Genomic DNA, 56636 nt, shown 5'->3' with positions numbered 1-56636 from the left:
CGTTCGCGCACCCCCATCATTATTCGCGGCCCCCACCGCGAGTGGACGGTGCCCGGCACTTCCCGCCGCCCCGGCATCATTGTCCACAGGTTTTCCACAACCTGTGTATCAACGAGTCATGTGCCGTGGACGGATCGTCCTGAATTCCTCCTCGTCCTGTGCTGACCGTGCGGTGATCAGCGCGTACGCAGAGGTGATACAGGTCAGGCGCATGGCTCTTCCCCCTCGCAGAGCGCCTGTTCGATCCCGGAAAGTCCTGTTTGCCCCGTCGCCGGTCGTCGCGGTGTCTACCGGCAACCGGGCACGTTAACAGCGTTGTCCACAACCACTCAACCGTTGTCCACAACGAACCTGTGGATTTCGGTGCTGAACAGGGGTTTCTTTGTTCACAGCCGGCCGCCTTCCACGCGGCCGGCGCCCCGCGTGGGTGATCGTTGACGCTCGGTTAGGTGGCGCGTACCCTGTTTCGGTTGGAGCACCGTTCCCTGGTAAACTCCAATCACCGATCGACATTCCGTGGGCGCCCGGCCCTTCCCGCCGAGTCAACCCACGCCAAGTCACGAAGACGGAGCCCCGACGTGAGCAAGCGCACCTTCCAGCCGAACAACCGCCGGCGCGCGAAGACCCACGGCTTCCGGCTGCGGATGCGCACCCGCGCCGGTCGCGCGATCCTGTCCGCGCGTCGCGCCAAGGGGCGCGACCGCCTCTCGGCCTGAGCCTTCATCGTCACGACCGGGCCCTCCGGGAGGCAGCGTGCTTGCGGCCGCACAGCGACTGCGGCGGCGGGAGGATTTCGCCGCCACCATTCGCAACGGCCGCCGGGCCGGCCGGGGGGCCTTGGTTGTGCACTTCCTCAACCCCGGGCTGTCGCGGCCCGGGGTTGCTGTATTTCCCCAGGACGCGCCGGTCGTCGAGAGTTCGGATCTTTCCGACATGTCTGATTCGCGCAGTCCAGCACCGTCCGACTCGGTGGCCCTCGGCTCGGCCCGGGCCGGGTTCGTGGTCTCCAAGGCCGTCGGGAACGCCGTGGTGCGCAACACCGTGAAGCGCCGGCTGCGACACCTGGTCCGTTCGCGCATCGGGGACCTGCCCGAGGGCTCCGTGCTCGTCGTGCGGGCGCTGCCGGACGCGGCGCACAAGCCGTACGACATCCTGGAAAAAGATCTTGACTCGGCGCTGGACGCCGTTCGCCGACCGAAGAGCCGAGGTGTCCGTCGATGAACGTCGGAGCCCGGATCGTGGCAGCTCCCATCGTCGCGTACCGTCGTTGGATAAGCCCGGCGTTGCCGGCGCGTTGTCGGTTCTACCCGTCGTGCAGCGCTTATGCCTTGGAGGCGATCGGCACCCACGGCGTGGTGAAGGGAATCGGTCTCGCGATCTGGCGGCTGCTGCGCTGCCACCCATTCCACCCCGGTGGGTTCGACCCGGTGCCTCCGCGCCGGGGACACTCGCCCGAGCCCGAGTCGACGTGACTGGAGCGGTGTCGTGATTAGCAAGCTGATGGCCGGGATCTACTGGCTGATCTCGAAGGTGATGCTGTTCTGGCACACCGTCTGGGATTCGATCCTGCCGGACCACCGGGTTTTGAGCACCAACTGGCAGTGGGTCCTCGCGATCGTCTTCCTGGTGATCACCGTCCGGGTCGTCCTCTTCCCGATCTTCGTCAAGCAGATCAAGTCGCAGCGCGCGATGCAGGCGATCCAGCCAAAGATGAAGGAGCTGCAGGACAAGCACAAGGGCGACCGGGAGACCCTCCAGAAGGAGGTCATGAAGCTCTACCAGGAGGAGAAGGTCAACCCGCTCATGGGCTGCCTTCCGATGTTCCTGCAGATCCCGGTGTTCATCGGCCTCCTGCACGTGCTGCGCCACCTGCGCCCGGGCATGTCGGACCACAGCATGGAGCTTTACGGCTGGACCAAGGACGAGTTCCTCAGCGCGGTCGACGCCCGCCTCTTCGACGCCCCGATCGTCGCGAAGTTCAGCAGCAGCACGGCCGAGCTGCTCAAGATCGATGCCAGCTCGACCACGGTCAAGATCGTTGCCGCCTGCCTCGTCGCGCTGATGATCACGACGACCTACCTGACGCAGCGTCAGATGATCAAGAAGACGGGCTGGAACACCGACCCGCAGCAGCGCATGATCCAGAAGTTCATGCTCTACGGCATCCCGTTCTTCACCCTGACCTCCGGCTGGTACTTCCCGATCGGTGTCATCATCTACTGGGTCACGAACAACGCCATCACGCTCGGCCAGCAGTACTGGGTGCTGCACAAGTACCCGCCGCCGGCCAGCGCGACGACCAACACCACGCCGTTCAAGGGCGGCGCCGGCGCGGCCAAGAAGGCCGGCGAGGCGAAGCAGCCCAGCGGCCTCGGCGCGCTGTTCAGCAGGGCCCGCGAGGAGGCGGCCGCGCAGGCCCAGCAGCGGACCAACGGCAAGGGCCCCGCGAAGGCGGCCGGCACCAAGGCCACCGGCACGCCCGACACCGCCGCTCCCAGCCGGGCCCCCAAGCCCGGTGCCAAGCCGATCAACCCGAAGAAGGGTGGCGCCGCGAAGCGGCAGTCGGGTTGATGCGACCCCGCCGGGCCGACCCCTCACCCACGGCCCGGCGCGCGGCGCTCCCTAGCAACCCACCCCTCACCGACGACCTGTGACGGCGCCTCGGCGCCCCAAACAAGCGGAGATGAGTTTCGTGACCGACACCACCAGTGATCTCGGTGCCGACGCCTTGGACGAGAAGGACGTGGACGCCAAGGACCTCGAGCAGGACGCCAAGGCGAAGGCCGACGACACCGACGACGAGGCTGCTTCGGGCGGCTCGGGCCGCTCCGGCGCCGACCTGTTCCGCGAGAGCGAGATCGCGGCCGACTACGTCGAGGGCCTGCTCGACATCCTCGACTACGACGGCGACATCGACGAGCTGGTCGTGAGCGGCCGCCCGGTCGTCGAGGTCGTCGAGGGCGGCGACGGCTCGGGCAAGCGCCTGCAGGCCCTGGTCGGGCAGCGGGGAGCGACGTTGGAGGCGCTGCAGGAGCTCAGCCGGCTGGCGGTGTTCCGGCAGACCGGCTCGCCCAGCCGCCTCCTGCTCGACGTCGGCGGCTACCGCGCCCTGCGCCGCAAGGAGCTCGGGGCGATCGCGAAGAACGCGGCGGAGAAGGTGAAGGAGTACGGCGAGGCCGTGCGCCTGGAGCCGATGAGCGCCTTCGAGCGCAAGTGCGTCCACGACGTCATCAACGCCCTCCCGGGCGTGGAGAGCGAGTCGGAGGGCGTGGAGCCGTCCCGCCGTATCGTGGTCCGCCCCACGGCCTGACTGCCGTTAGTCGTTCTGCCTTCCTTTTCGACCGCCCCGGCCGCCCGACGGCCGGGGCGGTTTTCGTTTTGCTCTGCTCCCTCTTGGGTCGCGTCACCGTTTCCGGCCCCGGCAGCCCGTGCTCGTCGCCGACTCCTCCTGATTGCGCGCGGCCCCCTGCTTGTTGCTCGGCCCGTCGATTGTGCTCGGCTCCCTCGTCGGTCGCCGGCTTCCGCGTTCGGTCCCGGCTCCTCCGGCCGCGCCCGGTCCCACGATTCGCTCACGGCTCCTTGGCCGGTTGCGGGCCCATGCCTCTGGTCGATCCCGTTGCCACTGCGGCCATTGCCGATGCCTTCCTGTCATCTGCCGACACCTCGTTTCATCGCGGTCACCTCCGGACGCACCAGGCGGCTTCCGCCTCCTCTGGCCGCCTCCTCCTGCCTCCTCCGGCCGAGCCTGGTCGCTTCCGGCATACTTGAGGGGACGCGACTGGCGGCATCAAGGATGGGCAACCATCGGGAAGCCTTCGTCGTGGGAGTCGACCGCCTGGGCTCTCACGGACGCGAGGAGCCGTATGTCCCTCTCTTCCCCCACGCCCCCTTCTGCACCCTTTCGCTCCTCTGACGCCGCCGCGGCGACGTCGCCTACTCCCTCCAGCACAATTGCGACATCCGGTGGCGCGGCCGCCTCAGGCAGATGGGCTTCGCCAGGCGCCCCGGTACCTTCTGTCAGCGCGGCGCCTTCTGGCAACGCATCGTCCGGCGCATCGGCGTCTTCTACCGACCCCGCATCTTCTGCTGGCCCCGCGTCTTCTGCTGGCCCCGTGTCGTCTGGTGGGTCTGTTTCCTCTGGCCGCCCGGTGCTTTCTGGCGGCGCTGTGTTGTCTAGTGACTCCGTGTCTTCTGGCGGCACGTCGTCCGATGCCTCGGCGTGGTCCGTCGGTCCTGCGTCGTCTGACGGTCCGGTGTCGTCTGACGGTCCGGTGTCGTCTGACGGTCCGGTGTCGTCTGACGCCGCGCCAGCGTCCGGTTCTTCGTCTTCGTCCATTGGCTCGGCGCGGCTGTTGCCGGGTGCTCCGGTGGCGGACCGCATCCTCGCCGACGTCTCCGCTCAGGTGGCCGCTCTCCGATCCTGCGGTATCACACCCTCGCTGGCGACCATCCTGGTGGGCGATGACGACGCGAGCGCCGGGTACATCCGCATCAAGCAACGCCAGGCCGCCGAACTCGGCTTCGCATCCCCGCACCGGCACCTCCCGGCCACTGCGACCCAGGCCGATCTCCACGCCGTAATCGACGAGTACAACGCGGATCCAGACGTCCATGCTTTGCTGATTCAGTACCCGACGCCCCAGCACCTGGACTACGACGCCGCCCTCATGCGCGTGGACCCGGACAAGGACGTCGACGGCATGCACCCCCTGAACCTTGGCCGCCTGGCCGCGGGTATCCCCGGGCCGCTCCCCTGCACTCCCGCCGGCATCGAGGCGCTGCTGGCTCACTACGACATCCCGGTCAGCGGCCGCGAGGTGGTGATCCTGGGCCGAGGCGCGACTCTGGGCCGCCCTCTGGCGATGCTGCTGGCCCAGAAGCGCCCGACAGCGAACGCGGCGGTCACGGTCGTCCACACGGGCGTCTCGGACTGGCCCCGCTACACCCGGCGGGCTGACATCTTGATCGCCGCCGCTGGCGTGCCAGGCATCATCCAACCCGAACACGTCAAGCCCGGTGCCGTGGTGGTCGGTGGCGGCGTCCGCTACGAGGGCCGCCGCCTGCTTCCCGATGTCGCGGAGTCCTGCGCCGAGGTGGCCGGCGCCATCACACCCCGAGTGGGCGGCGTAGGCCCAACAACGGTAGCCATGCTCTTCCGCAACGCGATCGAAGCCGCCGAGCGCCGTTTCACGTGAAACAGACTCCGGAGGGGCGGCCAGCGCGGCGTCCCTCCGGAACTCTCCAGCACTCGAACCGCCCGCTTCCAGGTCGACCCATAGCCGACGTCCCCAGTCGGCCAGCCTGCGGCCAGCAGGCTCCGGGCAGTAGCCCTCGACTGCCCGAGGCCGCACGCCACTCGCCCCACGTCCCGCAGTTGTCTCGGGTCGCCCGTTGCCCCGTGCCCCAGTTCCGGCGTCCCGCAGCGTCCCACGTCTGGCGTCTCAGCGCCCCGCAGTCGTCTCAGGTCGCCTGTTGACCCTCGCCCTGATCCCGCGCCTCGCGTCCCGGTCCCGCGTCTGGTGTTCGGCCCCCGCTGACCCCGCGTCCGGCCTGCACCGCCGGTCGAGTCGCTGGTTCTGCGACCCGCGGCCGCTGGAGCGGCAGGATGTCCGGCAGCGGGGGCGTAGCACTCGATGACCTCCGAAGCGCGCACCCAGCCCTTGGCCCTCGGCCGCGAGGCTGGCAACCGCCTCGCGCATCGACTCAATCGCAACATCGACTTGGCGACGTGGCCGGCTCATCGACACCGAGGGTTCCGGCGAGTCGGAGGCCGGGGAGCTTGCTGGCCGTGGCCGAGGCCCCAGCACCGCCCGTCCTGGACCGCGGTCAGCACGTCGACCGCAGTCCCGCGTTCGTCCCGCGTTCCGTATTGATCCCGCGAACCACACCACCGCTCGAGCCACCATCGTTCCCCGCGTCTCGCGTCCTGCGTCCGTCTCGCGTCCTGCGTCCGACCCATCGGGCGTCCGCCCCATCGGACGTCCGCCCCATCGGACGTCCGACCCCGGAGTTCCGTGCGTGTCCGCATCCGCGCTGGCGCGTGTTCCGTGTTCCGCCCGCGTGCTCCGCCTTGGCGCCCTTGTCGGTCGGCTTCATCCGCCACCCCATCTTCCGCAGCGGATCAATCCCGAGCGCTGGTCCTCCTGTCTGTTGCGAGGGTGGCGAGCGGGTCTACCTCCAGCAGCACGTGATCGTCGACCGGACCCCGCCCTCCAACGGGCAAGGCCTAGCGGGATTCGATCGGACCGCGCGCGACCATGTCTCGGATCGTCCGGCTCGACCTGTGTTTCACGTGAAACGAGGACGCCCACTTGGTGTGCAGGGTGCCAGCGACGACTAAGCCGAGAGCCTCCAGGAGTATGGCCGGGCCCTGCCGGAAGGAGCCTTTGGGCAAACGAGCACGCGGTGAGGTCAGGTTTTGGGAGCTTCCTCTGAATAGGAGAGCGGTGTTGGGGCTGGCCGAAAGGGACTCCTCGGAACGGGGACTCGGTCTCGGGCCGGGACCGAGGCTTCCGAGATGGCGCGCCGCAGCCTCGGGTCATCGCAGGGAGAAGTGGCTCCCCCGCGTCCGGGGCGGTGGGGTGGTGCGTGGTTTGCTTGTCGACATGGATGGTGCAGTACCGAGCGAAGTTCTCCCGGCCGCCGAGAAGATCTTCGGGGATCGTCTCCCGATCGCGGTGCGGTTCGCCGAGTTGCTCGTCACTGACGGCGTCGTACGCGGGCTCATCGGGCCGCGGGAGGCGCCTCGTATCTGGGAGCGCCACCTGCTCAACTGCGCCGTCGTCGCCGACCTCATTCAGACGGGTGCCTCGGTGGTCGACGTCGGGTCTGGGGCGGGGTTGCCCGGTATGGTGCTGGCAGTGGCTCGTCCCGACCTTGCCGTCACCCTGGTCGAGCCGCTCGCACGACGTACCGCATTCCTTTCCGAAGCGGTGGCGGCGCTCGGCCTTGACGCGACCACGACCGTGGTCCGCGCCCGGGCCGAGGAGTGCGTCGGGAAGGTCCCGCTCGCCGATGTCGTCACCGCCCGGGCCGTCGCTCCGCTCGACCGGCTCGCCGGCTGGTGTATTCCCCTCACCGCCGTCGGCGGGCGGCTGCTCGCGATGAAGGGCGCCTCCGCGGCGGCCGAGGTCGCCGAGCACGCGGTGGTGCTTGCCCGGCTTGGTGCGGGAACCGCGTCGGTGCGCACGTGCGGGGACGCCGTCCTCGCCGAGCCCACCACCGTGGTCGAGGTCGTGCGCGAGCGGGAAGTCGCGCGTCCCCGGAAGGCCGGAGGGCGCCGCGGCCGGTGATCCGGGGGCGTGGCCGCGCCCCTGGAATAAGGGGGAACGCGGAGGACTCATGGGGGACGGCAGAGCGGTCGGCATCGGTCGGCCGATGTCGCCGATACAGCGGCTCGGCGGGCTGCTCCGGCGAGTTGACGGATTTCTAGTCTTTTGGCGCTTGAACCGTAGTGAGAAGACCAACGACGCGCCGGTGAGTCATGGCTCTGCCCGGCGAAGCGCCGTAGGCTGGCCTCGCGCCACCCTTCTGTCCGACGGAACGGCTCCCGAGGAAGTCGGCCTGGACGGCACGGATCCGAACGACGCACGGCCCGACTGGGCCAGCCGAGACGGATTCGGCACCGCCAGGTCGCGCCCCGACGGGTCGACCTCCGACCAGTGGGCTTCCACCACGGCGGCTTCCGGCGATCCGACTTCCAATGAGAGCGGACAGCCGGGTCCCGCTGAGTCGAACCCGGGTAGCCAACTCTCAGGTGCACCGGCCTCCGGTGAGCCGGGAGGGGACGCCCGGAGGCCGACGGACGAGGTGGCCGAGGGTGCACATCTTTCCGAGCGGGACGGGACTGACATGGTGCGCGACAGCGGTGATGGTCCGGGCTACGGCGATGAAGACGGTCATGTTTCACGTGAAACGGGGATAGAGAGCTGGGGCGTACGACCCGGGGGTCGGCCGGTGCCGCAGCCACGAACGGAGGGCGGCACGGAGCCCCGGCCGGTCGAGCCGGTGCGGTTCGAGGCGCCCCCAACCCACGAACCCATTCCCGGCCGAGGCCCGGAACCACGGGGTCCGGTGTCGTCGCCGCCGTTCGCGCCCTCCCCCGGCCTCGTGCCGCCGCATGCGGAATCGACACGCGGGGACATGGTGGAGTTTCACGTCAGCACGCCGAACGAGCGCGCCTCAACCGGTACCCTTTACGGCCGGGGAGCATCGCCAACAGTCGGCGCTTCTCCGGCCGAGGTGCGGCCCGAACGACGGAACCCACCATCCCCCCGGCCGCACCCGTCCGTCGTCACCGCGGATACCGAGGGCGCCATGACTGACGCGTATGTTTCACGTGAAACCGAAGACCCCCCGCTGGCACAGGAGGCAAAACGCGCCGTGGAAATTCTCAACCCGAGCGGGGAGATTACGATGCCCCGTCCGCCACGGCGCCGCACGATGTGCGTTGCCAATCAGAAGGGCGGCGTTGGGAAAACCACCACTGCGGTGAACATCGCCGTCGCCTTAGCGCTGCACGGCAACCGCGTGTTGGTGATCGACCTCGACCCGCAGGGCAACGCCTCCACCGGGCTCAACGTTCCCCACCACTCCGGCGTTCCGGACGTGTACGACTGCCTCATCGACGGCGCCCCGCTGGATGCGGTGACCCAGCAGGTCGAGGGCATTCCAAACCTGTGGGCCGTACCGGCGACGATTGACCTCGCCGGGGCGGAGATCGAGCTCGTCTCGGTCGTCGCCCGCGAGTCGCGGCTCAAGCGCGCCATCGAGGCCGGGGGCGACAACTACGACTACATCTTCATCGACTGCCCGCCGTCGCTCGGCCTCCTCACGGTCAATGCACTCGTCGCGGCCGAAGAGGTGCTGATCCCGATTCAGTGCGAGTACTACGCCCTTGAGGGTGTCCAGGCGCTCACGAACAATATCGAGCTCGTGCGGTCTCACCTGAACCCGAAGCTCGATATCACGACCGTGCTCTTGACGATGTACGACCGGCGCACGCGCCTGGCCGACCTTGTCGAGCAGGACGTGCGGAACCACTTCGGTGAGAAGGTCCTGAACGCCGTCATCCCCCGCAACGTGCGGGTGTCCGAGGCGCCGAGCTACAGCCAGTCGGTCATGACGTACGACCCCGGGTCCCGGGGTGCGGTCAGCTATTTCGAGGCGGCGCAGGAGATCGCGCTGCGTGGCGCGCAGGGTGCGCAGGTGGGAGGGGTCGCATGAAGTCCAACCGACGTGGGGGTCTCGGGCGAGGGCTCGGTGCTCTCATCCCAACCGCCGCCGCGCCGGCCGAGGGTGCGACCGGCACTGCGACCGCGCTCGCCACGCCGCCCGCGCCCGGTGTCGCCAACGGGGCGCCCGCGGAGCCGGTGGCCGCGCCGGCCGAGACGCTTGCTCCAGTGCCGGGCGCTCGCTTCGCCGAGATCCCGGTGAACGCGATCATTCCGAACCCGAAGCAGCCGCGGCAGGTCTTCGACGAGGACGCGATCGAGGAGCTGAAGACCTCCATTCAGGAGGTCGGGTTCCTCCAGCCCATTGTCGTACGCGAGCTGCGCGAGACCGACGGCGACAAGCAGTACGAACTCGTGATGGGCGAGCGGCGCTGGCGGGCCGCGCAGGCCATCGGCAAGGAGGCCATCCCGGCGATCGTGCGCGAGACGCGCGACGACGCGATGCTCCGCGATGCGCTGCTGGAGAACATCCACCGGGCGAACCTGAATCCGCTGGAGGAGGCAGCCGCGTACCAGCAGCTGCTCGACGAGTTCGGGGCGACCCATGAGGAACTCGCCAAGCGCATCGGGCGGAGCCGGCCGCAGATCTCGAACACCATCCGGCTCCTGAACCTCCCCGCGCAGGTCCAGCGGCGCGTCGCGGCTGGGGTTCTCTCGGCGGGGCACGCCCGGGCGTTGCTTGGCCTCGAGGACTCGGAGGAGCAGGAGTCGCTCGCGACGAAGATTGTCGCGGAGGGGCTTTCGGTTCGCGCTACCGAGGAGCTCGTACAGCTCGCGATCTCCGAGGGGTCGCCGAAGAAGTCGGCACCCGCCCAGCGGCGGGCGAAACCGCACGCGCCGGCGCTGTCCGATCTTGCGGATCGGCTCTCTGACCGGTTCGACACTCGGGTGAAGGTCGACATCGGCCGGCGCAAGGGGCGGATCACGATCGAGTTCGCAACGGTCGACGATCTGGAGCGGATCGTGGGAATCATCGGGGTTCCGGAGGAGCAGTCGAGCATGCCGCGGGATCAGCAGCAGTAATCGGTACCGCCGACAAAGGCCGCGAGGGCCGACCCCATCCTCTGGGGTCGGCCCTCAGTCATTCGGTGCCTCCACGGACGGTCCGCCTATCGGTCGGCGTCGCCGGCTCTTGTGAGGTCCGGTCGGGTTTCACGTGGAACCGAGAAGCCCTGGTGCCCTGCGGCGGTGCGAGTTTCTTCGCGTGGGATTTGAGGCTGCGGTGGGTGTCGCTGCGGCTCGGCTCGTGCGGCTGCGCGGCGGGGTTGGAGCCCGGCGTGTCAGCGCGCCCGGTGCCGTCGCTCATCGCGTTGGTCGGAGTCTGAAGGGGCGGCAAGTGTCGCGGGGGTGCGGGGCCATGCGGCCGCGTTGTGGTCGGGGTGCGGGATTGGCTGACGGCAGGATTCAAGGGCGTTCGAGCGGCGACGCTCATCGGGCCCGACCGGCTGTGCCCGATCGCCGCGCCGAACCCGCTCGGCCCCCGGATCGTGCCCCCCGCTTGGGCCAGCGCCCCCTTTGGCCTCCCGCACCCTCGCTTGGCCGCGCGTCCGCCTCGCCCGGCACCGCGCGTCCGGGACCACCGCGGCGAGACCCGCGACGGTCCGGCTCGGGCGCGGATCCTCTCGCTTGAGCCTAGTGCAGCACCGCGTTAGTTCGTCGGGGGTGTAGGCCAGGTGGTCGGGTCGGCGAGGTAGAGGCCGCAGGCGCAGTCGAGGGCTTCTTCCGGGCTGCCGATGGGCAGTCCGGAGGGTAGGGCGCTGTCTTGGTAGCCGTCGCGGCTGGCGAGGTAGATGGCGAAGCCCCAGGTGTGCAGGACGCCGGTGAACCGTAGCCGGCACAGCGGTTGCGGTTCGTTGTCGTGGGTGAGCGCGTCGAGGTAGGCGAACCCAGCCCGGAAGCGCACCTGCACGCCGGACAGCTGCGGCCAGCGTTGCCGTGCGTGCTCGTTGAGGCGGTGCCGCAGGTGGTGCTGCATCGATTCGGGCGGGTTCTTGCGGGCCATGGGTCCATGCTGCCGGATCCGCGTACGAGTCTGGCACCTGATCGGCCATGATCTGGCCCGTCAAGATCTCGCCTGCCAAGATCTCGCCTGCCAAGATCCACCCTGCTGTGTGCAGATCTTCGATGGCAGGGGTGGTCGTGGTCGCGCAGGCGGTGCCCGTGGTGCTTGACGAACAGGACCGCATCGAGCTTGAGCGCATCGTCCGGGCGAGCACCTCGCAGATCAGGGCGGTGGTACGGGCCAGCATCGTCCTGGCTGCCGCGCAGGGCGCCTGCAACGCGGCAGATCGCGGCAGACCTGCGGATCAGACCCGACACGGTCCGCAAATGGCGAGGCCGCTTCGCCGTGGCCGGCCTGGCCGGACTTGTCGACGCCAAACGCAGCGGACGGCCCCGACGCTACGGCGCCGAGCAGCGAATGCAGGTCGTGGCAACGGCCGCCCCGCCGTATCCGGAATCGACCTGGTCGCACCGTCGCATCGCCGCTCAGCTGCCCGAGCTGGGGATCTCTGCCTCGCAAGTCGGCCGGATTCTCGCCGTCTGCGACCTACGCCCGTTACCGGGTCCAGGGCTGGCTGACCTGCAAGGATGACCCGCTGTTCTGGACCCGCGTCACCGACATCTGCTCCCTGTACCTGCACCCCCCGCCCGGCGCGGTCGCGCCGTCCATCGACGAGAAGACCGCGATCGCTGCCCGGTCCCGCAAACACCCCGACCGCCCCGCCGGCCCGGCCCGGGCCGGCGGGGCGGTCGCTTCCTGGCCATGCTCGATGCGTCCATTGACCCCGGCCACCAGATCTACGTGGTCGTGGACAACGGGTCATCCCACGTCGCCAAGGCCACCCGCGCCTGGTTCGCCGCGCACCCCCGCTGGCACGTCCACTGGACCCCAGTCCACGCCTCCTGGCTCAACCAGATCGAGCTGTACTTCTCCGCGCTCACCCGCCGGGTCGTCCGCCACGGCGACTTCAACTCCCGCACGACCTCGTCAACAAGATCGAAACCTACGTGATCGAGAAGAACACCACTGCCAAGCCCTACCGATGGACCTACGACGCGGCACCCCACTCAAGGGCCGCATGGCCCCCGACGAACTAACGCGGTGCTGCACTAGGCCGCCTGTCCGATCTGTGCCGTCCGGCTTGGCGCGCCCATTCGGCCCGCGTCGCCCGCTCGGCCCGCGTCGACTGGCTCGTCGGCCCCTTTACCGGTCTGGTTTGCGTCGATGGCCCATACGCGACCGGCGCCGCCCACGGCTCAACCGACTGCGCCTGGTCACAATGCCGCCAGTTGCGCCCTGCCCGCGCCGTGTCGCCAATTTTGCCGCGCTTGCCTACCTGCCGACGCCGAGTTTCCCGAGAGGCCGCCGCGTGCGGGGAGGAACGGGTCGTAGACGCACAAGTCGCCATCGGTCCGCGCGCGGGGCCGACCATTCGGCCACGCGGGCCGTGCCATGCTCCACAGTGCTCGACCGGCTCTGTTCGCTTACCCCTTTATCCAGCCCGGTCGTCTTTCCCTAGCGGGATCGTCGCGATCTCCTTTGACGCGTGGCTACGAGTTTGCGACGAGTGGCTGCGAGGACATTGAGAGGCGGAACGGCTGGTGCGTGTTGTGGCTCGGACTGCCTGAGCCAGAAGCGTGTCGGATGAGGCAAAACTCAGCGAACGAGTCGGGAGGGCGGATCACGTTGTGAAAATGGGGCGTTTGGAAGCCGTCGGCACGAAAATCCGACCGTCGAGGAATCTTGAGAGAATGGCTCTGAGCGAAGATTATCCACAGGGGTTATCCACAGGCTCAGCTGTTTCACGTGAAACCACGTGCTAGACGGACCGATGGCCTGTGGATGAAGTTGCCCGTCAAGTCCAGCACCACCGAGGCGGTGTCCACAAGACCATCCCCGAACCTGTGGATAACCCGCCGTCTTATCCACAGGGTGCGGACATCAGCCCCCGCCGTCGGCTAGGGTCACCTTCGTGCCCGACTCGCCGCAGCAACCACAACAACTCCCCGCTTTCACGTACTGGCCGACGTTTCCCTTCGAGGGCGATATCCGCGTCAAGCGCCTCCTCGATCCTGTTCCGGTAGAGCCCCCGCGCCACGGCGACAATCCCGCCGAGTGCCGGGCGTGTGCGGCGCCGGATGAGGCGTACATCTGGGTGAGTGACCGCTGGCGGGTCCGTGCTCTCGATCGCCCGACCGGGCTTCCGGCGGTGCTGATCCTCGAGTCGCGCTCGCACCTCGACCTCGGTGACCTGCCGAACATGCTCGCGGCCGAGCTCGGTGTCATGACCGTGCGTCTCGAGCGTGCGATCCGCTCACTCGACGGAGTGGCCCGGGTTCACGTGAACCGCTGGGGCGATGGCGCGGCGCACCTGCATGTGTGGTTCCTCGCCCGGCCCTATGGGCGGCTGCAGCTGCAGGGCACGTTCCTCGCGTTGTGGGATGACATTCTGCCGCCGATCCCCGAGGACCGCTGGCGCGAGAACCTGGCACTGGTCGCCGCGTGGCTCGCCGAGTTCGGTGGGCGCCCGCTCGCCGAGCCGCCGCGCATCAACTGGACCGCCCCGACCAGCCTCGCCGAGCGAGAGGCCGAGGCCCAGCCCGACGACGCTCTGGAGCCGGCTGCCGCGACCGAGGAGAACAGCGACGTCGTCGTCCCCGAGCCGGCCGAGGGCAACGGCGACGCCCCGGACAGCACGGCGGAAGAACGAGAAGCGAAGGGCGGTGGCTCAGCACAGCACGAGCGTTCCCCAATCCAACCCTGATCCGCCCCCCACTCGAACCCTGATCCGCCGGGCAGGCGGCGTAGGCGAGTCACGCGTTCGGTTTAGGACCTGGGCTGACCCGACATCCGTCGGATGGCTCAACGACCGGCCGACAGGCCAGACCGTGGGGAGCCGTCGATAGGCGTGGCGCGCTGCCGACGGGTTACGGAACTGGCGGTGGAGCTGCCTCGGAACGCGTCCGAGCCGAACGCAACGACGCTTACGTACGCTGGTCGGGTTCATCCCCGGTCGGTCGTATGCCAGGCGCGGCGAGGTCGTCTTGGGCTGCTTTGCGGCGTCCCGTTGCCCCCCCAGAACTCGTGGACTCGGTCCGGCCAGGTGGAACGGAATCTGGCTTGGACAGGCGCCAGGGAAACGGCACGCAGTCGTGGCGAGACGCAAGCTGTGCCGATCCGGGCGAGGAGAACCGCCGCAGCCCGCGGGGAGGACATGGGGTTCAGGCGAGCCGCGGCCGTGCAGAAGAGCCGTAACCCGAGGCTCGCGGATGGCGGAGAAGGAACCGCCAGCCTGCCGGGAAGCACAGAAGAGCCTAGGCCGCGGCGCGGAGAGAACGAAACCGCTGACCATGTCCGGCGGCCACGACCTGACGCGCCGCCACGACGAGGCCGTTCGGGTGGACCCTGCCAACCTGCGTCCTCTACCCGAGCGGGAGAACCGCTGCCCCCGGTTCAGGTTGATCTCCTGAGAAAGCCGCGTTGACCGGAACGGGCGACGAAGCCCGCCGGCTCGGGGGTGGGATGAAAGGCGCTGGCCAGGGCGGCGAACGCTGCGTGTTCGGATCGGGACTGCGAGCGTCGATGCTTCAGGGAGGGGAACTGCCTTGGCGATGGGCGAACTGTTGTCGGATGGGTCCCGCGGCGTGTCGTGAGTGCGTACTATCGTGACGAGCTAATGCCGGGTGCGGTGGAGATGGGCCAATGTCGCGACGTCTCGTCAGTCTGACGCTGGACACCCTCGAGGATCTTCCTCGTTCGTGCCGCGAGTGTGTGTTCTGGGAACTCGATCCGGTCGCTGCCGACCGTGCCTGCGCCAACGGGGACCCGGGGCTGGAGAAAGAGGCCTGGGTCTCGCAGACGCTGCTCGAGTGGGGCTCGTGCGGCAAGCTCGTGTACGTGGACGGCATGCCGGCCGGCTTCGTCATGTTCGCGCCGCCGGCGTACGTGCCTCGGAGCATGGCGTTCCCCACCTCGCCGGTCTCGCCCGATGCCGTGTTGCTGATGACCGCCCATGTCGTCCAGCCGTTCGCCGACGGTGGGCTCGGGCGGATGCTCGTGCAGGGCGTGGCGCGCGATCTGACCAAGCGCGGGGTCAAGGCGATCGAGGCGTTCGGGGACGCGAAGTTCGGGGAGGTCGACGAGGCCGGGCGCAACGAGCGCGGGTGCCTCGCGCCGGCGGACTTCTTCCTGTCGATCGGCTTCAAGACCGTACGGCCGCATCCGCGTTATCCCCGGCTCCGCCTGGAGCTTCGAACCGCTCTGTCCTGGAAGTCGGACGTTGAGTATGCCCTGGAGAAGCTGCTCGGGTCGATGAGCCCGGAATCGCTGCTTCGTCCGGTTCTTCCGGTCCGTCCGGCGACTAGGGAAATGACCTCAGGCTGAGCCGCAGGCGATCGGACCGGGGGCCGGGAGCGAACAGCCAGACAGACAGTTCGGCGCCAGGCAACGAGAGAGTTGCCCGACCGGCATCGTCATGGACCAGGCATGAGAGGAATCCCTGCGGCGCGGGATGAAGGCCCGGCGCGGTGAAGGCCTGCGGGCCAGGAGACGGTGAACCAGGCGCATACGGTGTCGAAGACCCCAGGATGTCTGGGCCGGGGACGAAGAAACAGCAGCGCGCTGCGCCATCAACAGGCACGAACCCAGTCGCCCAACGGCAGCGACGAACATCCGAGGCGCGCTGGGGAGTGCCGTTCTAGGACGCCGTCGGAGCGGCGGAACCCGTCAGCGCCCGCAGCAGGCTGACGTCGATCGAGCCCGTCGGGACGTCGGCCTCGACAGGCAGGTACATCCGCTGCACTGCCGCCATGATGGCCTCCACCACCCGGTCGCGGAAAGCGGGATCGATCAGCTGCTGCCGGTCCGAGGGCGAGGTGAGGTAGCCGACGTCGACCCGGACGGCCGGCATCCGGGTCAGCCGCAGCAGCTCCCACGTCTTCGGGTGGGTGTGGCAGTCCCGCAGCCCGGTGCGGACGACGATCTCGCGCTGCACCAGGCCGGCCAGCCGCTCCCCCACGACGGAGGTGGGGCCGGAGACGGACCCGTAGTGGTAGGTCGCGACGCCGTCGGCGGACGGGGTCGGGTGGCCGTCGATGTGGATCGAGATGAGAAGGTCGGCGCCGAGCTCGTTGGTGAGTTGGACCCGGTCACGATCGCTCAGAGCGCTCGTCGGCTGCGGACCCCTGGTGAGGTTCACCCGCATCCCCGCGGCCGCCAGACGGCCCTCCAGACGGGCCGCGAGGTCATACACGAGATCGGCCTCCACCCACCGTAGCGGGCCGTCGGGGACGACGTTGCCGGTGTCGGGGCCGCCGTGCCCGGGGTCGATCACGATGCGCTTGCCGAGGAGGGTCGGGCCGGACTCGCGGAAGGCCTCGGCCTCGCGCAGGAGCTGGGGGCGGCCGCCGATGACCTTGCGGCCGAGGCGGCGCAGGGCGCCGACGGTGGCGGGGCCGCACTCGCCGTCCGGGCGCAGGCCGACCTCGCGCTGGAACTGGGCCACGGCGTGGGCGGTGCGGCCGCCGTAGATGCCGTCGGCGCGCCCGGGGTTGTAGCCCATCTCGAGCAGCCGCTCCTGCAACTGCCGTACGTCGTCGCCGATGTAGGGGTCGGCGACGGTGTGGAACAGGGCGCGTTGGCCGAGCCGCCAGCGAGCCGAGTCCAAGGCGCGCCAGGTCTCGTCGCCGACCTCGCCGTCGACGGTCAGGCCGCGGCTCTGCTGGAACGCGCGCACGGCCCGCTCGACGTCGGCGCCGTACTCCGGATCGTCCCGCGACGGATCGGTGCGCGAGAGGTCCTCCAGCAGCTCCAGCACGACAAGAATGCCGCGGATCTCGGCAACCGCCGCTCCCCGCGCCCCGCGCCGGATTGCACGCATGTGTCCTCCTGAAAGCCTCTGGCCCCGCGACGGAATCGTACGTGCCCGGGCGAATGACCCATGCGGCGCCGCGTCCGCGAGGCAGCGTACCCCCACAACCTCGTCACCGCGCCCCGGCGCGGGCCGAGGCACCAGCGAAATGCCCCGCCTCCGGACCAGCGGGGGCGGGGCAACGCGGACGGAGAGCCGGGATCAGGCCGGGTCGAGCGCCGACTCGATGAGCCGGACCAGCGCACTCTTGGGGTTGGCGCCCACGACCGAGCGGAACGGCTCCCCGCCCTTGAACACGGTCAGCGTCGGCACCGACAGGACCTGGTAGGCCCGCGCGGTCTCGGGGTTGCTGTCGATGTCGACCTTCACGATCTTCACCTTGTCGGCGAGCTCGCCGGCGGCGATCTCGTTCAGCATGGTCTCGATCTTGCGGCACGGCTGGCACCATTCGGCCCAGAAGTCCACCAGAACCGGAATATCCGATTTGAGGACGTCGACCTCGAAGGTCTTGTCGCTGACGGGCTGGATGGCTCCCATGCGCTCTCCTTCTCTCAAGCTCGCTAGCTCTACTCTGTGCCCCTCACAGGGCCGCGATGAACCGCTCGGCGTCGAGGGCCGCGGCGCAGCCCGTGCCGGACGCGGTGATCGCCTGCCGATACGTGTGGTCGACGACGTCGCCGGCGGCGAAGACGCCCTCGATGTTGGTGCGGGTGCTCGGCGCGGCCACCTTCACGTAGCCCTCGTCGTCGAGCTCGACCTGGCCGCGGAACAGCTCGCTGCGCGGGTCGTGGCCGATCGCGACGAATACGCCGGCCACCGGCAGTTCGCTCTCCTCGCCGGTCACCGTGTTCTTGACCTTGATGCCGCCGACGCGCCCGCCGCCGTCCAGGACCTCCGTCACGACACTGTTCCAGAGGACCTCGATCTTCTCGTTGGCCAGCGCACGCTCGGCCATGATCTTGCTGGCGCGGAACTCGTCGCGCCGGTGGATGATGGTGACCTTGGTGGCGAAGCGGGTGAGGAAGGTCGCCTCCTCCATCGCCGAGTCGCCGCCGCCGATCACCACGATGTTCTCGTTGCGGAAGAAGAAGCCGTCACAGGTGGCGCAGGACGACACGCCGCGGCCGAGCAGTTCCTGCTCGCCGGGGACGTTCAGGGGGCGCCAGGCGGAGCCGGTGGCCAGGATCACGGCCTTCCCGCGATACTCCGTCTCGCCGATCCACACGCTCTTGACCGGGCCTTCCAGCGCGACGCGGGTGGCGTCGTCGGTGATGAACTCCGCCCCGAACCGCTCGGCCTGCTTGCGCATGTTGTCCATGAGCTCGGGCCCGTTGATGCCGTCCGGGAAGCCGGGGAAGTTCTCGACCTCCGTCGTCGTCACCAGCGCGCCGCCCGAGGTCACCCCCTCGATCACCAGCGGCTTCAGATTGGCGCGGGCGGCATAGACCGCAGCCGTGTAACCGGCCGGACCGGACCCCACGATGATCAGGTTGCGGACCTCGTCCACGGTCGACTCCTCGAATTCAGCCTGTGCCAGCAAAACGTCATCCTACGAACCGGCCATTCCCGGTGGACGGTGACTCGTGTGCCACATCACCACTACGGGGCGGTGGTGCGGTAGCGCTCGTCGGCGATCGCCCCGCCGGTGCCGCAGTCCGGCCCGACGACGATCACGAGGCGCTTGCCCGCCGCGGTCCGCGAGCCGTCGACGACGACGATCAGCGCCGGCTGCCCCTCGAACGCGGCGTAGTCGACCAGCGCCACCTGACCACCGTATTCCTTGGTGATGGCGCCGAGGCACGCGGCCCGCGCGGTCGGATCGCCGAGTCGCGACAAGGGGCCCGGCACGCTCGCCTGCGCCCTGACGTCGCCCTGTGCCGTGCTGGCGCCGACGCCCTGCTCCAGGTTGTTGCGCGTCTGCGTCTTCGGGATGCCGGCGGCCAGGTCGCCGAGTGTGCGCCGGCTGTAGTCGCGGCCGCTGCTCATGACGCCCGAGCCCGAGCCCGCCCCCGCGGACGAGCCGTAGTTCTCCGCCCCCCCGCCGTCGGGCCGGGACGCGATGTTCGGCGCCGCCGCCGTGGACTGGTCCTTGCTGCTCGTGACGCCCGATCGGATCACCTGCACGCCGACGCCACCGCACACGATCACCGCGGCGGCCGCCGCGAGCCCGGCGGCCCAGCGCATCCGGCGGCGCTTGCGTGCCTCGCGCGCCCGCGCAAGATCGACGACGGGGGCGTCCGCCGGGGGCGCGCTGACCGCCGACGCCAGGGCCGCGTCCAGTCGCTGCTGCACATCCAGCGGTACTTCTTGTGCCTGCGCCCCCAGCGCGTGCAGCTCGTCACGCACGGCGGCGTCGGCCGAGACGAGCATCGCGTAGGCCTCGGCCCAGCTCACATCTGTGCTCACCAGGTGACGCACGTCATCCGCCTCCGGGGTGCCGTCCAGCGCCCCGCCGACGAAGTCGGCGAGCCGGTCGAGGTCGGCTTCGGAGAAGGCCGTCACGCGCCACCCTCCTTTCCGGACGCGAATGGTGCCTCGGCCGCGACGGACCGGCCGGCCGAGCCGTCGAGCCGCGCGCGGGCCGCCGCCTCGGTCGCGGCCGCCTCCGTTGGGACGCGGCCGCCGTCGGCGGGGTTCCGCAGGTGGCCCAGGAGCAGCGCGAGCCGGGCCCGGCCGCGCGCGCACCTGCTCTTGATGGTGCCCTCCGCGACGCCCAGCATCACGGCCGCCTCGGCGACCGCGTATCCCTGCACGTCGACCAGCACGAGCGCGGCGCGCTGGTCGACCGGCAGTTGCTGGAGGGCCTGGCGCACGTCCATGGCCGTGTCGCGGTCGGGCGCGGGCGCCGTGGTGGTGTCGGTCTCCGGCAACGGTACGGTCGGACGGGCCTGACGGCGCCGGACCCGGTCCAGGCAGGCGTTGACCACGATCCGGTGCAGCCAGGTGGTGACCGCCGAGTCGCCGCGGAAGCTCCCCGCCGACCGGAACGCCGACAGCAGCGCGTCCTGCAGAGCGTCGGCGGCCTCCTCGCGGTCGCCGAGCGTGCGCAGGGCGACCGCCCAGAGCCGGTCCCGGTGCCGGCGCACGACTTCGGCGAACGCGTTCGGGTCGCCGTCCGCGTGGGCGCGCAGCAGCGAGGCGTCGTCGCGCGAGTCGCGCGGGCCCAGCTCGGCAGCGTCCACGGGTCGCACCCTATCGACCACGACCGGTTCGTGGGGTCACTGCACCAGGACGGTTATCTCTCCGATAGACGCGCGGTATCCGCCGGCGCTGTCCTTGGGCAGCTTCGTGATCCACACCAGCAGATATCGCGTCTTCTGCTCCGGCCCGTTGAAGAACGTGGTGGCGTTCATGCCCTGCCGCGAGCCGACCGCCCGGTATTGCGCCACGGTCTGCTGGTCCTGCGCCGAGCCGCTGCCCAGGTCCTGCGTCCCCATGCGCAGCTCGCCGTCGGCGCCGGGCGTCTGGAGCTGGACCTTCACGGAGACGACCTGCTTCTCCTCGCCGAGGTCGATCCACACGCCCATGCCGGGCTTCTTGCCGCCGAAGTCGGCCCTGTTGTAGCGGTCGGTCTTCCACACCGTGTTGGCGTCGCCGTCGACCGTCTTGGCCGCGTCCTTGACCTCGGTGCGGTCGCCAGCCGGGTCGACGATGCGCACCTTCGACGGATCGATCTTGAACTCGACCGGCTGCCCGGCCGGCTTGGCCTGCTGCGACGAACTCGGCCCCGGCGGCGGCCCGGACGAGGACGTCTCCGGCGTGGCGGGGTCACCCAGCACCCGCGCGGCGGCGAGCGTGCCGGCCAGCGCGAGCACGAGCAGGCCCACGACACCCACGGCGAGCTTGCGCCCGGCCGGCTTCGGCGGGGCAGGCGACGCCGCTGCGGAGTCGAAGGCGTCGAAGTCGACGCGCCCGCCGCCCTCCTCGGCCGCCATGTCCTCCTCGTCGAAGGAGCCGAACGAGGCGAGCTCGCCCGCGAGTGACTCGGCCGAGGGCAGCGGAAGATCGGGATTGAGCAGGTCGGCGACGAGCGAGTCGAGGTGCGCCGGGACGCCGGCGCGCACCTGGCGCGGCGACTGCAGCGCACCGGAGGAGTCGCGCACGCCGTCGGGAGCCGAATACGACCCGGCCTCGGCGTGCGGCCAGTAGCCCGTCAGCGCGCAGTAGAGAATGGCGCCGATCGTCCTGATGTCCGCCTCGGGCGTGGCGCCGTCGTCGGCTCGGGCGTCGGTGAGCACCACGCGCCCGTCGTGGGCAACCAGGACCGTGCCGGGGTGCACGTTGCCGTGCGCCATGCCGGTCCCGTGCAGCGCCGCCACCGCGTCGGTGACGGCCCAGGCGATCGCGACCGACCGCCCGGCGTCGAGGGGCCCGGACGCGACGATGTCCCGCAGCGCGATGCCGTCCACCCACTCGCGCACGACATAAGCCCGGCCACCCTCGTCGATGGCGTCATACACGCCGACGAGGTGCGGGTGCACGATCCGGCTGGCGGCGACCGCTGCGGCCAGCATCTCCTTGGCGCTCTCCCCGCCGGGGTAGCGTGTGACGACCGCCACCGGGCGGCGCAGGATGACGTCGATGCCGCGGTAGAGCTGGCGGCCCAGCGAGTCGCTGCCGATGTGTTCTTCGAGCTGGTATCGCTCGGCAAGGATTTCACCGACGGATGGGATGCCGAAGGTCAGGACCTGAGGGATGCCCCCAGCCTCCAGCCCTTCGTCGAGCTCAGCCACCCGTCCTCCCTTCCGATCCGTGTGCCGACCTGTGGCGTCCGTCGTAACGCGAGTCGCAGTCACTAAGCCTAAGCGCTTCGGCAGGGCGCCGGGGTTGACCTTACCTGTCGCCTCTTCGGTCTCCGACACGTCATCATCTCCGGACCACCCCGTGCAGGGCCAATTGATCACCCATGTCAGGACATGACGGTCATTTACGCTTCACCCAATTTTCAGGGATTCGTCGCACCCCACCGCGCGACCGGCCCATTCGCGCCCACCGGTACTCGACAAATGTGACGAATCGCCGATCCCGCCGCCCCTCGGAGCCAAGACCGCACGCGCCGCACAGAGGTCACACGCGCCCGACGCCCTGAAGGGTTCAACCAGACCGCCGAATGAGATCCGTCTCTCCGGTCACCCAGAGGTGGACGTGTCGATGAGCCACCGATCGCCGAGCGATCCGGCCCACACGTCGAGTCGCCGGCCGGGTGGGATAGGTCCGGACCTTGGCAGCGGCCGAGCGAGCCCCAGCGCCCTCCGCGGCCGAGGCGGGTCTCAGCGGCCGACCGGCTCGGGCGGGTCTCAGCGGCCCGAAGCGCGACGCCGACGTGTTCGGGGCCGTCGCGCGGCTCAGGCGGGCCTCGGCGGCTGAAACGGCCCGGACGGGCCTCATCGGCCGAGCAGGCCGCAGCGGCCCTCAGCGGCCGGGCGGCCCGGGCGGGGCCTCGGCGGCCGAGCGGCTCAGGCGGGCCTCAGCGGCCGGGCGGCTCAGGCGGCCCTCAGCGGCCGGGCGGCCCGGGCAGGGCCTCAGCGGCCGAGCGGCCCGGGCAGGGCCTCAGCGGCTGAAACGGGCCCGACAAGCCTCGTCGGCCGAGCAGGCCGCAGTGGCCCTCAGCGGTCGCGCGGCCCGGGCGGGGCCTCGGCGGCCGAGCGGCTCAGGCGGCCCTCAGCAGCCGGGTGGCCCGGGCGGGGCCTCGGCGGTCGAGCGGCTCGGGCGGGCCTCAGCGGCTGAAACGGGCCCGACAAGCCTCGTCGGCCGAGCAGGCCGCAGTGGCCCTCAGCGGTCGCGCGGCCCGGGCGGGGCCTCGGCGGTCGAGTGGCTCAGGCGGGCCTCAGCGGCCAGCGGCCGAGCGCCCTCAGCGGCCGAGCGCCCTCAGCGGCCGGGCGGCCCGGGCGGGGTCTCAGCGGCCCAGGCGGGAGCGGATCATGCCGGCGAACTGGCGGACCTCCGGCACCTTCAGGAAGATCGCGGCCGCCGCGTAGACCGCTACGAGGACCGCGCTGCCGAAGATCAGCTGGACGATGCCCTGCAGCTTGCCCGGGTCGATGATCTGGCCGATCAGCCAGGACACCCCTAGGGCCAGCAGGCCGCCGGCGACGGCGGCCGCGGTCAGGCGGATCAGGGTGTCCAGCAGCCGGCGTAGGCCCAGGCGGCCCAGGCGGCGGCGCAGGAGCACGTAGCCGACGATGAGGGCCGCGACGAAGGACAGGGCGGTGCCCACCATCAGCGACGTCGTCACCACGGCGACTGGCAGGAGCACGTAGAAGCCGATGTCCAGAATCAGGCGGATGGCCACGCCGCCGATGTTGACCAGCGCGGGCGTCTTCGTGTCGCGCATGGCGTAGAAGACGCTCGTCTGCATCTGGCTCAGGGCGAAGGGGACCAGGCCCAGGCCGGCCGCGGCCACCACCGAGCCGGTGGCCAGGGACTGGTCGTAGTCGTAGCTGCCCCAGTTGAACAGCGTCACGGCGAGCGGGCGGCCGAGGACCACGTAGATCGCGGCGGCGGGGATGAGGATCACCGAGGCCAGGCGGCTGCCCTGGGCCAGCTGGTCGGTGACGTCGCCGAAGCGGCCGTCCGCGGCGGCGGCGGAGATGCGGGGCATGATCGCCGTGATGACGGACACCGCCACAATGCCGTGGGCCATCATGAAGATCAGGAAGGCGTTGTTGAACACCGCCGGGCCCTCGCCGCCGCGGAGCTGGTTGTTCTTGGCCAGCGCCATGACGACCGTGATGCCCAGCTGGTAGACGCCGACGTAGAGCAGCATCCAGGAGCTCAGCTTGGCGAGCTCCCGCAGTTGCAGCTTGCGGAAGTCGAAACGCCACTTCCACCGGAACCCGGTCTTGCGCATGGCTGGCCACAGGCCGGCCGCCTGCACGATGATGCCGAGCGTGGTGCCCAGGCCGAGCACGAGGATCTGGGTGAGGGTGATCGTTTCCGCGGTGGGCAGGCCGCCGCCGCGCACCAGGATGAAGACGCCGGCGGTGACGATGATGACGATGTTGTTGAGGATCGGCGTCCACATCGGGGCGGCGAAGTGGCCGCGCACGTTGAGGATCGCGGCGAAGATGCCGGCCAGGCCGTAGAAGAAGATCTCCGGCAGCAGCAGGTAGGCCAGCACGGTGATCAGGTGCCGGTCGGCCGACGTGACCTTGTCGTTGCCGAGCGTGTAGATCGCCGTGATGAGCGGGGCCGCGACGACCACGATCAGGGTGGCCGCGCCGAGCGCGACGGCGGCCAGGGTCAGCAGGCGCTGGGCGTGGGCCTCGCCGCGGTCGGGCTCCTCCTTGCGGGCCCGCACCAGCGTCGGGATGAGCACGCTGGCCAGGACGCCGCCGAGGAGCAGTTCGTAGACCTGGTTGGGCAGGTTGTTGGCGAGCGTGTAGTCGTCGCCGACCACCTGGCCGCCGATGGCCGCAGCTATCGCCGCCGCCCGGATGAACCCGGTGGCCCGGCTGACCAGGCTCAGGATCGCCATTGTGCTGCTGTTGCGCACCACGGTGCCGGTGCTGTCGTCGTCGGCCGCGGTCGGCGGCGCGGACTCCTCGACGACCGGCGCGTCGACGACGACCTGCGGCCGCGACATGACCAGCGGCAGAGCGACGGTCGGCGCGTTGGCGGGGTCGATGGCCATTCCCTCAGGGCGGCGCCCCACGTGCAGCCGCACGGTCTGGCCCGGGTCGAGGGGCCCGGCCGGAGGCGGCGCCGGTGGCCGTGGGTGCGCGGGCGGCTGGGGCCGCAGCACCTGCGTCGGTCCACCCGCGAAGCCCTCACCGGGCGGTGGAGCGATCGGCGGTCCGCCCGCGAAACTCTCCCCGGGCGGTGGAACGATCTGGGTGGGCCCCGCAGAGGGCGAAACGACCGTCGGGCCACCCCCGAAGCCCTCACCCGGCGGCGGAACGATCTGGGTGGGCCCGGCCGACGACTCGGGCGGCGGCAGGACCTCCGTGGCCTCCTCGGGCGCCCGGTGGGCACCGGCCCGCCGTCGTGGCGGCTCAGGCGGCTCGGCCGGGAACTCCGCCGCGGGAGGCGCGGACTCGCCCGGCCGCAGCGAAACGGTCGGCTCGTTGCTCCAGCGGTCCCGCTGTGCCGGGTCCGTCCCCGGATCCATGCGCCACACCCCAACTCGGCCATACGTCCGCTCTGCCACCGACTCGCAGCACAGACCATAGTGGCACCCCCCGACACTTCCGAGGGGCCGCCGATTATCACGCGACCCGACGCACATCGGACCGCTACCCTCGGTGCCTGCTTCCCCCGTCGCGATAGGCTGATCGACCGATGCCCGAGACCATCCGCGCCCTGAACGATGCCCAGCGCCACGCCGTGCATGAGCTGCTGCGTGTCTCCCCCATTGCCGACGAGCTCGGCCACCGGTTCGCCCGGGCCGGCCACGAGCTGCACCTGGTTGGCGGCTCGGTCCGCGACGCACTGCTGGGCAAGCTGGGCGAGGACCTGGACTTCACCACCGACGCCCGGCCCGAGCAGACCCTGAAGATCATCGACGGGTGGGCCGAGGCGGTGTGGACCACCGGCCAGGAGTTCGGCACGATCGGGCTGGCCCGCCGCGGGCTGCGCATCGAGGTCACGACGTTCCGCGCGGACGCGTACGACCGCGTCAGTCGCAACCCGATCGTCCGCTTCGGCGACAGCCTTGCCGAAGACCTGCGCCGGCGCGACTTCGCCGTCAACGCGATGGCGGTGTCGGTGCCGGAGCATGAGTTCTCCGACCCGTATGGCGGCCTGAACGACCTGGCCCAGGGGGTGCTGCGCACGCCGGGCCGGCCGGAGGAGTCGTTCGCCGATGACCCGCTGCGGATGCTTCGCGCCGCGCGGTTCGTGAGCAAGCTGGGCTTCGCGGTCGCGCCCGAGGTCCGCGCCGCGATGACCGCGATGGCGCCCGACCTCGGCCGGATCACCGCCGAGCGGATCCGCGACGAGTTCATGAAGCTCATGTGCGGCCAGGACCCGCTCGCGGGCCTGCGGCTGCTGGTCGACACCGGCCTCGCCGAGCAGTTCCTGCCGGAGCTGGCCGGCCTCAAGCTGGAGATCGACGAGCACGCCCAGCACAAGGACGTCTACGAGCACACGCTGATCGTCGTGCGCAACGCGATGGGCTTCGAGCGCGAGGGCCCCGACTTCACGCTGCGCATGGCGGCCCTGATGCACGACATCGGCAAGCCGGCCACGAAGGCGGTCGGCCCGGACGGCGGGGTGAGCTTCCACCACCACGAGATCGTCGGGGCCCGGCTGACCAAGCAGCGGATGAAGGCGCTGAAGTTCCCGAAGGACGTGATCTCCGACGTCGCCGAGCTCGTGGCGCTGCACCTGCGCTTCTATGGGTACGGCCGCGGAGAGTGGACGGACTCGGCCGTCCGGCGTTACGTGACCGACGCCGGCCCGCTGCTGCCCCGGCTGCACAGCCTGACCCGCTCGGACGTGACCACGCGCAACCGGCGCAAGGCGGCGCAGCTCGCGGCCGACTACGACGCGCTGGAGGAGCGGATCGCGCGCATCGCCGCCGAGGAGGACCTGGCCCGGGTCCGGCCCGACCTCGACGGCAACGCGATCATGGAGCTGCTCGGGGTGCCGCCCGGCCCGATCGTGGGCCGCGCCTGGCGCCACCTCAAGGAGCTGCGCCTGGAGCACGGCCCGCTCGAGCACGACGAGGCCGTCGCCGAGCTCTTGCGGTGGGCCGCGGCGGAGGGCGTCACGCCACCCGGATCTCGCTGATCTGGACGGCCAGCTTCGGCGGGCCGTCCGGCTCCCCCGTGGTCGTGCCGCCGGCGGCGATCCGGTCGAGCAGGTCCATCCCGCTGGTCACGGTGCCGAAGACGGTGTAGTCGGGCGGGATGTCGCTGTCCTTGTACACCACGAAGAACTGCGACCCGTTCGTTCCCGGACCCGCGTTGGCCATCGCGATCGTGCCCCGCGGGTAGGGCGGCACGGTCGTCGGCAGGTTCTCCTCGCCGAACTGGTAGCCGGGCGTGCCGGTCCCGGTGCCGCTCGGATCGCCGCACTGCAGCACGTACAACCCGTCCGTGGTGAGCCGGTGACACGGCGTGTCGCTGTAGAAGTCGTCGCGCGAGAGGTGCACGAAGGAGTTCACGGTGCAGGGGGCGCGGTCGGCGTACAGCTGGATGCCGACCGGTCCCAGGTTCGTCTGGATCGTGGCGTTCACCCGGCCGGTCAGGGTGGCCTTCGGCGCGGGTGTCGCGATGAGGCGCGTGTCGCCCTGGCCGCGCTCGGCCGAGCTGTACGCGCAGGGCACCCCGGCGGGCTGCGACGAGCGGACGCCCGTCGGGCCGGCCGCCGGGGCGCTGCCGGCGTCGGTGGTCAGCGGCGCGCCGACCTGGGGTGCCAGGCCGCGGCCCGAGGCGGCCGGACCGGTCGCGACCAGGCCACCGAGCGACTCGGTGTCGTCGTGGCCGGGCCCGATCGCGAGGTACGCCACGACGGCGACCACGGCCAGGGCGAGCACCGCGCCGCCGGCGACCGGCACCAGCCGGCGTCGTCGACCACCGTCACCGGCTTCGCCGGGCGGCAGGGCTGCCGGCGGGGAAGGCGGCGGGAACTGTGGGGGCTCCTTGGCGGAGTACGGCGCCGAGGACCGCAGCGACTCGGGCCGCACGGCCCCCGGGACGCCGGGCTCGGGTGCGGACGGCGGAAGCGGTTCGGCGAGCTCTGGCGGCCGCGCGTCGCCGGGCTCCGGTGGCGTTGACATTGCGTAATCGTACGACTACAAAATGCCACCACCTCGTCACCTGTTGCTCAATAGCACCAGGTTGTCGGAACCCCGACCTCCCATGCGTCGTGCATGTGGCGATTCAGCCGGTTCTGTGCGTAGACCCGGTGGGCTACCGTCGCTAACACGTAAATCCCCCTTCGTCGGCCGCAAGCCCTGGGCCGGTACTCCCGGAAGACCTGAAACTGGAGGCAGACATGCAGCCGTGTCCAACCTGCGGCGGCATGGGCATCGATGCGAACGGCTACTGCACGCAGTGCCGCACATATCGGGGCGTCCCGCAGGCGCCCCAGCAGCCGACGAGCGGCACGCCGTACAGCGGCGGGCCGTACGGCGGACAGCAGCCCTATGCCGGATACCCCACCAGCTCCGGACCTTCATACTCGGCTCCACCCTCATACAACGACCCGATCTCGGCCCCGCCCACCGCCTACGGCTCGACGTACGGCGGCTCGTCCTCCTCGGGCGGCGGCCGGAACAAGTTCCTGATGCCGATCCTGGCGCTCTCCGGCGTCCTGGTCCTCCTCGTCGTCGCGATCGTGGTCGTCGCCGCGCTCAAGAACGGCGACGACAAGAAGGACCCGGCGGCCAACCCGACCAACGGCGGCCCGACGGCCACCGACAAGGCGACCACCAAGGCCGCCGCGACGATCGACGAGTGCCTGGTCGGCACGTGGCAGACGAAGACATACACCCAGCAGGTGGCGATGGACGGCGTCGGCAACGTGCCGATCACGCTGAAAGAGAACGGCTCGGTGCTCAAGTACACGCCCGACGGCAAGATGACCGAGACGTACAAGGACACCACCCTCATCGGCAACCCGACGGTCTCGGGCACGGTGGTCGCGATCACGCTCACGGTGAACGCGACGGTCACGGGGAACGTCTCGACGACGGCCGGCAGCATCGCGTATCAGAACCTGCAGTCGACGGGCACCCTGAACACCAAGGCGCCGTCGATCAACTACGACGAGACCGAGCCGTTCACGACGGACGACAACCCGGCGAAGTACACCTGCAACGGCGACAACCTCACGATGAGCACGTCGCAGGTCAACATGACCGCGAAGAAGACCAGTTCGTCGTACTGACGAGCTAACGCCCGGCCGGGCCGGCGATGTCGTCGCCGACCCGGCGGGCCCAGCGGCCGCCCAGCGCCGCGTAGCCCACCCCGGCCAACACGTAGCCGAGCGCGACGGTGCCGAGCACCGCGGCCGAGCGGCCGGTGTCGGGCAGGGTGAGCGCCCCGAGGTACATCCCGGCGACCAGCGTCACGTTGAACGCGGTGTCGTTGATGCTGAACACCCGCCCGCGGAACTCGTCCGCGCACTCGTGCTGCAGCGCGGTGTCGGTCACGATCTTGATGGCCTGCGCGGCCAGGTTGGTGACGAACACCGCCCCGAGCAGGAGCACCGGGTCGAACGGCAGCCCGAAGCCCAGGATCGCCGCCCCGGTCGCGATCAGCACCGCCGTCACCCAGCGCCAGCCGCCGATGCGGCGCGAGAGCGCGGGCGTCACGAACGAGGCGATGACCATGCCGACGCCGCCGGCCAGGAACGCGTTCGCGATGGTGCCGAAGGAGCCCGTCGGGTCGTCGCCGTGGTTGAACACGGTGCGGAACAGCAGCAGGCAGGCGAGCAGGATCACGCCGTACAGCAGCCGGAATGTCGCCTGCGCCAGCACCAGGAACGCCGCTCCGCGCCGGGCGGCCAGGTGCCGGACCCCGGCCACGGTGCCCAGGCTGGTCTCGCGCAGCGCGGTCAGGATCGAGCCGCCCCGCCGGTCGGCGTCGTCCGGGCCGAGTTCGTCCGGGCCGAACGAGGCCCGCCCGAGCAGCGCGGAGGCGAGGTAGAAGAACCCGGCGAGGCCGGCGACGAGCGCGTATCCGTGAAACGACGTGGCCAGGACCGTCTTGATGAGCGTCGCGCCCGCTCCGATGCCCAGCGAGAAGCTGAGTGAGCCCAGCGTGCCGGCGAACGAGTTCGCGGTCACCAGGCCCCGGTCGGGCACCACGTGCGGCGTCGCGGCGGAGAGGCCGGCCAGGAAGAACCGGTTGAGGCCGATCACGATCAGGGCGAGCAGGAACGGCACCGGCGAGTGCTCGCCCCGCCAGATGTAGAACGCGATCGGCAGGACCAGCAGCGTGCGGACCAGGTTGCCGACGCTGATGATCGAGCGGCGCCGCCAGCGGTCCAGGAACACCCCGACGTAGGGGCCGACCAGGGAGTACGGCAGCAGCAGGATCGCGAAGCCGGCCGCGATCGCCAGGCCCCCCGCCCGCTTCTCCGGGTTGAACAGGACACTGCCGGCCAGCGCGCCCTGGAAGAGCCCGTCGCCGATCTGGGCCACGACCCGGACGGCGACCAGCCACCGGAAGCCTCGTTGCCGCAGCACCGCCCGTACGAAATGGGTCTGTGCATGGGCGGCGAGGACGGTGGACACCGCAAAAGCCTACGGCGCCGCCGGGCGACGCGGCCCCCACGAACGGAAGGGGACCCGCACCGGACGGTGCGGGTCCCCTAACTGAAGGTATGGGTTACTTGGGCGCCTCGACGGCCGGCTTGCCGTTGACCGGCTCGACGACGTCGTCGCCGGCCAGCCCGCCGAGCCGGCTCAGCAGCTTCTGCAGGTCGATGCCGGTCAGATCGGTGCCGAGCTGCAGACCCTGGGCGACGTTGTTCGCCACCGACTTGGACAGCGACGACGCGCCGTCGGTCGAGATGACCGTCATGCGGTCGATGTTGCCCATCGGGTCGCTGGCCGCCTTGACCACGTCCGGCATCACCCGCACGAGCAGGTCGAGGATCGCGGCCTCGCCGTAGGTGGCGAACGCGTCAGCCTTGAGCCGCATCGCCTCCGCCTCGGCCTGGCCGCGGGCCAGGATCGCCGACGCCTCCGCCGCGCCCTCGCGCTCCAGCGCCTCGGCGATCGCGACGCGGCGCCGCTGCTCCGCCTCACCTTCCTTGGCACCCTCGATGGCGTTGGCCTCGGCGAGCGCGGCGCGGCGGGACCGCTCGCCCTCACCGGTGAGGCGGGCCTGCTCAGCGGAGGCCTGCGCGGCCGCGATGGTCGCCTGCCGCTGCGCCTCGGCCTTGAGGATCGCCGCGTTCTTGGCCGCCTCGGCCTCCTGCTCGACGCGGTACCGCTCGGCGTCGGCCGGCTTGCGCACCTCGGTGTCGAGCTGGCGCTGCTTGAGCTCGGCGTTGCGCTCGGCCACCTTCTGCTGCTCGCCGAGGATCGCCTGGTCGCGTTCGGCCTGCGCGAGCGGGCCGGCCGCGGCCGACTTCGCCCTGGCCGCGTCGATCTCGGCCTGGATGCCGGCCTGCTTGAGCGCCAGGTTGCGGTTGGCCTCGGCGATCGCCTCCTCGGCCTTGAGCCGCTCGGACTCGGCGGCCTGGCGGGCGTGCGCCTCGGCGATGGCCGCGTCGCGCACCACCCGGGCCGCCTCGGGGCGGCCCAGGTCGGCGAGGTAGGAGCCCTCGGCGAAGATGTCCTGCAGCTGGAAGGTGTCCAGCACCAGGCCCTGGTTGGTGAGCGAGTGCTCGGCCTCCTCCGCGACCGCGCCGGCGAACGCGGTGCGGTCCCGGATGATCTCCTCGATGGTCAGCCGGCCGACGATCGAGCGCAGGGCGCCGGCGAGGACCTCGCTGGTGAACAGGTCAATGCCCTGCTGCTGGTTGAGGAAGCGCTGGGCCGCGGCGCGGATGGCGTCCTCGGTGCCGCCGACCTTGACGATCGCGACGCCCTGCAGGTTGGCGCGGATGCCCTGCTTGCTCACCGCGCCGGTGATCTCGACGTGGATGCGGCGGCTGGAGAGGTCCAGGACCTGAAGCTTCTGCACGATCGGCACCACGAAGACCGAAGCGCCCATGACGACCTTCTGGCCCGAGAGGTCGGTCGAGCGGGTGCCGTCGACGCCCTGCACCGACTTGCCCTTGCGGCCGGTGATGATGAAGGCCTCGTTGGGCCCGGCCACCTTGATCCGCGAGACGATGAAGATCACCAGGAACAAGATCAACAGAATGCCGCCACCGATGGCGACCAGCAGGACTGTGTCCATCCGCTTCCTTCTTTATTTAGAGGGGGGTCTCTTCCACGATCACGCTGGTGGGGCTCGTCGCCTCCACCACGAAGACGCGGGCGCCGAGCGGGATGGGCCGGTCGGCGCGGGCATTGAGCTTCACGGGCTGGCCGCCGAGGGAGATGCGGACCTCGCCGAAGCCGTTGCCGGTGATGGGCGTCACGATGACGCCGGTGGTGCCGATCATGTCCCGCTGGGTCGGGGTGGCGTCGGTGCGCATGTTGATCGCCAGGCGGGCCAGGCGGGTGGCGAGCCAGGCGGTCGGCACGGCCGCGACGACGCCCGCGGCGACCGGCACCAGCAGCCCGTCGGAGCCGGTCACCGCCGCGACGGCCGCGCCGGCGAAGCCGAAGGCACCGATGAAGCCGGCGACGGCGGGCACCGAGAACGGCCCGGCGGCGTCGGGATGGCCGAAGTGGAAAAGATCGCCGATGAGCACGGACAGCGCCAGCACGACGATGCCGGCCCCGCCGATGATCAGGAACGTCGTCTCCACGGACCCCCTCCTACCAGGACAACTGCAGGGTAGCGGGGACACGCCACCCAGGTCGTCGGTGAAAGGGGCAGAATTGGCGGGTGCGGTGGGTAGAAGTGCAGGCGCCGATCGATGCGCTGGGCGTCGCGGTCGACGATCAGGGCATCTGCCGGGTTCATTTCGGCGGGGTGCCGCCGAACGCGCGGACCGCCGAGCCGGACGAGGTGCTCAAGCGCGCCACCGACGAACTCGCCCGCTATTTCGCCGGCGAGGACGTCACATTCACGGTGCCGTTGTCGGTGCGCGGCGGCTCGGATTTCGAGCGGGCCGTCTGGCGGCAGCTCTCCGCGATTCCGTACGCCGAGATGCGCACCTACGGCCAGATCGCGGCCGCCGTCGGCGAGCCGGACGCGGCCCGCGCCGTCGGCACCGCCTGCAACCACAACCCGATTCCGGTCATCATTCCCTGCCACCGCGTCGTGGGCGCCGACGGCAAGCTGGTCGGCTTCGGCGGCGGCCTGTGGCGCAAGAAGCTGCTGCTCGAACTCGAGGCCCGGGTCCGTATCGAGCGCGAGTTCGGCCTGGGATGACAAAATGGGCCGGCCCCGAAGGGCCGGCCCACTCGCAAATTCTCAGCGCTCGATCTCGCCCTTGATGAACTTCTCCACCGAGTCGTGGGCGTCGTGGTCGTTGTACTGCACCGGCGGCGACTTCATGAAGTAGCTCGAAGCCGACAGGATCGGGCCGCCGATACCGCGGTCCTTGGCGATCTTCGCGGCGCGCAGCGCGTCGATGATGACGCCCGCCGAGTTCGGCGAGTCCCACACCTCGAGCTTGAGCTCGGCGTTGAGCGGAGTGTCGCCGAAGGACTTGCCCTCGAGGCGGATGTAGGCCCACTTGCGGTCATCCAGCCACGGCACGTGGTCCGACGGGCCGATGTGCACGTCCGACTTCACCATCTCGTGCGGGATCTGGGACGTCACCGACTGGGTCTTCGAGATTTTCTTCGAGACCAGGCGGGTGCGCTCCAGCATGTTCATGAAGTCCATGTTGCCGCCGAAGTTGAGCTGGTACGTGCGCAGCAGTTCGACCCCGCGGTCCTCGAACAGCTTCGCCAGCGCACGGTGCACGATCGTGGCCCCGACCTGGCTCTTGATGTCGTCGCCGACGATCGGCAGCCCCGCGTCGGTGAACTTCTGCGCCCACACCGGGTCGGACGCGATGAAGACGGGCAGCGCGTTGACGAAGGCGCAGCCGGCGTCGATCGCGGCCTGCGCGTAGAACTTGTCGGCCTCCTCGGAGCCCACGGGCAGGTAGGACACGACCACGTCGACCCGCGCCTCGCGCAGGGCGGCGGCCACGTCGACCGGCTGCTCGTCGGACTCCTCGACGATCTCGCGGTAGTACTGACCCATGCCGTCGAGCGTCGGGCCGCGCTGGACGGTCACGCCGGTCGGCGGGACGTCGCAGAACTGGATCGTGTTGTTCTCGCTCGCGCTGATGGCCGCGGCCAGGTCCTGGCCGACCTTCTTGGCGTCGACGTCGAACGCCGCCACGAACTCGATGTCGCGGACGTGGTAGTCGCCGAACTTGACGTGCATCAGACCCGGTACCCGGTCATTCGGGTCGGCGTTGCGGTAGTACTCCACGCCCTGGATCAGGGACGAGGCGCAGTTGCCGACACCGACGATGGCAACGCGGACGGAGCTCATCGCGGATGCCTCCTTCTTGTTGTTCACGATGACCGCTCCGGATCTTGTGCCGAAGGCGGCTGAGGGGTGGTGCCATTGCGTTCGTTCGCAATGAGCTCTTCGAGCCAGCGAACCTCGCGCTCGCAGGCGTCCAGGCCGTGGCGCTGCAGCTCGAGCGTGTAGGCGTCGAGCCGCTCGGCGGCCCGGCTGAGCACGTCGCGCATGCCCTCGCGACGCTCCTCGACGCGACGCCGGCGGCCCTCGAGGATCCGCAGCCTGGTCGCTCGGTCGGTGCGCGCGAAAAACGCGAAGTGCACGCCGAAACCGGCCTCGCTGTCGTAGGTCTCGGGTCCGGCGGCGCTGAGCAGCTCCTGGAACCGCTCCTTGCCCTCCGCGGTGATCGTGTAGACCACCCGGCCGCGCTTGCTGGTGAGCAGGGGCACCTCGTCGGCGCCCGCCGGCATGTTCGCGGGCGGCGCACCCTCGGTGATCCAGCCATCGGCCTGCAGGCGGCGCAGCGTCGGGTAGAGCGATCCGTAGCTGATTGCGAACCGGAACGCCCCGAGCTTGGTCGTCAGCTGCTTGCGCAACTCGTAGCCGTGCATCGGGGACTCGTGCAGGAGACCCAGGATCGCCAGTTCGAGCACTCCCGGCCTCCTTCCATTAACCGGCCCGATGTATCGGACCGATACATCGAACGGTAGGTCGTAGTCCGAGCGGATGCAACAAAACCGACCAAGTGGGCTCGCGCACAGCGCCGGTCGTCTATCGGATGGTTACCGATCGTGACCGATGTCGCCGTGAGGCAATTGACCGCGTACCCTCGGGCCCATGCGTACCCAGCGTCAGGTCGTCGACTTCTCCTTGCGGAGACGCGCCCTGCTGCGGGAGGTGCATTCCGGACGCGTCGGCACCTATGAGGTGTGCGACGCGTCGCCATACCTGAAGAGCGCTGCGAAGTTCCACGGCGAGCCGACCGATGAGCTGTGCCCCGTCTGCCGCCGGGAGAACCTCACCCACGTGCATTACATCTACGGGGACGAACTGCGGCAGTCCTCCGGGCAGGCGCGCCGGCTCGCCGAGCTGCCGATCCTCGCGATGACGCTGAGTGAGTTTCACGTGTATGTGGTGGAGGTCTGCCGTGCCTGCGGCTGGAACCACCTCGTCGAGCAATACCTCCTGGGGCGTGACGGGCTCGGCGACGACGGCGAACGGCCGGCGCGGGCGCAGGGAGGAGCGGCCGAGTGAACCTGTGGCGCATGACAAAGCGTTGTCAGGAGGGCGGACCTGCGGCGGGTGGCAACGGTGCCGCGCCGCATTGGCCGCCGCGAGAGTGGCGCAGCTCACAGACATGATGGCGACGGAGCATGCGACGACGATGCAACCGGCAAGGTGGGACGAATGAGCTACGGTGACCCGAGCAACCCCCAATCGGGCCGCGCGCAGGTTCCTGGAATCCAGCCGGAACCACCATCCCCCAGCCCCGCGTCGGCCCCGCCGGCCGGGCGGGCCCAGGTGGGGCGCGCCAGCGTCGGCCGGGCGGGCGGCGGCGCAAGCGGCTCGGCCAGTGTCGGATCCGCAAGCGTCGGATCCGCCGGTGTTGGATCGGCGGGCGTCGGCTCCGCGCGGGTCGCGGGCTCGGCCAGCGTGGGCGCGGCGAGCGTCGGCTCCGCCCGGGTCTCGCCGCCCGAGTCGCTGAGCGGCCGAGCCTCCGTGACCGGATCGGCGTCGGTGCCGGGCCCGGCGGGCCGGGCCACCGTCGGGCGGGCCGTGGTCGGCTCCGCCTCCGTCGGTGCGACTCCGCTGGGCGACGTTCTCGAGGGCCCTGGTGGGCCGGGCGGTCCCGGTGGGCCGGGTGGCCCGGGCCGGGGCGGCAGCGGCGGCAAGGACGGCCGCAGCCCCAGCGCCAAGGCCAAGCGGCGTCGCCGGCGCAACATCCTCATCGCGTCGATCGCCGCGTTCATCATGATCGCGGGCATCGGCATGGTGGCCGGCACGTACTACTTCGACCAGGTCGCGCTGCCCGACGACATCACACTGAACCAGTCGACGACCATCTACTACTCCGACGGCGTGACCCAGATGGGCCGCATCGGCGAGAACCGCACCGTCCTGACGAAGGACAAGATCCCGAAGGACATGGCGCACGCGGTGGTCGCGGCGGAGGACAACAGCTTCTACACCAACGACGGCGTCGACTACAAGGGCGTCGTGCGGGCAGCCTGGAACAACGTCACCGGCGGCGACCGGCAGGGCGCGTCGACGATCAGCCAGCAATACGCGCGGCACTGGGCCGATCTCGAGGGCGTCACCTATGCGCGCAAGGTGCGCGAGGCGGTCATCGCGCTGAAGCTCAACCAGCAGTACAGCAAAGACGAAATCATGACGATGTACCTCAACGTCGTCTACTTCGGTCGCGGCGCCTACGGCCTCGAGGCGGCCGCCCAGGCGTACTTCGGCAAGTCCTCGGACAAGCTTTCGACCGCCGAGTGCATGGTGCTGGCCGGGCTGATCAAGAACCCCGAGGGCAACAGCGGCAAGGGCAGCCCCTTCGACCCGAACATCGACAAGCAGAATGCCGTCGACCGGTTCAACTACATCAAGGCCCAGATGATCAAGCTGAACTTCGTGCCGCAGGCCGAGGCCGAGACGCGGATGAAGTATCCGGATACGGTCATCACCCCCGCCAGGGCGCGGGAGCTCGCCGGGTCGCAGCAGAACCTCAACAAGCCCGAGGGCCTCATCATCCACCACGTCCTCGGCGAGGTCGCGGCGCTCACGGACCCACGGACCGGCCAGCTGCTCTACGAGGACACCGACGCCAAAGGGGAGAAGAACTTCGACAGGATCCGCAACGGCGGCCTGAAGATCGTCACGACGATCGACAAGGACGTCCAGCCGATCGCGGTGCGCGAGGCGAGTCGCAACAAGGACTCGAACATGAACGGCCAGAAGGACAACCTGCAGGCCGCGCTCGTCGCGGTCGAGCCGGGGACCGGCGCGGTGAAGGCGTATTACGGCGGCGACAGCGGCAACGGCGGCGACTACGCCGGCTACTACAACGACCCGGTGCTCGGCACCGGCGAGGACAGCTGCTGTGGCGGTCACCCGCCGGGCTCGACGTTCAAGGTCTACACGCTGGCGACCGGTCTGATGGCCGGGTATCGCATCGACTCGAGGTGGGACGGCAACTCCCCGGGTGACTTCCCGAAGAGCGGCCGGTCGGCCAAGGGTGGCAACCCGGTCAAGAACGCCGGCGAGAACCCGACGTCGCACCCGGAGTGCGGTAGCTGGTGCACCCTCGAAGAGGTCACCGTCATGTCGCTCAACGTGCCGTTCTTCGCGCTCGCGGAGAAGGTCGGTCCGGACAAGGTGATCGACACGGCCCGCGCGGCCGGCATCACCGACATGTGGGCGACCGTCGGCGGCAAGTCGACCAAGATCGACCTGGAAAAGAACGCGGGCAAGGACGTCGTCCCGGGCAAGTTCAACACCGAGGTCGCGTTCGGGCAGTACCCGGTCACGGTCCTTGAGCACGCCGGCGGCATCGCCACCTTCGCGGCGCGCGGCTACGCGGCCAAGACGCACTTCCTCAAGGAGGTGTGGACCGAAGGCAAGAAGACCTACAGCGAGCCCATCAACCCCAAGCGCATCCCCGGCTGGACCGACGGGATGTCCGACGACCTCAACAAGGTGCTGCAGGGCGTGCCCGCGCACTACAAACTGAAGATGCGTGACGGCCGCCAGATCGCCGGCAAGACGGGCACGTGGCAGTACGGCCAGAACCAGAGCGGCAACGCGCACGCCTGGATGGTCGGCTACGCGGCCTACGACCCCGTCAAGAAGACGCCGGACCTGGCCGTGGCGGTCTGGGTCGGCAACAAGGGCGCCGAGCAGAAGATCGTCGACAAGAACGGGAAGGACATCATCGGTGGTTCGCTGCCCGGGCCGATCTGGCGCGACTTCCTCGACGGCGCGCTGACCGCGCTCAAGGCACCGAAGGTCAACTTCCGCCCGCCGGCCAACACCGGCCGCCTCGACGTCGGCACGGGCACCTCGCCGACGCCGAACGTGCCGGTGATCGATCCGAACAACCCGGGCGGCGGCAACGGCGGTAATAATGGCAACGGTGGCCAGACGCAGGACCCCGGCCAGGGCAACAGCCAAGGCCCGGGCGGCAACGGCGGCGGTGTCGTCCCGACCATCACCCGAAGGCGCTGACATCTGCAGGGTCTGATGTGTGCGGCCACGGCACCGGCGGTATGTTCGCCGGGACCGTGGCCGCATTTCGTTGGGGGTATGCGTTGGACGGGGGCTGGCGAAAGGCCGCCCGGTGGGTCCTGCTTGGGCTCTTCGTGGCGCTGGTCGTCTACGGCCACATCTGGTATCGCAACCGGCACGACTGGTTCGACCTAGGCATCTACCGGCAGGCCGTGAACTGGTGGCTCGACGGCCATGACCTCTACGACTTCGTCAAGCCCGACGACACCCAGGGCACGCTCGGCTTCACCTATCCCCCGTTCGGGGCGCTGATCCTCGTCCCGTTCGCGGTGCTGCCGTGGACCGGGGCGGTGGTGCTGTACAGCGTGATCACGATCGCCGCCCTGCTGATCACGACCTACTGGCTGCTCGCCCCCGTCGCCCGGGCCAAGGGCTGGGGCCTGCCGTTCGCGATGATCCTCGCGCTCGCCGTGATCAGCGCCCTGGAGCCGGTCCGGGAAAATTACACGTTCGGCCAGATCAACATGGTGCTCGTCCTGCTGGTCCTCGCCGACCTGCTCGTGCTGCTGCCCCGCGGCAGCCGCTGGGCCGGCGTGCTCATCGGGCTCGCCGCGGCGATCAAGCTGACGCCGGCCATCTTCATCGTGTATCTGCTGATCAGCCGCCGGTACCGTGCCGGGCTCACCGCGATCGCGAGCGCCGCGGCGGCGAGCCTGGTCGCGTTCGCCGTCGGGCCGCGGGCCTCGATCGACTTCTGGACGGACGCGCTGTGGCAGGGCGAGGGGATCGGCAGCGCGGCGTACACCTTCAACCAGTCCTTCTACGGAATGCTCGCTCGGCTCTCCGCCCCGCACGACCCGAATCGCCTGGTCTGGGCCGTGCTCGTGCTGGCCGCGCTCGGGTTCGGGCTGTGGCGGGCCCGCCGGGCAGCGCTCGTCGGCGACGAGGTGGTCGGCCTGACCATCACCGGCATCGTGGGCTGCCTGATCAGCCCGATCACCTGGGTCCATCACATCTACTGGTTCGTGCCGGCGCTGATCGTGCTCGCCGCGTCGCGCCGGCACGCCTGGTTCGCCGTGCTCATCGCGCTCACCGTCGGCCTCGGCCTGGTCTCCTGGTTCGAGCAGGGGCTGCCGGTCGACCCGTGGAGCCACGGCGTCCAGGGATTCATGATCAAGAATTGGTACCTGCTGCTGATGGTCGCGTTGCTCTTCGCTCTGCCGATCCGCGCGGATGCCCGAGTTGTGGCGGGGGAATCCACCGCTTCCGAGCCGGCGACGGTACGGTGACACGATGCCGATGAGTCTGGGCCAGCCGAATGCGCGACCCGAGCATCTAGTCGACGAGCCCGCCAACTCCGACCGCTTCATCGGTGGCCTGTCCGAGTCGATCGGTGGGCCCCTCGGCACCCACGCCGTCCGGTCCCGCGTGCGCCTGCCCGGCGGCGGCCGCTTCTGGACCCCGGCGCGGGTCGTGCTGCTGCTCATCTGCGCCATGCTGAGCTTCCACTGGATGCAGAAGTCCCCCTGTCGCGACGCCGCGTGGGTGGACATGAAGCAGTACAAGTACTTCTGCTACACCGACGTCCTCGCCCTGTACTACGCCGAGGGCCTCAACGAGGGCCAGGTCCCCTACGCCGACCACCAGGTCGAGTATCCGGTGCTCACTGGCGCCTTCATGGGCGTCCTCGGCCTGCCGGTGCACAACCTGCACGAGCGCGGCGTGGTGCAGAACGACGGCCAGACGTTCTACGACGTCAACGCGGTCGTCCTGGGCGCCTTCGGCATCGCGGCCGTCGCGGCGACCCTGGCGGTGCGTCGCCGCCGGCCCTGGGACGCCGCGCTGCTCGCCGTCGCGCCGGCCCTGTTCGTCTCCGCCACCGTCAACTGGGACCTGTTCACGGTCGGCCTGACCGCCGTGTCCATGGCCTACTGGGCGAAACGAAGACCCGTGCTCGCCGGGGTCTTCCTCGGCCTCGCGACGGCGGCGAAGTTCTATCCGATGCTGATCATCGGCGCCCTGCTGGTGCTGAGCATACGCACCGGCAAATGGAAGGACTTCTTCGTCTACGTCGGCTCCGGCGTGGCGACCTGGGTCGTCGTCAACGCGCCCGTCGCGTTCTTCTTCTGGGAGTCGTGGAAGAAGTTCTGGGAGTTCAACCAGCTGCGCGGGATCGACTGGGGCACCCTGTGGTACATCGGGGCACACTTCCCGCGCGGCTCCGGGCAGTACGGCTTCCCGTTCTTCCAGAACCTCGACACCGATCCCAAGCACGCGACGCTCAACATCCTGTACCTCGGGCTGTTCCTGATCTGCTGCGCGGGCATCCTGATCCTCGGGCTCACCGCGAAGAAGGAGCCCCGCCTGGCGCAGTTGGCGTTCCTGATCGTGGCGGCGTTCCTGCTCACCGGCAAGGTCTGGTCTCAGCAGTACGTCCTGTGGCTGATCCCCCTCGCGGTCCTCGCCCGGCCCCGCTGGGGAGCGTTCCTGGCCTGGCAGGTGGCGGAAGTGCTCTACTTCGTCTCCTTCTACGGGGAACTCATGGGCGCCTCCGGTCGCCAGGTGTTCCCCGAGGGCGTCTTCGTCCTCGCCTCGATCCTGCGGCTCGTCACCCTGGCGGTCGTCGTCGGATACGTCATCCGCGACATCCGAAATCCCCAGGAGGACGTGGTCCGGCAAACGTACGAGGGGCAGGATCCCGACGGCGGCATCTACAACGAGGAGCCGCTCGGAGAGGATCTGCTGGAGCCGCCGCCCGCTCCGGCCCTGGCCAAGGCGGGCTAGATCGGTTTCACGTGAATCAACCAGCGGCCCGGTTCGATGTCTCCCATCGAGCCGGGCCGCTTTTTGTTGGGCGGGTGCTCCGCGCCGCGACCGCGGGCCCAGCACCAGGCTTGTCGACGGCCTCAAACGACCAAGAAGCGAACTGGCGTCGGCGGGCAACTTTCACGCCATCGTGGCGTCGGGCGGCTGACCGGATTCATACGGTGATGGGGTATAAGTCGGATGCAGCGATCAGGCCGCCGGGACTCGAGCTCCTCGGCAGCGCGCGTTGGACGCTCGGCCGGGCGGCGACCAGCAGCGCCAGGAAGCCGACCACGCCCGCACGGCGGCGAAGACCACCTCGATGCTGGTGACGAGGCCGGCCATCGCGGACGGCTGGGCCGCGAAGGCATGGGGTTGTACTTCTGCCCATTCCGCAGCGGACTACTCCCTGCGTGGGCCTCGTACACGCGGCTGAGCACCGAGCCGAGAACCACCGTGCCCAGACCGCCCCGCGTTGGGTGGGGGCGGCCTGGGCGCGGTGGACCCGTCAGCCGTCGATCTTGTACAGAATGACGTTGCCCTGTTCGGTGCGGGTTATGCCGAGGCCGTCGATCGGGGCGTCGATCGCCTTCGCGTAGGGCGTGCCCTGGGCATGCTCGCGCAGGACCACCACGGTGTGGATCTTCATCTCGCGCAGCTGGGTGACCGTGGCCTCGTCCGGGAACTGCTGCATGTTGAGGCGCAGCACCTCCTGGTCGTCCGGGGTGAAGCCACTGCCGCCGTTGACCATCTTGGGCAGGCCGTCGGTGCTCCAGAGCATCACGTTCATGTCGAACAGCTCGCTGGTCGGCAGGACGATCAGCGGGGCCTGCAGGGTGCTCATCGCGACCGGCGCCGGCGGCACCTCCGGGTTGGGGCCCGGCTTGTGCAGGCCCTCGGCCAGGACCAGCACGAGCGGGATCAGCGTGACGACGCGCCACACGCCCGCGCGGTTGTCGAGGTTGTCGGACTGGGTACGGTCGGAGAAGAGTTCGACCGCCCGATCCGAGAACGCGCTCACCGCCCCGGCCGCGAGCAGCGCCAGGAACAGCGTCACCCAGACCATGAGCCGGCCCGAGGTCCGGATGCCCTCGAAGCCCGGCAGGATGCGATAGAGCGCCATGTATCCGAAGTCGCCCTGGGCCGGCCCGTTGCTGCCCATCGCGAGGATGGTCGTCAGCAGCACACCGGAACCGAGCAGGATGCGGTGTTGCAGCTTCCACACGGAGACGAACAGGCCGGCGAAGGCGAGCCCGTAGAGGAAGAAACCCGGCAGCAGCGCCATCTCGGGCGCCCACCCCAGCGTGGAGCGGGCGTTGGCATACGCGTCGCCCCACAGCCACGACTCCGGCGGCGAGATGAAGAAGCCCTTCAGCGGCGGCGAGAACAGGCTGATGATCTCCGCGCTGCGCTTGGCCTCCTTGTGCTGCTTGAGGACCTGCAGGTAGGGGTACGCCATCATCGCGCTCACCCCGGCGAACACCAGCCCGCCGCCGAGGTTGGCCAGGAAGAGCTTCCAGCCGAACGGGCGCGGCGACGGCCAGCGCCGCAGCGCGTATCGGTATCCCCACGTGATCGCGGTGACCAGCACGATGAACAGCAGCGCGTAGGCGAACGGGATGCCGATGCCGAAGCCGAGGCTGATCTGCCACGCGGCGACCAGCCAGCCGCCCAGCACCCAGCCCCAGCGGCGCTTCTCCGGCTCGTATCCGCGCCGCAGCGAGAACCCGTGCCCGCGGGCCAGCATCGCCAGCGCCAGCGCGATCCCGCCGATCGACAGCACGTGCAGGTGCCCGGCCTGCCCGAGCCGCCACGGCGCATACGCGAACGCGGCACCCGCGACCACGGCCCCGGTGCGCCCCGCCCCGAGCTGGCGGACCAGCGCATAGGCGCCGAAGAAGGCGAAGGCGAAGATGAAGATGAAAATGATGTTGTACCGCACGACGGCGGCCTCCGGCCCCGAACCGATCATGCCGGCCGGCGCGTAACCGAGCAGGGTGTCGGAGAACGCGTAGCTGTACTGATCCGGGTAGAACGCGTTGGCGTGCCACAGCTGCAGCGGGTCGGTCGTGAGGATGTGCCCGGCCCACGCCATCTGCCAGGCCTGCAGCGTCGGGTCCCAGATGTCCTGCGGGATCGTCGTCGCCGGATGCCGCACCGCGGGCCAGGTCATGACGATCGCGAGCAGGACCGACCCGATCGCGGCCAGCGTCCACTCGTGCGCGAAGAACCGGACCAGCGCCGACCCGCTCCTGGTGGTGATCCTTCGCGCCCGCCCCTGCACGAGCTCCGGCTCGGGCCCGAACGCGCCGAACGGGTCTTTGGGCTCCCCGTCGTCCTTATCCCCGGCCTCCGGCGAGCCCTCGGCCTTCTCCTTCTCGTCCGGCCCCGTCTTCGCAGCGCCGGCCGTGGCAGAGCCGTTTTCCGCGTCGTTGGCATCGGCCTTGGCCCCGTCGGCCCCTGCCCCATCGCCCTTGGCCACTGCTCCGTCGGCCTGAGTTCCATCGGCCCCAGTCCCGTCGCCCTTGAACCCCTTGGCCCCTGCTCCGTCGGTCCCAGTCCCGTCGGCCTTGGACCCGTTGGCCCCTGCCCCGTCGGTCCCAGCTCCGTTGGCCTTGGCCCCGTCGGCCTCGTCGGCATTCACCGCATCACCCTCGGCGTCACCCGCCCCAGCCTCGTCCGCCTCCGGCTTCCCGGCATTCCCGTCGTCGGCATCCGCGCCGGACCCGGCCGCGGACTCGCCGGCCGCCCCGCCAGGGTGCTTCGTGTTGGGCACAGTGTGCGCTGAATCCGGGGAATCGTCCTCGGACACCGTCGGAACGTTGCTCACGCCAGCCGCTCCCGCAGGTAGGTGATGTCGGCGCCCTGACCCTCGGCGCCTCCCGGAGTCTCGACGAGGGCCGGGGCGCCGGCCGCGCGGATCACCGCGACGATCAGCTCCGGATCGATCTCGCCGGTTGTCATGTTGTCGTGCCGGTCGCGGCCGGAGTCGAAGCCGTCGCGCGAGTTGTTCGCGTGGATCAGGTCGATGCGGCCGGTGATCTCCTTGACCCGGTCGACGATGCCGAGGAGGTCCTCGCCGCCGGCGTGCGCGTGGCAGGTGTCGAGGCAGAAGCCGACCTCGTAGTCGCCGATCGCGTCCCAGAGCCGGGCGAGGTTGTCGAAGCGCCGGGCGCAGGCGTTGTCCCCGCCGGCCGTGTTCTCGATCAGCACCGGGGTGGCGAACCCGCCCTGCTCCGCCGCATACGCAAAGGTCTTGCGCCAGTTGTCGAACCCGCCGGCCAGGCCGTCGGCCTTCTCGACGTGGCCGCCGTGCACGATGAGGCCCTTGGCGCCGACCTTGGCCGCCCCGGCCGCATGGCTGAACAGCAGCTTGCGGCTCGGGATGCGGATGCGGTTGTTCGAGGAGGCGACATTGATCCGATACGGCGCGTGGACATAGACGTCGATCTCGGCCGCGCGGATCGCCTCGGCGTCGTCGCGATCCTTGGGATCGGTCCAGCCCTGCGGGTCGGTCAGGAAGAACTGGATGAGGTCGGCACCGCGCGCGGCGGCCTCAGCCAGCGGCTCAGCGGGGTCGACGTGAGCACCGATTCGCATGCCGCAGAGCGTACGACGTAGGTATGACACTTCGCTCTACCCGCCCGCCGGGCGACGGCCGAAGCGTCCGGAATGCCGTACTTCCGTCACCGTCTCGTCGGCCGCCTCGTTACGCACGTAGCCGCTCGTGATCGCCCCGGCGCTCGTGCGGCTCGATGGAGCAGTACCCCAAATCGTTCCCCCAACCCTGGATGGCTACTGGATGGCTACCTTGTCCGGACACCGATCGGCAGTCCGCCTGGCGGCTACCGCCGTGGCACTCGCCGCCGCGGCCCTGACCGTGGGCGCCAGCCCGGTGAGCGCCGCCCCTGAGTCGCCGACGGTCGAGTTCACCGGCGGCAGCGTGCTGAGCCTGCTGGTGTGCAAGTCGCAGCCGAACACTCCCGACGTCTCGGTGCCGGCCGACTCGCGGGTCAACTTCGTCAACCGGCTCGGCCAGAACGCGTCACTGAAGGTCGACGGCAAGGCCGTGGCGACCGTACAGCCGAACCAGCAGGTCCCGGTCGTGTTCAAGAAGGGGCCGGTCGAGGTCGCGATGACCTTCGACTGCGGCGTCGGCGTGGTGCAGCAGTTCAAGCCGGTGTCGGTCGGCGTGACTCCGGCCGCGCAGGCCCCGGCCGCCCAGCCCGCCACTCAGCCGGCGCAGGGCCAGCCGAAGGCGAAGCCGGGCGCGACGAAGACCTCCCCGCCGAGCGGTCCCGCGGGCGCGGCGGCCGGCGCCGCGAACGGTGTAATTTCCAACCGCGGGCCGGCCGGGCACTCTTCGACCAAGGCGCCGCAGGGGCAGGACGGCACGGCGTCGACGGGTGATGTCGATGGCGAAATGGGCACGGAGCCCATCGATCCGGCGCTGCTGGACCCGAGCGCGACGGCCGCGCCGGCGATCGGGGCGGACCCGAGCACGCCGGTCGACGACCGTGTCACCGTGGAGGAGCCGGTCGCCGCGAGCGGCCCGGCCCGCAACGGCCCGGCCGGCCTGCTGGCGCTGGTCGCGACGGTCTGCGTGGTGGGCGTGGGAATCGCCGCAATTCGGGCTATTATTGCTCAGCGGTCATCACGCGCGAGCTTCGCATAAGGTACAATTTCCCTAGCTCCGCGGGGCGCCGTCATCCAACGCACCGGTGTGGTCGTTCCTCCCCAGGTCCCACCCAACGAAGCGGATGACGCGCCCCGCGGTCTTTTTCTGTCTTGACACCGCAGCGTGTACTCTGGTTCGGTCCATCGGCCTCAGCGCCGTTGGACGACGCATGACCTCCTGCCGCGGAGAGACCGCGGCCGCTTAGCCCGTAGGAGGTGAGAACGTCTTGCGTCATTACGAGATCATGGTGATCCTCGACGGAAGTCTCGAGGAGCGCACCGTCGCCCCGTCGCTCGACACGTATCTCAACGTGATCCGGACGTCGGGTGGCTCGGTGGAGAAGCTCGACGTGTGGGGCCGCCGGCGCCTCTCGTACGAGATCAACAAGAAGACCGAGGGTATCTACGCCGTCATCGACCTCCAGGCGTCGCCGGAGTCCGTGGCCGAGCTGGACCGTCAGCTGCGACTCAACGAGTCCGTGCTGCGCACCAAGGTCATCCGGCCCGAGGTCCGCTAAGCGGATCCGGGCGAGCTCGTTCTGCTACGCCCGGCCAGGTCACGGGGGCAGGCCCGAAAACTGTCGTACCCCTGTGACAAGGTGGCCATACACAGCGCGCGAGGAGTTGACTCATATGGCAGCGGGAGACACCACGATCACGGTCATCGGCAACCTGACCGATGATCCTGAGTTGCGTTTCACTCCGTCGGGAGCGGCGGTTGCCAAGTTCCGGGTGGCTTCCACCCCCCGGTTCATGGACCGCCAGACCAACGAGTGGAAGGACGGCGAGCCGCTGTTCCTGGCCTGCACGGTGTGGCGTCAGGCGGCGGAGAACGTCGCCGAGTCGCTGACCCGCGGGTCCCGGGTGATCGTCTCCGGTCGGCTGCGTCAGCGGTCGTACCAGACGCGCGAGGGCGAGAACCGCACCGTCATCGAGCTGGAGGTCGACGAGATCGGCCCTTCGCTGCGTTACGCGACTGCCAAGGTGCAGAAGATGTCGCGCAGCTCCGGCGGTGGTGGCGGCGGCTTCGGCTCCGGCGGCGGCGGTGGCAACAGCGGCGGTGGCGGTGGCGGGTATGACGACCCGTGGGCCAACGCGACCCCGGCCGGTGCTGGCGGCGGTGGCGGCGGTGGCAGGTCGAGCTCTTCCTTCGACGACGAGCCCCCGTTCTAATGGCATCAGGAGCAAGAGCAATGGCGAAGGCTGCGGCCCTGCGCAAACCGAAGAAGAAGGTGAACCCTCTCGACAAGGAGGGCATCGCCTACATCGACTACAAGGACACCGCGCTGCTGCGGAAGTTCATCTCCGACCGCGGCAAGATCCGCGCTCGGCGGGTGACCGGCGTGACCGCCCAGCAGCAGCGGCAGATCGCGCGCGCTGTCAAGAACGCGCGCGAGATGGCGCTGCTGCCCTACACCGCGACCACGCGCTAAGGGGCGGCGGACATGAAGATCATCCTTACCCAGGAGGTCACCGGCCTCGGGACCCCCGGCGACATCGTCGAGGTCAAGGACGGCTACGGCCGCAACTACCTGCTGCCGCAAGGGTTCGCGATCCCGTGGTCGAAGGGCGCCGAGAAGCAGATCGTGACGATCAAGCGGGCCCGCTCGGCCCGTGAGATCCGCGACCTCGGGCACGCCAACGAGGTCAAGGCTCAGCTCGAGGGCCTCAAGGTCTCGCTGGCCGTGCGCGCGGGCCGCGAAGGCCGCCTCTACGGCTCGGTCACCCCGGCCGAGGTCGTCGAGGCCGTGCAGAAGGCCGGCGGGCCCGAGCTCGACCGCCGCCGGCTGGAGCTGCCGGGCCACGTGAAGTCGGTCGGCGACTACAAGGTGCAGATCAAGCTGCACCCGGAGGTCGCCGCGGTCTTCACGCTGAAGGTCACGGCCGCCAAGTAAGACAACGCAAGACAAGGCAGAGGGCCCCTGGGATTCCGACCCCCCGGGGCCCTCTCGCTTGTCGTACGCAGCGTCAGCCGAAGCCTGTCACACGTACCTTCAGTCGTAGAGCGACACGGCCGTGTCGATCAGGTCGGCCAGGTCGCGGACCTGGGCGGACTCGCCCGCTTCCCGGGCGATCCCGCGCAGGTCGGTGAGGCGGACCTCGCCGGCGTACCGGCTCGCGCGCAGGACCTCGGCGAAGTAGGCCGCGGCGTAGCAGACCCGCACCGGGGCCGGCGCCCCGGCGAAGTCCCGGTCCAGGGCGCCCACCGTCACCGGCTGGGACAGCTCGCTGGCCTCGCGTGTCTTCGGGTCCTGCCAGCGCACGCGCACGTCGGCCAGGTGTCCCTCGGCGCCGGGGCGCAGGTGCAGGGCGTAGAGGGCGGTCACCTCGTGGCCGGGGCCCACCTCGCCGCCGTCGACCCGGTCGTTGCGGAACGCCGAGGCCGACAGGGCGCGGTTCTCGTAGCCGATCAGGCGGTACGACAGCACGGTCTTGGAATCGAACTCGACCTGCGCCTTCGCGTCGAGCGCCCGCAGCGACACGGTCGCCGGGAGCTGCTGGACGAAGACGCGATCGGCCTCGGACCGGTCGCTGACGTACACCACATAGCCGTCGCCCTTGTCGGCAAGCTGCTCCATGAAGCGGTCGCCGTAGTCGCTGCCGACGCCGACGCCCAGCAGCGTGATCTGCTTCGCCGCCGCCTCCTGGATCTCGCGGACCAGCGGCGTCGCCTCGGTCTTCCCGACGTTGGGCAGGCCGTCGGAGAGCAGGATGACGCGGTTCGTCGCCGAGGCGCGGAACCCCTCGCGCGCGGTGTCGTAGCCCAGGCGCAGGCCCGCCTCGAGGTTCGTGCTCCCGGAGACCCGCAGGCGTCCGATCGCCGAGTGCAGCGCCTCGCGGTCGCGCACCGGGGTCATCGGGCGGATGACCTCGGCGCGGTCGGAGTACGCCACCAGCGCCACGGAGTCCGTCGGCCGCAGCTGGTCGACCAGCGTGTCCAGGCCATGCTGCACCAGGTCCAGCTTGCCCGGCTCCGACATCGACCCCGAGACGTCCACCACGAACGTCAGAGCCGCGTCCGGCCGCGCCGAGCCCGACTCGCCGCGGGTCTGCAGGCCCACGCGCAGCAGGCGGGCGTCGGTGTCGGCGTTGCGGTGCGTGTCCGGCAGCCGGGTGCCGTCGGTCGTGATCGCGAAGCCGTTGCCGTCGGGCTCGCGGTACTGCTGGTCGAAGGAGTTCACGAACTCCTCCGGACGGATCGTGCTCGGCGACGGGCGGCGCCCGGCCTGCAGGGTGCGCTTCGCGAAGCCGTACGAGGCCGTGTCGACGTCCACCGCGAACGTCGACACGGGCCGGTCGGTCGCGGAGACCTCGCCGTCGGCGGCCCGCTTGCCGTCCTGGCCGGCGTCGCCGGTCGGGGTGGCCACGCCCTCGGCGAGTCCCTCCGGCGCGCCCGTCGGGCCCTGGGCGCCGTTCGCGGGGTTCTTCGCCGAGCTGTCGCTGTGCCCGGCGTCCGCTCCGCAGGCCGCCAGGAGGGTGGCGGCGAGCGCCACCGTCGCGGCGATGCGCAGGCGCCGTACAAGATGCCGACCGGCCATCGATGCCTCCTCGTAGGTGTCTGGCCAGTCAGACGACGGCACCCCGCGGGCGGCTCCGGGCGTGACCCTACGGTGACCGAACGGTGATCGGCACTTTGCCGAAGACCGAGATCAAATCTGCGTCTTCAGTACCGCGAAGCCGACCGTGGCCACACCGGCACCCAGGACCGCGCTGGCGAACCCGATCGCGAAGGGCCGCCAGCCCGTCGTGACCCTGCCGAGGAGCATCGCGATCACGATGCTCAGCGCCATGGACACGGCGATCTGCGGCACCAGGTTGCCGATGTTGGTCAGCGCCTCGTCGTGCGCGGACGGGCACGGCAGGCCGAACGCGGTGGTGCAGCCCGGGCGCGGATCGTCCGGCAGGGTCAGCGACCAGCCGGCGTACGCGGCGAAGGGGATCAGGTACCAGCAGGCGGTCGAGATGAACGACCCGATGTACACGCTGCGCTGGTCCGGCTCGTCCTCGTCGTCCTCGTCGTCGAGGTCCTCATCGAGATCCTCCGGCGGCGGCGGGGGCGGCAACTGGCGGCGCGGTGGGCGCTGAGGGCGCAGCGGCTCCTCGTATCGCCGCCTGACGCCGACGCCGACGCCCCACTCGGGTCGATGGCTGTTGCCGGCGTCCCACTCGTCGTGATCGAGCACGCGCCCCTGGCCGGGGCGGCGTTGGGGGTCGGAGCGCGCCGGGAACGGCTCGATGCGGTAGTCGTCCTGCTCGGGCGCACGCTGCTGCTGCGGGATCCACTGCTCCTGCCGCGGATCCCAGCGCCCCGTCTCCGGCGACGGCCGATCCCGGCCGTCACGCGGCCGCTCCCAATCCGGGTACCCCACCGCCGGAGCGTCACCCTTTCGTGACCTTTTCGCAATCGGTCGTCCAGTTGAAAAATTTGCGGCCCTCTTTTTCGAACGCACAGGCTGTGGACCGACGAACACCTGGTCAGAGCCAGTGTGAGCAGGAACTTCAGCCGGTTGTCCACAGGGCTGTCCACAGGCTTTCCCAAGGTCTGGGGCCGTGGTCCACAGGTTGTCCATAGGTTTGTCCACCGGCAAACTTTCATCCGACGCCAGTCGCCCCATACCGTTGCCCGGGCGCGTCGCGCGCCGGCGAGTTTTTGTCGTACCCACGAGGTCTACTAGTCCTGGCCCGGTACGGCGTTGGGGGGCAGAAGTGTCGATCACCGAAGACAGGCGCAGCGATCAGTGGGACGAGGAGCCACCCCCGGAGCACGACGGCCCTGAGTCGCGCGAGCGGGGTGGCCGGCGCGGCGACCGTCCGCAGGGCGGCGCGGAGACGTTCGAGCGGACGCCGCCCCAGGACGTCGCGGCCGAGCAGAGCGTCCTGGGCGGCATGCTGCTGTCCAAGGACGCCGTCGCGGACGTCGTGGAGATCCTCAAGACCCCCGACTTCTACAAGCCGGCGCACTCGATCATCTTCGACGCGATTCTGGATCTCTACGGCCGCGGCGAGCCCGCCGACGCCGTCACCGTCGCCGCTACCCTGGCCGACAGCGGCAACATCGCCAAGATCGGCGGTGCGCCCTATCTACACACGCTGATGACGACGGTCCCGACCGCCGCCAACGCCAGTTACTACGCCCGCATCGTCGCCGAGCGCGCGGTCCTGCGCCGCGTGATCGAGGCCGGCACGCGCATCGTTCAACTCGGTTACGGCGCCGGCGGTCAGGGCGGCCGCGACGTCGACGACGTGGTCGACCTGGCCCAGCAGGCCATCTACGACGTCACCGAGAAGCGGGTGAGCGAGGACTTCGCGGTCCTTGCCGAGATGCTCCAGCCCACGCTCGACGAGATCGAGGCGGTCGGCGCCCAGGGCGGCATGATGACCGGCGTCCCGACCGGCTTCAGCGACCTGGACCGCCTGCTCAACGGCCTGCACGCCGGCCAGCTGATCATCGTCGCCGGCCGCCCCGGCCTCGGCAAGGCGCTGGCCCTGGACACCCCGCTCCCCACGCCCGACGGCTGGACCACGATGGGCGAGGTCAGGGCGGGCGACCGCCTGCTCGGCGCCGACGGCCGCCCGACGACGATCGTCAACGCCTTCGACGTCCTGCACGACCGCCCGTGCTTCGAGGTCGAGTTCTCCGACGGCTCGGTGATCATCGCCGACGCCGAGCATCTGTGGACGACCACGACCCGCGCCGCCCGCTCGGTCCTGGATGGCTCGGTGACGTCCGGTGAGGCCGTTTTCCACGGCGAGCTCGTAGTGGCCGGCGCGGTCGTCGGGCGACACCCGCGATCCGACCGGCCGGGGCGGCGTTCGATGCGTGCCTACCCGCGGCCGGCGCCGGGTCGGCGGGCGGGCCGGATGACGAACGCCGCCGCGCCGGCGGTGGTGCGACCCGGCACCGTCACGACCGCCGAGATCGCGGCCACCCTGCGCGACCCGGCCGACGGCGGGCCCAACCACGCCGTGCGCAACGCGGCCGCCCTGCAACTGCCGGACCGTGACCTGCCCATCTCGCCTTATGTGCTGGGTGCCTGGCTCGGCGACGCGGCCATGATCGAGGCCGACGGAGTCGGCGACCTGCGCGATCTCGGCTTGCTCGATGCCAAGCACGTCCCGGCGGGATATCTGCGGGCGTCGGAGTCGCAGCGGCGGGCGCTGCTGGCCGGGCTGCTCGACACGAGCGGCACCGTGACGTCGGCGGGCGACGTGCGGTTCACGTCGACCGGTGAGCGGCTCGCCCACGATGTGCGGGAGTTGGTGGTCAGCCTCGGTTACCGCTGCACCATGACCGGCCGGACATCCCTGACCTTCACGGCGAGCGACGACGTGTTCCGGCTGGAGCGCAAGCGTGAGCTGCAGCGGACGCGGCGCCGCACGGCGGGCACGGCGGGCGCGGGGGTGCGACACATCGTGGCGGTGCGGCCGGTGGCGAGCGTGCCGGTGCGGTGTGTGCAGGTCGACAACGCCGATCATCTGTATCTCGCCGGGCGCTCGATGATCCCGACGCACAACTCCACCGCCGCGATGGACTTCAGCCGGGCGGCCTCCGTCAAGCACAACATGGCCTCGGCGATCTTCAGCCTGGAGATGTCCAAGGTCGAGATCGTCATGCGGCTGCTGTCGGCCGAGGCCCGGGTGCCGCTGCACGTGCTGCGGTCCGGGCAGTTGTCCGACGACGACTGGACCAAGCTGGCGCGGCGGATGGGGGAGATCAGCGAAGCGCCCCTCTTCGTCGACGACACGCCCAGCATGAACCTCATGGAGATCCGGGCCAAGGCTCGGCGGCTCAAGCAGCGGCACGATCTCAAGCTCATCGTCGTGGACTATCTGCAGCTCATGACCAGCCCGAAGCGGACCGAGAGCCGGCAGCAGGAGGTCGCGGACCTCTCGCGTGGGCTGAAGCTGCTGGCCAAGGAGGTCGAGTGCCCCGTGGTCGCGGTGAGCCAGCTCAACCGTGGCCCGGAGCAGCGGACCGACAAACGGCCGCAGCTGTCCGACCTGCGCGAGTCCGGCTCGATCGAGCAGGACGCGGACGTGGTCATCCTGCTGCACCGCGACGACTACTACGACAAGGAGTCGCCGCGCGCGGGCGAGGCGGACTTCATCGTGGCCAAGCACCGTAACGGCCCGACCGACTCGATCACGGTGGCGGCGCAGCTGCACCTGTCGCGGTTCGTGGACATGGCGATCTAGGGCGGGACGGCCGCGAAACGGCGGGCCGGGTCAGGCGAGCAGGCGGGTCACGTCGGCGTCGACGAGCTGGCGGAAGTCGTCGTAGTAGCGGCTCACGGCGCCGAAGTGGGGGTCCGTGATCGGGCAGACGACCTCGTCCGCCGACCTTGTCAGGCGCTCCACCGCGGCCGTGGCTCCCACCGGGGCGGCCAGGATCACCCGGGCGGCGTCCAGGGAGCGGGCCACCGCCACCGCCGCGTCGGCCGTCGCGCCCGTGGCCAGGCCGTCGTCGATCACCAGGGCGGTTCGGCCGTCCAGGGTCAGGGGCGGGCGGCCCAGGCGGAAGAGGCGTTCGCGGCGGCGGAGTTCGGCGGACTCGTGGCGTACGACCATGGCGATCTCCTCCTCGTCCAGGCGGCCGGCGATCTCCGGGTTCAGAACCTGGACGCCGCCGGGGCCCAAGGCGCCGAAGGCCACCTCGGGGGCCCAGGGGACACCCAGTTTCCGCACCACCAGGACGTCCAGCGGGATGCTCAGGCGGGTCGCGACCTCGGCGGCGACCGGGACGCCGCCGCGGACCAGGCCCAGGGCGATGGCGTCGGGGCGGTTGGCGTACGCGGAAAGGAGGTCGGCCAAGACGGCTCCGGCCTCCCGCCGGTTGCGGAACCCCATGCCTCCTGTCTACGCCGGGCCGGCGGCCGTCGTCATCCGGTCGCGAGAACGCAGACCGACAAGCGCGATCGGATCGGACGGGATTCGCCAGGGATGAGTGGTGGCGGTCAGTCGTCACCCGGTCTCGAGGAGTTGCGATCGGTAGGCCAGGTGCTCGGCGTGAGGTGGTGTCGGTCGGGCCGGTCGGAGGTGGGTCGGGATAGCTGTGATTGGTAGGGCAGGTGTTCGGCGTGAGTGGGTCGGGAGGTCGGGCGTCACCCCGGTCGCGAGGAAGACTGCGACCAGCTGGGCAGGTGTTCGGCGTGAGTCGCGTCCGTCAGGCTGGGGTGGCGGTCGGTGCTGGCCGGTCGCGAGAACGCAGGGCCCACCACAGGGCGAGGAACGCCACCGGGTAGAGCAGGTATCCGAAGCGGGTGCTGGGGGTGAGCATGATGGCGGCGGTCAGGCCGGCGGCGACGTATGCGGACGCGGCCCCGGCGTCGGTGGGCGGGTGGCGCAGCAGGCGGGCGGCGATCAGGAGGCCGGCCAGCAGGAGCAGGGCCAGGGCGACGATCCGGCCGCCGGGGACGTTCCCGGCGATCAGGTGGCCGGGCAGCGGGGACTGGGCGGGGCTCGTGACCAGGCCGTGGCCGCTGGGGAAGCGTAGGGCGTTCTCGAGGTAGGCGGCGGGGCCGGTCAGCAGGGCCGGGATCAGGGCCAGCAACGGGATGCCGAAGGCCGCTAGAGCGAACGGTACCGCCCGGCGGCGGGGTGGCCGGTGCAGGGCGAGGATGAGCAGTACGAGCGCGACCGGCAGGGCGAAGAGTTTCAGGGCTCCGGCCAGTCCGACCGCCACGCCCGCGGCGAGTGGGCGGTCGCGGGCCGCGAAGGCGACGGCGAGCAGGCACAGCGTCAGGACCGGCAGGTCGTCGCCGCCCGTGGCCAGGGTCAGGGTGCACAGGGGCAGCACGGCTACGGCCTGGGCCACGCGGAGTGCGCCGGCCGACGGGGCTACGGGGCGCAGGAGGCTCATGCAGTACGCCAGACAGAAGGCCGTGACGACCGCGAACCACACGCGGGCGTCGGTCCACCACGCCTCCCCGAAGGCGGCGCGCGGCAGGCCGAAGGCCGACATCCCGGGCTGGTAGGGGGCGTAGCCCAGGAGGGGTTCGGGCAGGGCGGCGATGGCGTCGCGGCTCAGGTACGGGGTGCCGGTGTGGACCAGGCGCTCTCCCATCTGCTCGACGACCAGCACCTCCTCCTGGGCGCGGCCGGTGCGGCCGGCGGAGCGCTGGACCGCCTCGACCAGCAGGGGCAGCAGGGCGGTGGCGGCGAAGAGGAGTGGTACCACGCGGAAGCGGCCGATGACGAAGACCAGGGCGACCGCGGCGGCGTAGGCGATCCAGGCGATCGCTCCCCACGCGCGGTGCGGCGGCAGGGTCGAGGTCAGCGCGGTGACGCCGGCGAACGCGGCGCACAGCGCGTAGGCGAGGGCGTCCAGGAGGCGGGGGCGCAGGTCGGTACCGATGCCGACCATTTTGCTCGAATGAACTTCCTCGAATGCTGTCAGGTGAGCTTCTCGCGGCCGGTGGACTCGCCGCCCATGCTCATGCGGCGGGCGCGCCGGCTGCGGGACATGCGGATGACGGCGCCGGTGTCGTGCAACGGCTCGGCGAGGCTGCCGGCGCCGCGCTCGAGGCTGGCCAGGAGCCGGTCGGCCGGCACCGCGCGGGCGAAGAGGTGGCCCTGCCCGGCGGGGCAGCCGAGCTCCCACAGTTGCCGCCGCTGCTCATCGCGCTCGATGCCCTCGGCCACGACCAGCAGGTCCAGGCTGCGGCCGAGGTCGACGGTGGAGCGGACGACCGCGCCGGGGGCGGAGGCGTCGTTCATGGCGGCGACGAAGCTGCGGTCGATCTTGAGCTCGTCGACGGGGACGCGGGCGAGGGTGGCCAGGGACGAGAAGCCGGTGCCGAAGTCGTCGAGGGCGAGGCGGATGCCCTGGCCGCGCAGGGCCGCGAGGACCTCGTCGACGACCTCGAGCTTGCTCAGGGTCACCGACTCGGTCAGTTCGATGACCAGGGCCGAGGACGGCACACCGTGGGCGCTCAGGCGGCGGGCGACCGCGTCCGGGAACGACGGGTCGAGCAGGCTGCGGGGGGAGACGTTGACGGCGACCGGGATCGGGTAGCCGGCGTCGGCCCATTCGGTGGCGGCGATGAGGGCCTGGTCGAGCACGGCGTCGGCGAACGCGGCGAACTGGCCGGAGCGCTCGATCGCGCCGAGGAACCGGTCCGGCGGCAGCGGGCCGCGGTCGGGGTGGTGCCAGCGGGTGAGCGCCTCGGCGGCGATGACGCGGCCGCTGGCCAGGTCGACGATCGGCTGGAAGTGCACGGCGAACTGGTGCTCGGCGATGGCGCGGGCCAGGTCGCCGCCGAGGGTGAGGCTGCCGACGTCGGCGGTGTCGCGGGCGCGGGCGTAGACGACGACCCGCTGGCCCTCCTGCTTGGCCTGGTACAGCGCGACGTCGGCCCGCCGCAGCAGCTCGCCGACGCTGCCGCCGGTGCCGGTGGTGGTCACGCCGCAGCTGGCCTCGACGCTGATGCGCATGTCGTCGAGCTCGATCGGCGGGGCGAGCGCGTCGAGCATGGCGTGGGCGCGCAGCTCGGCCATGGCCGGCGCGGAGAGGCCGGTGAGCAGGATCGCGAACTCGTCGCCGCCGAAGCGGGCGACCAGGTCGCCGGGGTGGGCGGCGGCGCTGAGGCGCTCGGCGACGGCGATGAGCACCCGGTCGCCCTCGGCGTGCCCGAGGGTGTCGTTGACCTCTTTGAAGTGGTTGAGGTCGATGAGCAGCACGCCGAACACGCCGTCGGTGGCGCCGGCGGCGAGTAGCTCCGTGCCGTACTGCTGCAGCCTGCGCCGGTTGGCCAGCCGCGTGAGCGGGTCCTGCGCGGCGGCCCGGGCGTGGCTCTCGGCCAGCCGCTCGGTCTCGGCGAAGGCGGTGGCGTTGCGGA

General features: G+C 70.3%; 46 protein-coding genes, 1 pseudogene and 1 riboswitch (1 of these 48 running past the window's edge). Of the genes and pseudogenes, 26 read left to right on the top strand and 21 right to left on the bottom strand.

Features of this window, described 5'->3' with window-relative positions:
• The first annotated feature begins 578 nt into the window (after nt 1-578).
• The 9 genes and pseudogenes from rpmH to ACQPY0_RS58760 all read left to right on the top strand — a co-directional run bounded on the left by rpmH (nt 579) and on the right by ACQPY0_RS58760 (nt 10256).
• The gene (gene rpmH, locus ACQPY0_RS58800) at nt 579-716 is read left to right on the top strand and encodes a 50S ribosomal protein L34 (RefSeq protein ID WP_033360019.1); all 138 of its coding nucleotides are present in this window, start codon (nt 579-581) and stop codon (nt 714-716) included.
• A gap of 37 nt (nt 717-753) precedes the next feature.
• Nucleotides 754-1221: a ribonuclease P protein component gene (rnpA, locus tag ACQPY0_RS58795; RefSeq protein ID WP_432982623.1), complete on the top strand. Its 468-nt coding sequence runs from the start codon at nt 754-756 to the stop codon at nt 1219-1221.
• Nucleotides 1218-1489: pseudogene (gene yidD / locus ACQPY0_RS58790) on the top strand (membrane protein insertion efficiency factor YidD). Before rnpA ends, yidD begins: the two are co-directional and overlap by 4 nt.
• Nucleotides 1490-1500: 11 nt before the next feature.
• Nucleotides 1501-2571 carry a membrane protein insertase YidC gene (yidC, locus tag ACQPY0_RS58785; RefSeq protein WP_432995884.1) on the top strand — a complete coding sequence of 357 codons (1071 nt, stop codon included), beginning with the start codon at nt 1501-1503 and terminating at the stop codon, nt 2569-2571.
• Between the two features lie 112 nt (nt 2572-2683).
• On the top strand, nt 2684-3310 hold the full coding sequence (locus ACQPY0_RS58780) for a protein jag (RefSeq protein WP_432982620.1): 627 nt from the start codon (nt 2684-2686) through the stop codon (nt 3308-3310).
• A gap of 454 nt (nt 3311-3764) precedes the next feature.
• Nucleotides 3765-3848, top strand: a riboswitch (ZMP/ZTP riboswitch).
• A 486-nt stretch (nt 3849-4334) separates the two neighbouring features.
• Nucleotides 4335-5195: a bifunctional 5,10-methylenetetrahydrofolate dehydrogenase/5,10-methenyltetrahydrofolate cyclohydrolase gene (locus ACQPY0_RS58775; protein WP_432995882.1), complete on the top strand. Its 861-nt coding sequence runs from the start codon at nt 4335-4337 to the stop codon at nt 5193-5195.
• 1410 nt (nt 5196-6605) lie between these two features.
• Nucleotides 6606-7292 carry a 16S rRNA (guanine(527)-N(7))-methyltransferase RsmG gene (rsmG, locus tag ACQPY0_RS58770; protein WP_432982617.1) on the top strand — a complete coding sequence of 229 codons (687 nt, stop codon included), beginning with the start codon at nt 6606-6608 and terminating at the stop codon, nt 7290-7292.
• Nucleotides 7293-7851: 559 nt separating this feature from the next.
• Nucleotides 7852-9225: an AAA family ATPase gene (locus ACQPY0_RS58765; RefSeq protein WP_432982614.1), complete on the top strand. Its 1374-nt coding sequence runs from the start codon at nt 7852-7854 to the stop codon at nt 9223-9225.
• Nucleotides 9222-10256 (top strand): ParB/RepB/Spo0J family partition protein, encoded by a 1035-nt coding sequence (locus ACQPY0_RS58760; protein ID WP_432982611.1) that lies wholly within the window; start codon nt 9222-9224, stop codon nt 10254-10256. Before ACQPY0_RS58765 ends, ACQPY0_RS58760 begins: the two co-directional genes overlap by 4 nt.
• Nucleotides 10257-10881: 625 nt before the next feature.
• On the opposite strand, the gene ACQPY0_RS58755 is transcribed toward ACQPY0_RS58760, so the two are convergent.
• Complete coding sequence (locus tag ACQPY0_RS58755) at nt 10882-11235, bottom strand: hypothetical protein (RefSeq protein ID WP_432982608.1); 354 nt, start codon at nt 11233-11235, stop codon at nt 10882-10884.
• A gap of 165 nt (nt 11236-11400) precedes the next feature.
• Between ACQPY0_RS58755 and ACQPY0_RS58750 the strand changes: the two genes are divergently transcribed.
• The 4 genes from ACQPY0_RS58750 to ACQPY0_RS58735 all read left to right on the top strand — a co-directional run bounded on the left by ACQPY0_RS58750 (nt 11401) and on the right by ACQPY0_RS58735 (nt 15618).
• Nucleotides 11401-11826: a helix-turn-helix domain-containing protein gene (locus ACQPY0_RS58750; RefSeq protein WP_432982605.1), complete on the top strand. Its 426-nt coding sequence runs from the start codon at nt 11401-11403 to the stop codon at nt 11824-11826.
• Nucleotides 11827-11997: 171 nt separating this feature from the next.
• Nucleotides 11998-12246, top strand: coding sequence for a transposase (locus tag ACQPY0_RS58745; protein ID WP_432982602.1), 249 nt, complete (start codon nt 11998-12000; stop codon nt 12244-12246).
• A 961-nt stretch (nt 12247-13207) separates the two neighbouring features.
• Nucleotides 13208-13999 carry a hypothetical protein gene (locus tag ACQPY0_RS58740; protein ID WP_432982599.1) on the top strand — a complete coding sequence of 264 codons (792 nt, stop codon included), beginning with the start codon at nt 13208-13210 and terminating at the stop codon, nt 13997-13999.
• Between the two features lie 938 nt (nt 14000-14937).
• Entirely contained in the window at nt 14938-15618 is a 681-nt protein-coding gene (locus ACQPY0_RS58735; protein ID WP_344616646.1) for a GNAT family N-acetyltransferase, read from the top strand.
• Nucleotides 15619-15931: 313 nt separating this feature from the next.
• Here ACQPY0_RS58735 and ACQPY0_RS58730 read toward each other — a convergent pair whose 3' ends face one another.
• From ACQPY0_RS58730 to murJ, 7 genes are all read right to left on the bottom strand, one after another.
• Nucleotides 15932-17113, bottom strand: a complete 1182-nt coding sequence (locus tag ACQPY0_RS58730) for an N-acetylmuramoyl-L-alanine amidase (RefSeq protein ID WP_432982596.1) — start codon at nt 17111-17113, stop codon at nt 15932-15934.
• A 192-nt stretch (nt 17114-17305) separates the two neighbouring features.
• Complete coding sequence (gene trxA, locus ACQPY0_RS58725; RefSeq protein ID WP_345120626.1) at nt 17306-17641, bottom strand: thioredoxin; 336 nt, start codon at nt 17639-17641, stop codon at nt 17306-17308.
• 43 nt (nt 17642-17684) lie between these two features.
• On the bottom strand, nt 17685-18611 hold the full coding sequence (trxB, locus tag ACQPY0_RS58720) for a thioredoxin-disulfide reductase (protein WP_432995880.1): 927 nt from the start codon (nt 18609-18611) through the stop codon (nt 17685-17687).
• A 92-nt stretch (nt 18612-18703) separates the two neighbouring features.
• Nucleotides 18704-19606, bottom strand: coding sequence for a hypothetical protein (locus tag ACQPY0_RS58715; RefSeq protein ID WP_432982592.1), 903 nt, complete (start codon nt 19604-19606; stop codon nt 18704-18706).
• Nucleotides 19603-20286 (bottom strand): RNA polymerase sigma factor SigM, encoded by a 684-nt coding sequence (gene sigM / locus ACQPY0_RS58710; RefSeq protein WP_432982589.1) that lies wholly within the window; start codon nt 20284-20286, stop codon nt 19603-19605. Before sigM ends, ACQPY0_RS58715 begins: the two co-directional genes overlap by 4 nt.
• A 36-nt stretch (nt 20287-20322) precedes the next feature.
• The gene (locus tag ACQPY0_RS58705) at nt 20323-21837 is read right to left on the bottom strand and encodes a protein kinase family protein (RefSeq protein ID WP_432982586.1); all 1515 of its coding nucleotides are present in this window, start codon (nt 21835-21837) and stop codon (nt 20323-20325) included.
• Between the two features lie 1163 nt (nt 21838-23000).
• Nucleotides 23001-25214 carry a murein biosynthesis integral membrane protein MurJ gene (gene murJ / locus ACQPY0_RS58700; RefSeq protein ID WP_432982583.1) on the bottom strand — a complete coding sequence of 738 codons (2214 nt, stop codon included), beginning with the start codon at nt 25212-25214 and terminating at the stop codon, nt 23001-23003.
• 170 nt (nt 25215-25384) lie between these two features.
• On the opposite strand from murJ, the gene ACQPY0_RS58695 reads away from it, so the two are divergent.
• Complete coding sequence (locus ACQPY0_RS58695; RefSeq protein WP_432982580.1) at nt 25385-26836, top strand: CCA tRNA nucleotidyltransferase; 1452 nt, start codon at nt 25385-25387, stop codon at nt 26834-26836.
• On the opposite strand, the gene ACQPY0_RS58690 is transcribed toward ACQPY0_RS58695, so the two are convergent.
• Complete coding sequence (locus tag ACQPY0_RS58690) at nt 26814-27827, bottom strand: peptidylprolyl isomerase (RefSeq protein ID WP_432982577.1); 1014 nt, start codon at nt 27825-27827, stop codon at nt 26814-26816. The genes ACQPY0_RS58695 and ACQPY0_RS58690 overlap by 23 nt on opposite strands.
• A 245-nt stretch (nt 27828-28072) precedes the next feature.
• Between ACQPY0_RS58690 and ACQPY0_RS58685 the strand changes: the two genes are divergently transcribed.
• Nucleotides 28073-28939 carry a hypothetical protein gene (locus ACQPY0_RS58685; RefSeq protein ID WP_432982574.1) on the top strand — a complete coding sequence of 289 codons (867 nt, stop codon included), beginning with the start codon at nt 28073-28075 and terminating at the stop codon, nt 28937-28939.
• A gap of 4 nt (nt 28940-28943) precedes the next feature.
• Here ACQPY0_RS58685 and ACQPY0_RS58680 read toward each other — a convergent pair whose 3' ends face one another.
• From ACQPY0_RS58680 to ACQPY0_RS58670, 3 genes are all read right to left on the bottom strand, one after another.
• The gene (locus ACQPY0_RS58680; protein ID WP_432982571.1) at nt 28944-30290 is read right to left on the bottom strand and encodes an MFS transporter; all 1347 of its coding nucleotides are present in this window, start codon (nt 30288-30290) and stop codon (nt 28944-28946) included.
• Between the two features lie 94 nt (nt 30291-30384).
• A complete protein-coding gene (locus ACQPY0_RS58675) occupies nt 30385-31908 on the bottom strand; it encodes a flotillin family protein (protein ID WP_432982568.1) in 1524 nt (507 codons plus the stop codon).
• A gap of 16 nt (nt 31909-31924) precedes the next feature.
• A complete protein-coding gene (locus ACQPY0_RS58670) occupies nt 31925-32425 on the bottom strand; it encodes an NfeD family protein (RefSeq protein WP_432982565.1) in 501 nt (166 codons plus the stop codon).
• Nucleotides 32426-32505: 80 nt separating this feature from the next.
• Here ACQPY0_RS58670 and ACQPY0_RS58665 point away from each other — a divergent pair, with 80 nt between their 5' ends.
• Nucleotides 32506-32994: a methylated-DNA--[protein]-cysteine S-methyltransferase gene (locus ACQPY0_RS58665; protein ID WP_432982562.1), complete on the top strand. Its 489-nt coding sequence runs from the start codon at nt 32506-32508 to the stop codon at nt 32992-32994.
• Between the two features lie 42 nt (nt 32995-33036).
• Here ACQPY0_RS58665 and ACQPY0_RS58660 read toward each other — a convergent pair whose 3' ends face one another.
• Together ACQPY0_RS58660 and ACQPY0_RS58655 are read right to left on the bottom strand one after the other, a co-directional pair.
• Complete coding sequence (locus ACQPY0_RS58660; protein WP_432982559.1) at nt 33037-34116, bottom strand: inositol-3-phosphate synthase; 1080 nt, start codon at nt 34114-34116, stop codon at nt 33037-33039.
• Between the two features lie 23 nt (nt 34117-34139).
• Nucleotides 34140-34742 carry a PadR family transcriptional regulator gene (locus tag ACQPY0_RS58655; RefSeq protein WP_432982556.1) on the bottom strand — a complete coding sequence of 201 codons (603 nt, stop codon included), beginning with the start codon at nt 34740-34742 and terminating at the stop codon, nt 34140-34142.
• 184 nt (nt 34743-34926) lie between these two features.
• Between ACQPY0_RS58655 and ACQPY0_RS58650 the strand changes: the two genes are divergently transcribed.
• The 4 genes from ACQPY0_RS58650 (at nt 34927) to ACQPY0_RS58635 (ending at nt 41100) form a co-directional block, all read left to right on the top strand.
• Nucleotides 34927-35343 carry a DUF5318 domain-containing protein gene (locus tag ACQPY0_RS58650; RefSeq protein WP_432982553.1) on the top strand — a complete coding sequence of 139 codons (417 nt, stop codon included), beginning with the start codon at nt 34927-34929 and terminating at the stop codon, nt 35341-35343.
• 153 nt (nt 35344-35496) lie between these two features.
• A complete protein-coding gene (locus ACQPY0_RS58645) occupies nt 35497-38316 on the top strand; it encodes a transglycosylase domain-containing protein (RefSeq protein ID WP_432982550.1) in 2820 nt (939 codons plus the stop codon).
• 56 nt (nt 38317-38372) lie between these two features.
• Nucleotides 38373-39605: a glycosyltransferase 87 family protein gene (locus tag ACQPY0_RS58640; protein WP_432982547.1), complete on the top strand. Its 1233-nt coding sequence runs from the start codon at nt 38373-38375 to the stop codon at nt 39603-39605.
• A 10-nt stretch (nt 39606-39615) separates the two neighbouring features.
• Nucleotides 39616-41100 (top strand): glycosyltransferase family 87 protein, encoded by a 1485-nt coding sequence (locus ACQPY0_RS58635; RefSeq protein ID WP_432995878.1) that lies wholly within the window; start codon nt 39616-39618, stop codon nt 41098-41100.
• 529 nt (nt 41101-41629) lie between these two features.
• Here the strand turns inward: ACQPY0_RS58635 and ACQPY0_RS58630 are convergent.
• Together ACQPY0_RS58630 and ACQPY0_RS58625 are read right to left on the bottom strand one after the other, a co-directional pair.
• Nucleotides 41630-43951, bottom strand: a complete 2322-nt coding sequence (locus ACQPY0_RS58630) for a hypothetical protein (RefSeq protein ID WP_432982544.1) — start codon at nt 43949-43951, stop codon at nt 41630-41632.
• Nucleotides 43948-44721: a deoxyribonuclease IV gene (locus tag ACQPY0_RS58625; protein ID WP_432982541.1), complete on the bottom strand. Its 774-nt coding sequence runs from the start codon at nt 44719-44721 to the stop codon at nt 43948-43950. The genes ACQPY0_RS58630 and ACQPY0_RS58625 overlap by 4 nt, the downstream gene beginning before the upstream one ends.
• A gap of 253 nt (nt 44722-44974) precedes the next feature.
• Here ACQPY0_RS58625 and ACQPY0_RS58620 point away from each other — a divergent pair, with 253 nt between their 5' ends.
• From ACQPY0_RS58620 to rplI, 5 genes are all read left to right on the top strand, one after another.
• On the top strand, nt 44975-45796 hold the full coding sequence (locus tag ACQPY0_RS58620; protein ID WP_432982538.1) for a hypothetical protein: 822 nt from the start codon (nt 44975-44977) through the stop codon (nt 45794-45796).
• A gap of 229 nt (nt 45797-46025) precedes the next feature.
• Complete coding sequence (rpsF, locus tag ACQPY0_RS58615; RefSeq protein WP_033359943.1) at nt 46026-46316, top strand: 30S ribosomal protein S6; 291 nt, start codon at nt 46026-46028, stop codon at nt 46314-46316.
• A gap of 115 nt (nt 46317-46431) precedes the next feature.
• Nucleotides 46432-46971: a single-stranded DNA-binding protein gene (locus ACQPY0_RS58610; RefSeq protein ID WP_432982535.1), complete on the top strand. Its 540-nt coding sequence runs from the start codon at nt 46432-46434 to the stop codon at nt 46969-46971.
• Nucleotides 46972-46991: 20 nt separating this feature from the next.
• Nucleotides 46992-47231 carry a 30S ribosomal protein S18 gene (gene rpsR / locus ACQPY0_RS58605; RefSeq protein ID WP_223100246.1) on the top strand — a complete coding sequence of 80 codons (240 nt, stop codon included), beginning with the start codon at nt 46992-46994 and terminating at the stop codon, nt 47229-47231.
• Between the two features lie 12 nt (nt 47232-47243).
• A complete protein-coding gene (gene rplI, locus ACQPY0_RS58600) occupies nt 47244-47693 on the top strand; it encodes a 50S ribosomal protein L9 (protein ID WP_432982532.1) in 450 nt (149 codons plus the stop codon).
• A gap of 99 nt (nt 47694-47792) precedes the next feature.
• Here the strand turns inward: rplI and ACQPY0_RS58595 are convergent, their stop codons facing one another.
• A complete protein-coding gene (locus tag ACQPY0_RS58595; RefSeq protein ID WP_432982529.1) occupies nt 47793-49337 on the bottom strand; it encodes a YfbK domain-containing protein in 1545 nt (514 codons plus the stop codon).
• A 111-nt stretch (nt 49338-49448) separates the two neighbouring features.
• Nucleotides 49449-50168, bottom strand: coding sequence for a hypothetical protein (locus ACQPY0_RS58590; RefSeq protein ID WP_432982526.1), 720 nt, complete (start codon nt 50166-50168; stop codon nt 49449-49451).
• Nucleotides 50169-50505: 337 nt separating this feature from the next.
• On the opposite strand from ACQPY0_RS58590, the gene dnaB reads away from it, so the two are divergent.
• Nucleotides 50506-52995: a replicative DNA helicase gene (gene dnaB / locus ACQPY0_RS58585; protein WP_432982523.1), complete on the top strand. Its 2490-nt coding sequence runs from the start codon at nt 50506-50508 to the stop codon at nt 52993-52995.
• A gap of 30 nt (nt 52996-53025) precedes the next feature.
• Here dnaB and ACQPY0_RS58580 read toward each other — a convergent pair whose 3' ends face one another.
• The 3 genes from ACQPY0_RS58580 to ACQPY0_RS58570 all read right to left on the bottom strand — a co-directional run.
• Entirely contained in the window at nt 53026-53646 is a 621-nt protein-coding gene (locus ACQPY0_RS58580) for a phosphoribosyltransferase (protein ID WP_432982520.1), read from the bottom strand.
• 316 nt (nt 53647-53962) lie between these two features.
• Nucleotides 53963-55162: a glycosyltransferase 87 family protein gene (locus tag ACQPY0_RS58575; RefSeq protein WP_432982517.1), complete on the bottom strand. Its 1200-nt coding sequence runs from the start codon at nt 55160-55162 to the stop codon at nt 53963-53965.
• A gap of 29 nt (nt 55163-55191) precedes the next feature.
• On the bottom strand, nt 55192-56636 hold the 3' portion of the coding sequence (locus ACQPY0_RS58570) for a putative bifunctional diguanylate cyclase/phosphodiesterase (protein WP_432982514.1). It continues 1093 nt past the right edge of the window; 1445 of the gene's 2538 nt are visible here — the last part of the coding sequence; the start codon falls outside the window, past its right edge — the gene reads right to left on this strand; it ends in the stop codon at nt 55192-55194.

Origin of the sequence: Dactylosporangium sp. CA-233914 (genome assembly GCF_050942935.1) — a bacterium.
Classification (GTDB): domain Bacteria; phylum Actinomycetota; class Actinomycetes; order Mycobacteriales; family Micromonosporaceae; genus Dactylosporangium.
The sequence above is the reverse complement of the archived record's forward strand: the minus strand, read 5'-3'. Positions and strand labels throughout refer to the sequence as shown.

Coding starts and splice junctions, on each gene's coding strand:
- ACQPY0_RS58610 (WP_432982535.1), top strand. CDS start 46,432: ATGGCAGCGGGAGACACCACGATCACGGTCATCGGCAACCTGACCGAT.
- ACQPY0_RS58755 (WP_432982608.1), bottom strand. CDS start 11,235: ATGGCCCGCAAGAACCCGCCCGAATCGATGCAGCACCACCTGCGGCAC.
- ACQPY0_RS58760 (WP_432982611.1), top strand. CDS start 9,222: ATGAAGTCCAACCGACGTGGGGGTCTCGGGCGAGGGCTCGGTGCTCTC.
- ACQPY0_RS58730 (WP_432982596.1), bottom strand. CDS start 17,113: ATGCGTGCAATCCGGCGCGGGGCGCGGGGAGCGGCGGTTGCCGAGATC.
- ACQPY0_RS58685 (WP_432982574.1), top strand. CDS start 28,073: ATGGGCATCGATGCGAACGGCTACTGCACGCAGTGCCGCACATATCGG.
- ACQPY0_RS58625 (WP_432982541.1), bottom strand. CDS start 44,721: ATGCGAATCGGTGCTCACGTCGACCCCGCTGAGCCGCTGGCTGAGGCC.
- ACQPY0_RS58675 (WP_432982568.1), bottom strand. CDS start 31,908: ATGGACACAGTCCTGCTGGTCGCCATCGGTGGCGGCATTCTGTTGATC.
- yidC (WP_432995884.1), top strand. CDS start 1,501: ATGGCCGGGATCTACTGGCTGATCTCGAAGGTGATGCTGTTCTGGCAC.
- ACQPY0_RS58690 (WP_432982577.1), bottom strand. CDS start 27,827: ATGTCAACGCCACCGGAGCCCGGCGACGCGCGGCCGCCAGAGCTCGCC.
- rpsR (WP_223100246.1), top strand. CDS start 46,992: ATGGCGAAGGCTGCGGCCCTGCGCAAACCGAAGAAGAAGGTGAACCCT.
- ACQPY0_RS58635 (WP_432995878.1), top strand. CDS start 39,616: ATGAGTCTGGGCCAGCCGAATGCGCGACCCGAGCATCTAGTCGACGAG.
- ACQPY0_RS58735 (WP_344616646.1), top strand. CDS start 14,938: ATGTCGCGACGTCTCGTCAGTCTGACGCTGGACACCCTCGAGGATCTT.
- trxA (WP_345120626.1), bottom strand. CDS start 17,641: ATGGGAGCCATCCAGCCCGTCAGCGACAAGACCTTCGAGGTCGACGTC.
- ACQPY0_RS58660 (WP_432982559.1), bottom strand. CDS start 34,116: ATGAGCTCCGTCCGCGTTGCCATCGTCGGTGTCGGCAACTGCGCCTCG.
- ACQPY0_RS58650 (WP_432982553.1), top strand. CDS start 34,927: ATGCGTACCCAGCGTCAGGTCGTCGACTTCTCCTTGCGGAGACGCGCC.
- ACQPY0_RS58695 (WP_432982580.1), top strand. CDS start 25,385: ATGCCCGAGACCATCCGCGCCCTGAACGATGCCCAGCGCCACGCCGTG.
- ACQPY0_RS58595 (WP_432982529.1), bottom strand. CDS start 49,337: ATGGCCGGTCGGCATCTTGTACGGCGCCTGCGCATCGCCGCGACGGTG.
- rplI (WP_432982532.1), top strand. CDS start 47,244: ATGAAGATCATCCTTACCCAGGAGGTCACCGGCCTCGGGACCCCCGGC.
- ACQPY0_RS58780 (WP_432982620.1), top strand. CDS start 2,684: ATGAGTTTCGTGACCGACACCACCAGTGATCTCGGTGCCGACGCCTTG.
- ACQPY0_RS58645 (WP_432982550.1), top strand. CDS start 35,497: ATGAGCTACGGTGACCCGAGCAACCCCCAATCGGGCCGCGCGCAGGTT.
- rsmG (WP_432982617.1), top strand. CDS start 6,606: ATGGATGGTGCAGTACCGAGCGAAGTTCTCCCGGCCGCCGAGAAGATC.
- ACQPY0_RS58575 (WP_432982517.1), bottom strand. CDS start 55,162: ATGGTCGGCATCGGTACCGACCTGCGCCCCCGCCTCCTGGACGCCCTC.
- ACQPY0_RS58580 (WP_432982520.1), bottom strand. CDS start 53,646: ATGGGGTTCCGCAACCGGCGGGAGGCCGGAGCCGTCTTGGCCGACCTC.
- murJ (WP_432982583.1), bottom strand. CDS start 25,214: ATGGATCCGGGGACGGACCCGGCACAGCGGGACCGCTGGAGCAACGAG.
- ACQPY0_RS58745 (WP_432982602.1), top strand. CDS start 11,998: ATGCTCGATGCGTCCATTGACCCCGGCCACCAGATCTACGTGGTCGTG.
- ACQPY0_RS58765 (WP_432982614.1), top strand. CDS start 7,852: ATGGTGCGCGACAGCGGTGATGGTCCGGGCTACGGCGATGAAGACGGT.